Source organism: Caballeronia sp. LjRoot34, from assembly GCF_964253815.1.
In the GTDB taxonomy this organism is placed as follows: Bacteria; Pseudomonadota; Gammaproteobacteria; order Burkholderiales; family Burkholderiaceae; genus Caballeronia.
Window position 1 is genome coordinate 1 of record NZ_CAXUSB020000001.1, and the last position, 57,671, is coordinate 57,671.

Genomic DNA, 57,671 nt, shown 5'->3' on the forward strand with positions numbered 1-57,671 from the left:
ATGAACGATTTTTGGCAACACTGTTCCGCATTGCTGGAGCGCGAACTTACGCCACAGCAGTACGTCACATGGATCAAACCGCTGGCCCTCGTCGACTTCGATGCCGATGCGAGCACGCTGCGCATCGCCGCGCCCAATCGGTTCAAGCTCGACTGGGTGAAGAGCCAGTTTTCCGGCCGTATCGCCGATATGGCCCGGGATTTCTGGCACGCACCCGTAGATATCCAGTTTGTTCTGGACCCCAAAGCCACCGCGCGCAAGGCGATGGGCGGCGCGCCTGCGCCGTCCGCTGCATCCATGCCCGCTGGCGCGCCGGCTTCCCAGCCCATGCAGCGCCCGGCGCCGCAGCCCGCCGAAAGAAGCAACGGCGGACACGCGAACGCGAGCGCCCACATCAACGCGCTCGCGGCGGAAGCCGCGCAGCACGCGCAATCGCTGCAACATAACGACCAGGCCGACAACGGCGATCTCGACCTGCCGAGCCTCGACGCCAACGAAGCTGCCGCAGCGCGCCGGACCTGGCGGCCGGGCGGCACGGCGTCGTCGAATGGGGAAAACGATTCGGCTTACGAGCGTTCGAAGCTCAATCCCGTCCTCACCTTCGATAACTTCGTCACCGGTAAAGCGAATCAGCTCGCCCGTGCCGCCGCGATCCAGGTCGCCGATAACCCCGGCATTTCGTACAACCCGCTGTTCCTGTACGGCGGCGTGGGTCTGGGCAAGACCCACCTGATTCACGCAATCGGCAACCAGTTGCTGCAGGACAAGGCCGGCGCGCGCATTCGCTACATCCATGCAGAGCAATACGTGTCGGACGTGGTGAAGGCCTACCAGCGCAAGGCTTTCGATGACTTCAAGCGTTACTACCATTCGCTCGACCTGCTGCTGATCGACGATATCCAATTCTTCTCGGGCAAATCGCGGACGCAGGAAGAGTTTTTCTACGCGTTCGAGGCGCTGGTGGCGAACAAGGCGCAAGTGATCATCACGAGCGATACGTATCCGAAGGAGATTTCGGGTATCGATGACCGGCTGATTTCACGCTTCGACTCCGGCCTGACGGTCGCCATCGAACCGCCGGAGCTTGAAATGCGCGTGGCCATCCTGATGCGCAAGGCGCAATCGGAAGGCGTGAGTTTGTCGGAGGATGTGGCATTTTTCGTCGCCAAGCATTTGCGCTCGAACGTGCGTGAACTGGAAGGGGCGTTGCGCAAGATCCTGGCTTTTTCGCGGTTCCACGGCCGCGAGATCTCGATCGAGTTGACCAAGGAAGCGCTGAAAGACCTGCTGACGGTGCAGAACCGGCAGATATCGGTGGAAAACATCCAGAAGACAGCGGCGGACTTCTACAACATCAAAGTCGCCGACATGTATTCCAAGAAGCGGCCGGCGAACATCGCGCGGCCGCGTCAGATCGCCATGTATCTGGCGAAGGAACTCACGCAGAAGAGCCTGCCGGAAATCGGCGAACTGTTCGGCGGCCGTGACCACACCACGGTGCTGCACGCCGTGCGGAAAATCTCGGCGGAACGAGGCACGGACGCGCAGTTGAACCACGAACTGCACGTGCTCGAGCAAACGCTGAAAGGTTGAGCGTTCCGCGCGGCAGCGCGGCGCGCATCGCGCGATGCAAAAGACGCTGAAGGTGCGGGAAATTGCCGGCTGTACGTGGGCGCCGGCGATGAACAGCCAGAAACCAACGCCGAATCAAAGCACCACGGTGCGGCCGGCGAAAACGCCTGGAATGGCCGCTGATGATCGTGCACTCGTCCGTTTGTCGCCTGTGCCGAAAAGCGCCACAAAAAGCGTCAAACAATGGGCCTGTTTATTGACGAAATTGCCCCCATTTTCAGGGAGCGGTCAGGTTTTGAGGCACAATACGGGTTTGACCGTCCAGCGGCGCTGGGCGGCGTTTTGGCGCAAGCCTGGCACGTGCGAGCGGTAATCGCCGCAAGCGCGTGACACGAGACCGTCCGAAGGTCATCCATGCGGTGGCAAACGCTTCTCAAAAAGCGGAGGCAAAAGTGGTGACGAATGCGGTGACACTCGCGGCGGACGGCCGTCACATCAACGAAGGAACTCTATGCAACTGGTCAAGACCGAACGAGATAATCTCCTAAGGCCGCTGCAAACCGTGAGCGGAATCGTCGAACGCCGTCATACGTTGCCGATCCTCGCCAATTTGCTGATCACGAAGACTGGCGCCGACGTGTCGTTCCTCTCGACCGATCTCGAACTTCAGATCACCACGCGTGCCGACTTCGGCACGGGCAGCGATCAGGTCGCCACCACGGTCGCCGCGCGCAAGCTGCTTGACATCCTGCGCGCCATGCCGCCGGGTGAAGTGTCGCTCGATCTCACCGACAAGAAGCTGACGGTACGCTCCGGCAAAAGCCGCTTCGCGCTCCAGACGCTTGCTGCCGATGAGTTCCCGACCGTCAACCAGGCTACAGAGTTCGGCGCGAGCCTGTCGGTTCCGCAAAAGACCTTCCGGCAATTGCTCGGCATGGTCCACTTCGCCATGGCGCAGCAGGACATCCGCTATTACCTGAACGGCATGCTGCTGGTCGTCGACGGCGACCAGTTGATGGCAGTTGCAACGGACGGCCACCGGCTCGCGTTTTCATCGATGAAAATCGAGGGATCGTTCGCGCGCCAGGAAGTGATCATCCCGCGCAAGACCATCCTCGAATTGCAGCGCTTGCTGGAAGACATTGACGACGCGCTGGTAATCGACATTGCCGCGAGCCAGGTCAAGTTCACGTTCGGCCAGGTCGAACTCGTCTCGAAGCTGGTGGAAGGCAAGTTCCCGGACTTCCAGCGCGTGATCCCGAAGTCGCACAAGAACACGTTCCTGATCGGCCGTGAAGAATTGCAGCGTTCGCTGCAGCGTGCGGCCATTTTGACGTCGGACAAGTTCAAGGGCGTGCGTTGCCTGATCGAGCCGGGTCAGTTGAAGATCATGTCGACCAACGCCGACCAGGAAGAAGCGCAGGAAGAGCTGGAAATCGCGTATCAAGGCGACAGCGTGGACATCGGTTTCAACGTCACGTATCTGCTCGACGTGCTCGCGAACCTGAAGATCGACATGCTGCAAGTGAGTCTCGGCGACGCGAGTTCGAGCGCCCTGATCACGATTCCCGAGAACGACGAATTCAAATATGTGGTGATGCCAATGCGCATCTGACGCGGCCAAAACTAAAAACTTTCCAAGGGGCGCATTGCCCCTTTGGCATTTTTAAGGTGTTTCGAAAAGTCTCATGCAGCGACCGCGCAGCAACCCCGCAGTGACCCAGTAGCGACCCCGTAGTGACGCAGAACCGGAAAAAAACCCATGACTGAAAACCCAATTTCGCAACCCGACAATGCTTATGGCGCATCCTCCATTCAGATCCTCGAGGGTCTGGAGGCGGTCCGCAAGAGGCCGGGTATGTATATCGGCGATACGTCGGATGGCACGGGTCTGCACCACCTCGTTTTCGAAGTGCTGGACAACTCGATCGACGAAGCGCTCGCCGGCCATTGCAACGACATCCACGTCACCATTCACGCTGACAACTCCATCTCCGTGACCGACAACGGCCGTGGTGTGCCGACGGGCTTGAAGCTCGACGACAAGCACGACCCGAAGCGCAGCGCCGCCGAGATCGTGATGACCGAGTTGCACGCGGGCGGCAAGTTCGACCAGAACAGCTACAAGGTGTCGGGCGGCTTGCACGGCGTGGGTGTGTCGTGCGTGAACGGCTTGTCCGAATGGCTGCGCCTCACCGTGCGCCGCGACGGCAAGAAGCACTTCATGGAGTTTCATCGTGGCGTGGTGCAGAACCGTGAGCTCGTGACCGAAGACGGCATCACGTACTCGCCTATGCCCGTGGTTGGAGATACCGAAAACCGCGGCACCGAAGTCCATTTCATGCCCGACATCACCATTTTCGGCAACGTGGAATTCCACTACGACATCCTCGCCAAGCGTATGCGCGAACTGTCGTTCCTGAATAACGGCGTGCGGATTCGCCTGACCGATCAGCGTGACGGCAAGGAAGACGATTTCGCGTTTATCGGCGGCGTGAAAGGTTTTGTTGAATACATCAACAAAGCGAAGCAAGTCCTGCATCCGAACGTGTTTCACGCGATTGGCGAGAAGGACAACGTGACGGTCGAAGTGGCTATGCAGTGGAACGACAGCTACAACGAAAGCGTGCTGTGCTTCACGAACAACATTCCGCAGCGCGATGGCGGCACGCACCTGACCGGCCTGCGCGCGGCCATGACGCGGGTGCTGAACAAGTACATCACCGATCACGATATCGCGAAGAAAGCGAAGATCGAGACGAGCGGCGACGACATGCGCGAAGGTTTATCGTGCGTGTTGTCCGTGAAGGTGCCAGAGCCGAAATTCAGCTCGCAGACGAAGGACAAGCTGGTGTCGTCGGAAGTGCGCGCGCCGGTGGAAGACGTGGTCGCCAAGGCGCTCGAGGAGTTCCTGCAGGAAACGCCGAACGACGCGAAGATCATCACGAACAAGATTATCGATGCAGCGCGTGCGCGTGACGCCGCGCGTAAAGCGCGTGAAATGACGCGGCGTAAAGGCGTGCTCGACGGCGTTGGTTTGCCGGGCAAGCTGGCCGATTGCCAGGAGAAGGATCCGGCGAAGTCGGAGATTTATATCGTCGAGGGCGACTCGGCAGGCGGATCGGCGAAGCAAGGGCGTGACCGGAAGTTCCAGGCCATCCTGCCGTTGCGCGGCAAGGTGCTGAACGTGGAGCGCGCGCGTTTCGACAAGCTGATTTCATCGGAGCAGATCGTGACGCTGGTCACGGCGCTCGGGACCGGGTTGGGTAAGGACGATTACAACCTTGAGAAGCTGCGCTATCACCGCATCATCATCATGACCGACGCGGACGTGGACGGTGCGCACATTCGTACGCTGCTGTTGACGTTCTTTTATCGGCAGATGCCGGAGATTGTGGAGCGCGGGTTTATTTATATCGCGCAACCGCCGCTTTACAAGATCAAGGCGGGTAAGGACGAGCGGTATTTGAAAGACACGCACGAGCTGAATCAGCATATGTTGAAGCTCGCATTGCAGGGCTCGGAGTTGACTGCTGCTGAGGGCGCGACACCGATTACCGGCGATGCGCTCGGTGAATTGGCGCGTGCTTATCTGCTCGCGCAAGCGGTGGTGGATCGTCTCAGTCGGTTTTACGACGTCAATGCGCTTGGCGCGGTGATGGATGGCATCGAGCTGGACTTGTCGACGCAAGAATCCACCATGGCTTCGGCTGCCGCTTTGCAGGCGGCTTTGCGTGCCGATCCGTTGAAGCCGGAAGTGACGGTCGAGCCGGCTTACGACGCGGTGCGCGAGATCCGGTCGCTGCATATCAATCGCCGGCATCACGGGAACGTGAAGGTTTCGGTTATCGATGAAGACTTCCAGCTGACCGCGGATTACAAGCAACTGCAGACGACCGCGAATACGTTCAAGGGTTTGATCGGACCGGGAGCGATGATCAAGCGCGGCGAGCGGTCGATGGCGGTGACTGACTTCAAGAGCGCGATGAAGTGGTTGATCGCCGATGCGGAGCGTAATGTGACCAAGCAGCGGTATAAGGGCTTGGGCGAAATGAACCCGTCGCAGCTGTGGGAAACGACGATGGATCCGACCGTAAGGCGTTTGTTGCGCGTTCAGATCGAAGACGCGATTGCAGCCGATGGGATCTTTACGACGCTGATGGGCGATGACGTTGAACCGCGTCGCGCGTTTATTGAATCGAACGCGTTGCGGGCGGGGAATATTGACGTTTGAGATTGTGACTATCTTGAGATAGTCGGCAGGACGATCAACAACTCGCTTGAAAAAAGCCAGTCACATCTTTGGATGTGACTGGCTTTTGTTTGTGGGCGACGGCCTAGGCACGATCCGGTTGCTCAGCGACGATGTAACCCCTCTGTTCGTCGCTTTTGACCACGACATTCAAGAAGTATCAAGGTACAGAAACGTTGCCGATTTCTATGGATTCCGAACTTATTTCTTGCAAACGTTTATCTCGAAAACGAGAATGCCCCTTCATGGCGGTGCTTATCGCCGAATCATAAGGGGACAATAAGGTGGATTTCATCGACGAAGTTAGAGCGCTCGCATCTCGTGTCGGACTCGCCAAAGATTTGTTACAAACTGAAGAGGCCACTAAGAATGCGATGGTGATGCCGTTTATTCAGCTGTTGGGGTACAACGTATTTGATCCGCTGGAGGTGACGCCGGAGCTTATTGCGGACGTCGGAACCAAAAAGGGTGAAAAGGTCGACTATGCAATCTTGAAGGATGGCCGACCCATCATGCTGTTTGAATGTAAGAAAAGCGGTGCTGACTTACATATCAACCACGCTAGTCAACTCTTTCGCTACTTCCATTCCACGGAAGCGCGATTCGGCGTATTGACCAACGGTACCGTGTATAAGTTTTTCACTGATCTCGAAAAACCGAACATGATGGACGACAAGCCGTTTTTTGAGTTCAACATTCTGGATTTTCGTGACCAGGACGTCGATGAGCTAAAGAAATTTGCCAAGACCATCTTTGATCTTGAAATCATACTTACCACTGCAAATCACCTGAAATACACCCGCTCTATTCAGAACACGTTGAGCACCTGGATGTTCAACCCTCCCGAGGAGTTTGTTCGTCTCGCGTCGGCTGAGTTTTTGATTGGCAAGCACTTTAAAAATGCAGTCAAGGACCTGTTCACGGAAGTCACCAAGCAGGCATTTCAGCAACTCGTGAGTGACAAGATCAACGAGCGACTAAAAGGGGCCATGACTCCAGAGCTAAGTATCCCTTCAGCGGTACAGGTAAACATCACTGAGACTACCCCCGAGTCGGATCAGGTGTTCACTACCTCGGAGACAGAATTGGAAGCGTTCCAGATCATACGAGCCATCCTTCGCCCGGTCGTGAAGCCCGGCCGCATTTTCATACGCGTCTCGGCAAGCTATTGCGCAATCCTATTCGACGACAACAATCGCAAGCCGATCTGTCGACTAAGGTTCAACAACGAAAGCCGTCTAGTCGTGGGCTTTTTCAACGAAAGCAAAGAGGAAGAAAGAGTTCCTATTGTCAATCTTGACCAGCTTTTCGACTTTGGCGAACGTCTCCAGGCGTGCGTCGGGGCTTACTTGAAGTCAGCACCGATCAAAGAAAACGTTAGTGACGTAGCAGCTGTTTGAAAGAATGTTGTCTCATTCGAACGGCTTGACGAAGGGCAGACCTGCCAAGTCGTCAAGCCGGTTGAATGACATTGATGGGTTGTGTCCCATAGAGTTGTCTGCCCCCTGCCGGTACTCCGGACGCATGATGGGTAGAACGAGAGAGACGTTGATTTACCCGGCCAGTAAGCCCTTCAAGTGAGGAGAGGGCGCTTTCGCAATGACTCACAGGGAAGAGTTCCCCATCCGCGGGGCGTCTTCGGACTCGACCTCAAGCACCGCTTTCGTTGCCTTCTCGATAGCCTCGAACACAGCCTCCGGTACGATTCCGACGAACTGTTTACGGCGGTTTTTCGAGACCACGCCGCCGTTGTCCAGACACATCATCACGAGCGTCGAGAGCGTACTGCCGCGTACATCGAAGCGGTCATTCACGGCGCGCAACACCGTGTCGTAGTGACGAAGAAACTGCGTCTCGCGCCGCAACTCGACTTCAAGGGCTTCATCTGCCATTCGCAGGACGAATTCAACAGCCGACGTGGCGTCCCAGTACCGGTACATGGAAGGATCGCCAAGAAACTCGAACTCAAAGTTTGCGTCGTCGATCCAGAGGACTCGCCAATGCTCGCGCAGAGGCTTGGAAAAACCCTGGAGTGCTTCCAGGTACGCCAGTTCATGACGCTTCATCGCGATCGAAACGGGGAGCAACAGTCCGTGTTGAAGTTTCGCGGACGAGCACAACGCTTGATGAATGAGAAAGCGTGAAAGCCTGCCGTTGCCATCCATGAAGGGATGGAGGAACACGAAGCCGAATGAAGAAATACTTGCCGCAACGATTGGATCAATCTGAGTCGGAGCGGCATTCGCAAACGCCATCCATTCGTCCATCAGTTCAGGCAGCATCTCGGGAGGAGGAGGGACGTACGTCACCCCGGCCGCACCTCGCAAGCCGTTTTGCAGATGATTCTGCTGGCTCCGATATCCCGCGGCCTGGTCGAGCGGATTAGTGACGCAGATATTCTGCAACTCGACCAGATACTCCTCGTTCAACGGGTGGCGCTCATGAGCCTGCCGCAAAAGCGCCACGAAGCGGCGTGCCTTGTCTTCGGAGGGGGATTCTTTCTCAATGGCGAACGAATCCTGCGTTTCGTGAAGATAGGCCCAGTTGATAGCCCGATCCATCATCTCGGCCGGCAGTGACGCCATGAATTCTTGGGCGCGACCAAGAATGTCTGAATCCAGCAGACTAACGATCGCAGGTGTTTGTTCGACCGTTGCGCAATAGCGTAACGACCCGAGTCCGTTGAAATCGACGCGCCAACGTGCATTGCGGACCGAAGGGCCAGTTATGTAGCGCTCCGAGTCGAAGAGTCCGACGGCTGCGCCGCCAACCGCGGGGGCGTCGGGTAGCCGCTCGCCAGTGAACGCCTCCCAGAGAAAGCAGGCTTTTCGGATGAAAATGCCGTTTGGCGCACGCTTTAGTTCCGCGATCAGAATGTCTGCGCTAATCGTCGGCAATGCTTGCGCGAGAATACCTAAGTTGGTGCCCTCGTGTTTCAGCGCGAACAGGACATGCTCAAGGTAGGCGTCGTCAGGCGGCGCAATATGCCGCGGTACCGCCAGGCATCCGTTGATCTCCGTCAAACGGGTAACTGGCTTGATGAGCGCAGGCCGTCGCGGCGCTTGCGCGCCTGCGGCCAGCTTCTGGTGTAAGTATTGATAGCCAACGGCCGTCATCCTGGCTCCATAAAAAATTTGCAAACACAGGGGCGCGTGCAGATTTTCTTATCCGAACACAGATTTTCTTACGAATCGGCCCTCCGTGCCATTTTTTCTTACGAAGGCAGCTCAAAACCCGCAAAATCCAGTGGCGCCGCAGATTTTCTTATCCGCACACAGATTTTTTTACGATTCGCCATCCTTTCTCAGATTTTCTTATGACGGGCGAGGCTCGCTAGCCGGCCGCTTCAGTGCGCATAGGATTCGTGTGGATTAGCTAAAGCCAAGTCACGTGCGAGTCCCGCGGCTACCGGCACCCGTTGATTACACGCCGCGAAATTGTGAAAAACGATCTCAAGCGTCGGCAACGGGCATCGCTCCATATAAAGTCCACGGTTACCTCCGAGCAGTTCGGCGCTGCGGCACAAGCGCGCGTACGAACAATGCCCGTTCGCTAATAACCGATAAGACTTCATGGCCCGACCTAATTTTCAACAAACGAAACAATCCGTCGGCGCGCGCCAGAACAATGCGGCCGCCCAGGCGCGGCTTGTCAGCATCGCAGAGAAATTTCGCGCGGCTTATTCAATCGGCGATTTTCAAAGCGGCGCGAAATTCGCGGAAGAAGCGCTTCAGATCACGCCCGGCAACATGTCTATCCTGCCGGACTACGCCTTGTGCCTGATGCGTACCCAAGCTTTTGATCACGCGTACCGGGTCTATATGAGCATCCACAATGCACCGGCGAGCCAGCGCAAGCTGGCGTCGGCGACATGGCTCGATGGCTTGGTGGAAGTGTGCGGCTGGCTAGGCAAAACCGACGAAATGCGCGAGTACGGACTACGCTCGTTACGCGCTTCGGACGCTAAATGCGGCGCTAATCCGAGCGAGCCGATTCCCGATTCCCCACCGCCCGCGTTCAACCCCGCAAACCCCGCAGAAAACGTGATCGCCTACTCACTGTTCGGATCGAATCCGCGATACTGCGAGCCCGCTGTCATGAACGCCGAGATAACGCGCGACGTGTTCGAGGGCTGGACGTGTCGCGTTTATCTCGATGCAACGGTGCCCGAACACGTTCAACGCAGGCTGAAAGACGCCGGCGCCGAAGTCGTTTTCATGGAGCGCGACTCGGGCGTTCATCCGCTGATGTGGCGCTTTCTCGTGATCGATGATTCGAGCGTGAAACGCTTCCTTCTCCGCGATGCCGACGCGCTGCTGTCCGAGCGCGAATATGCAGCGGTACAGGAATGGGTGAATAGTCCGTATTACTTCCACATCATCCGCGATTACTTCACCCACACGGAATTGATTCTCGCGGGTTTGTGGGGCGGATGTGCAGGCATCCTGCATAACGCGGTCGGCTCGATGCAGCAATTCGTTGCGAAGAACACGGAGAGCGGGCGCTTCATCGACCAGCATTATCTGCGCGAGAACGTGTGGCCAACGTTACGTAAAAGCGTACTGTCTCACGACGACCTGTTCGGCTTCCACGATGCCAAACCGTTCCCACCGCACGCGCCAAACAGATGGAACACGGAAAAATTCCATGTCGGCAGCAATACGAGCTATCAGGCGATCGGCGGCAAAAGCATGCTGCTCGAAGGCACCGAGCAACGGCTGATTTTTAGTTCGGCAGATGGCAAGCCATTGTTCGATTACCACGCGACCGTTCGGAATGGCGAATGGCGTCTGGACATGCCGTTCTTCGTGGTCGAGAAGATTGCGTCGCAGGAAGTCGTGATCAGCCTCGACAAATAAGCCACTAATAAGCGCTTCTCATGCGCCCACCACTTCCACCGTCGAAAAGCCGATTCCCACGCTTTTCGTCACTCTGATCTGCAACGGAATGCGCTCTTTGAGCGCTTCCACGTGACTGATCACACCGATCATCTTGCCGCTTGCGTTCAACGAATCGAGTGCGTTGAGCGCAATCTCCAGCGTCTCGCCGTCGAGCGTGCCGAAACCTTCATCGAGGAACAGCGAATCGATGGAAGTCTTGAAACTCACCAGATCCGATAAAGCCAGCGCCAGCGCAAGACTCACCAGGAAGCTTTCACCGCCCGATAACGTGCGCGTGTCGCGCGCAATATCGCCTTGCCACATATCGAGCACTTCCATTTCCAGATCGCCCGCAAGTTTGCGGTTCAACTGGTAACGCCCATGCAGTTGCGTGAGTTGCCGATTCGCAAGGTAGATCAAGTGATCGAGCGTCAGGCCCTGCGCAAACTTTCGATACTTCGCGCCATCGGCGGAACCGATCAGACTGCTCAAGCGTTGCCACAAGTCGTAACGCGTGCGTTGAGCATCGATCTGTTCAAATAACGCCTGCTTTTCCACACGCAGCCGATCGTCGTTCTTGAGCGTCGCGCGAAGTTCGCCTTGTTTTTCGCTGAGTGTCTTCAACGTGGCAAGCAGTTCATCAACCGTGCGTTGCAATGCTTCTGCACCTTGTTCGGTCTTCGGCTCTTTCAACAATTCCGCACGATGATTTTCCGCGTTCGTGCGCAGCGTGCGCACCGTCATCAACAGATCATCGAGTTCGCGTTTCAGCGTTTGCAAGCGCTCGCGTTCTTCGTTCGGCAGCAGCGCTTCGGCGAACGCTTGTTCATCGGCGAATACGCTTTTGGCTAACGCACTCGTCCATGCCGCCGATGTTTTCTCCGCGCGTTCGATGTCTTCGCTCAGACGTATCGTTAGCGTTTGCAGCGTACCTTCGAGCGCGCTGGTTTTATCGCGTGCGATTTCGTAGCGCTGTATTGCCGATGAAAACGCTGCATCGGGATCGTTGGTCTCGGCAACAACCTCAGTCTCCAATTCGACAAAATCCGCTTCGCAAGCGGTCCATCGCGTGGACCATTTTTCCGCCTCGGACGACGCCGCTTTAAGCGCCTGCCGCGCGCGATCGGCTTGCTGTGTCAACACGCGATTTTTATCCGATGCCGTCTGCCACGCCTTCCATTCAGCGTCGCGATCCGTGAGCCATGTTTGCCATGAAGTCCATGAATCGGGACGCACGTAACCAACGGACGTGACCGATTCATCGAGCATTTGTTCTCGTTTAACCAGTGCGTTCTGCAGCGACGCCGAGTGATCCGCGGTTTCCTTAAGCGATTTTTCCGCAGAGCTTTGTTTCTCTTCAAGCAGCTTGAGATCGTGTTGATGCTGGAGCGACTTCCGCTCCGCCGCATTCGCGGCGTTCGCGTGCTGCTCGATCACTGTCTTCTGTCGATCCACCGCAGCAAGCGTTTCGTGCGCGTGCTTCAACTTGGTCGCGTGTTCGTGCGCATGGGTATCGAGCGCGTTTTGCTCAATCGCTTCCAGTTCAAGTTCGGCGCATAACTGCGTCCAACTTGCGGCGTGCAAACCGGCGTCGATGATCCATGTATCGATACGTTTTCCGAGTTGTTCAATCGCCACGCTCAATCCCGCGATTCCGACATCGATCGCCAAGGCTTCCTTGCGTTTGCTATCTAACGCGAGTTGTTTGTCTTTCAACGCTTGCTCGGTCACGGAGACATCGAGCGCTTCATACGCGCTGATCGACGGGTGTTCCATCGAACCGCACAAAGGACAGGCTTCTCCAGGCTGTAACGCCGCGCGATGACCGGCGAGATCAAGAATGCGCTGTTCCTGATGCAGTAATTTGCGTTTGTCCTCAATCTGCTCGACGAGCGTTTCAATCTCCTTGGCGAGACGATCGCGGTGTTCCGGCAGAGGCTTGAACGATGCGTTGTTCTGCGCAAGTTCTTCGCGATCCAGCGCGAGTTGCCTGGTCCCGCGAGCAATCGTTTCGCCGATATGCGCAAGCTTGCCGAACACTTGATGTTGATCCTGAAGCCGCTGACATCGCGTCTTCAAAGCAGTTTCATGCTCACCGTTCAACAGCGTCAAAAGCTTCGTGCGCTGCTCGGCTTCGCCTTTGCGCGCGGACTCGGCTGCGATCGTTGCGTCCCGTACGGCATTACGCTGAACATCGATCGCCTGGGCTTGCTTACCGATCGTGAGCATTAACTCGTCGCGCCTTTTGCCGGTCGCTTCAATGTCGGCCAACGTCTGCTGGCGCGCCGCGAATTGCTGCTGCCACAACACAATCTGCTCACCCAGTTTGCTTCGATGCGGATGTTCATCGAGTGCGGACTGAATGGCTTTTGCGTCGGCCAGAATCTCGCTTAGTGTGCGTTGTCGAAGCTCGACAATCCTTCCACTTATCACTGATGCCAGACGTAAACCACGCGCCGCATCGAGCGATGCAGCCTGCTTGTCCGTCTTGGCGCTCGCAAGCTGACCAGACGTTGCCACATGCCTGTCGCGTGCTGCGAGCATCGCCATATGATCGACGCGAAGCTTTTCGGCAGGCTCGCTTGCGGCGAGACGATCGAGCGAAGGCTTGGCATCGGCGATCTTCAATTCAGCTTGCCGTTGGTTCGTCAGCACTTGCTCAAGCTGCACCTCCGCTGCCGATAACGCCGCTCGCCAGGCCAACATCGCGCGCGTTGTATCGAGTTGCTTGCCGAGTGCCGTTTCTTGTTCGCCAACCGTGGTCTGTTCCTGCTGCAAGCCGATCCGCTGTTCTTGCGTCAGGAGCTGAACACCATCGGCGCGTGCGAGCAGCGTATCCAGCGCAAGCTTCTCATTGCGCGTCCGCTCGAACACATTCTGCGAGATCGTGCCGTAGATATCGGTACCGGTGAGCTCTTCGAGCAATTCCGCGCGCTCGTTCGCCTTCGCTTCGAGGAACGCGGCGAAGCCACCTTGCGCGAGCATCATGGACTTCGTGAAGCGGCCGAAATCGAGTCCCGTGATGCTCTCGACAAGCCGCAGTTTATCCACGATACGCTCGGTCATGATCGTGCCATCCAGACGCGCGAGTTCCACCTTGGGCGCCTGCAGATTCCCGTCGGTTTTATCGCGTGCGCGACGCTGGCTCCAGAACGCCCGATACCCTTCGCCCTTCACTTCGAACTCCACTTCCGCGAGGCATTCGAACGTGTGCCGCGTCATCAGCTCGTTCGTCCCTTGCGAGACGGTGTCCATGCGCGGCGTGCGGTGATAGAGCGCGAGGCAGATCGCATCGAGCAAGGTGGTCTTGCCCGCGCCGGTCGGGCCGGTGATCGCGAACAAGCCGTTATCGCGAAACGGCGGCTGGCTGAAGTCGATCTTCCACTCGCCCTTCAGCGAGTTCAGATTCCGCAAACGCAACGACAAGATCTTCATGCTGCATCCGCCTCGCCAATCTCAGCGACGACCTCGCGATACATCGATAAAAGCTGCAAGCGCGTTTCCTCGTCGATGGTTTCCGTTTGCAGGCGGCGCGCGAATACATCGTCGGGCGTGAGCTCGTTCAAGGTTTCCTTCGCTTGCGATTGCAATGCGGCGGAGACAGAAGAACGTTCGCGGCGAATGCGCAACACTTCAACCGGCAGGTCTTCGGTGATCTTCTGGATGCGCGACTGGAGATCGCTGAGGTAGTCATCGGCGGAGACTACGATTTCGAGCCACACGGTCTCGCCTTCAACAGCCTGAGACGCAGCCGCCGAGACCGCAGCCTCAAGCTCTTTCAACGACCCTTTCACCGACAACAACGGCTGAAAGCACGGCACGTCGAGCACGGTCACGCGTTCAAGGCCGTTCGTCGACACATCCACAAGCAGCATCTCTTTCTGCTGACGCGCTTCGTCGAAGCTCAGTGGGATCGGCGATCCGCTATAGCGAATGTGATCCAAACCGCCGACTTTCTGCGGCCGGTGAATATGCCCGAGCGCGATGTAATCGGCTGCCGGAAACGCGCTTGTCGGAAAGGCTTCCAGCGCGCCCACATAAATCTCCCGCACCGATTCACTCGCGCTCGCACCAACCGTCGTTAGGTGCCCGGTCGCGATAATCGGCAAATGCGCGCCAAGCGTCGCGCGCTTCTGCTCAGCGAGCGCGAACAGCGCTTGATAATGCGCATGAATCGCGTCTTGCAGCGACTCCTGTTTATCGCGTGCGCTCTGCCCCGCAATGCTCTGCAGCACGTCGCGCGGACGGATGAACGGGATGGCGCAGACGATCGCGCCGGGCTTGCCGTCGCGCGTGGTGAGCACACGAACCTGTTCGTTGGGATCGTCCTGCACGGAAGGAATGACGACGGTATTCAACGCCGTCAGCAAATTGCGCGACTCTTCGAGCACGGCGACGGAATCGTGATTTCCCGCCAGCAGCGTCAAGCCGACGCCCGCGTCGCGCAACGCGAGAATCAGCGTGTAGTAGAGCTCGCGGGCGTAGCTGGGCGGCGCGCCGGTATCGAAGATATCGCCGGCTATCAGCACCGAATCGACCGCGTGCAGCCGCGTCTGTTCGACCAGCCACGCAATCAGCTTTTGATGTTCGGCCTGGCGTGAATGCCCAAGAAAGTACTGGCCGAGGTGCCAGTCCGAGGTGTGCAGGATTCGCATCGGGGAGTAGGGTGGAAGGCGTTGCCGCGCATCGTTTTAGTGGCTGCCAGTTTAGCCGATCGACCCGCCCCAAGCCGCGAAACGGACCGGCGGAGCTCCGGAAAACGCCGTAAAACGAGGCAATCGCGCCGTGTACGCGTACACTTCGGCTTCTAATTGCGCGGAAACAGTACGCGCTGGCCTCGCCGGCGCCCTTTTCACGCCGCAACCCCATCAATTACGCTCAAATCAATCATGTTTATCTGCCGAAACCAGCCGTGCGGCGCCGAATGGCAACTCGCCGACGTGCTCATCAAGAACGAAGGTCAGGGCCTGATGTTCCGCTGCCCCATGTGCGGCGCGCGCAACAAGGTGCTGCGTCACGACGCGCCCGACGGCACGATCACCTACGAGCAGGACAATTCGGTCCCGCCGAAACCTGCCGCAAAATAAGTAAAACACCCTCATGACCACGCCTACTTCTTTCAGCGCCCTGCCGCTTTCGCCGGCCATGCTGGCGAACCTCGAACAACTTGGTTATCTCACGATGACCCCGATCCAGGCCGCCAGCCTGCCGATCGCGCTCGCAGGCCACGATCTTATCGCGCAGGCCAAGACGGGTAGCGGCAAGACGGCCGCGTTCGCGTTGCCGCTGCTCGCGAAGATCGATCCGCGGCTTTTCTCCGTGCAGGCGCTCGTGTTGTGCCCGACGCGCGAACTCGCCGATCAGGTGACGCAGGAGATTCGCCGAATCGCGCGCGCGGAGGACAACATCAAGATCCTGACGCTGTGCGGCGGCTCGCCCATGCGCCCGCAGATCGCGAGCCTTGAACATGGCTGCCATATTGCCGTGGGAACGCCCGGGCGGATCATGGATCATCTGGAGCGCGGCACGCTGCCGTTGACCGCGCTGAAAACGCTGGTCCTCGATGAAGCCGACCGTATGCTCGACATGGGTTTCTTTGACGACATCGTCGCGGTCGTCAAACAATGTCCGAAGGATCGCCAGACGCTGCTGTTTTCCGCGACGTATCCGGAAGGCATCGCGAAACTGAGCCAGCAATTCCTGCGCAAGCCGCAGGAAGTCAAACTCACCGAGCAGCACACGAATTCGAAGATCAAGCAGCGTTTCTACGAAGTCCACGACAACGAACGTCTCCATGCCGTGGGTCAGTTGCTCGATCACTATCAGCCGGTCAGTACGCTCGCGTTTTGCAACACAAAACAGCAATGCCGCGACTTGCTCGATGTTTTAGTCGCGCAAGGTTTTAACGCACTCGCGCTGCACGGCGAACTCGAACAACGCGAACGCGATCAGGTGCTCGTCCAGTTCGCCAATCGTAGTTGCTCGGTGCTGGTCGCGACCGACGTGGCCGCGCGTGGGCTCGATATCACGCAACTGGAAGCGGTGATCAACGTCGATGTCACGCAAGATCCCGAGATTCACGTTCACCGCATTGGCCGCACGGGCCGCGCGGACCAGGAAGGCTGGGCGCTGAGCCTCGCGAGCATGAATGAAATGGCGCGCGTGAGCTCAATCGAACAGGCGCAGAAAAAGGAAGTCGAATGGCACAAGCTGAGCGAACTGACGCCGGCGACGCCGGGTCATCTTCAGCCGCCCATGGCCACGTTGCAGATCCTCGGCGGCCGCAAGGAAAAGATTCGTCCCGGCGACGTACTGGGCGCGCTGACGGGTGACGCGGGTTTCGAAGGCTCGCAGATCGGCAAGATCAATGTGACGGACATGGTCACGTACGTGGCGGTCGCGCGGGATATTGCGGATCAGGCGGTGAAGAAGCTGTCGGCGGGGAAGGTGAAGGGCAAGAAGGTAAAGGTGCGACGCATTTAAGCGCATTGACATTGGCGCACCGGGCCTGCAATTTGCACTCGTGAATCAATGAAACCAGTCAGGGCGGATATGCGTATGCACGCATATCCGCCCGCCAATCCGCGAAACGCATAACTTCAAATGAAGAAACAAGGGATAGGAGCAATCTGATAGCTGGACGGGAAGGCAGCGCTTAGCATCGAGAGGTTATCCACTTTGATGAATACGCCCGCCATGAATCAACTCTCCGCACCGCTCGCCGTCGCTTTAGATCTCCATCAGGCAGGCCGTATGGCCGAAGCGGAAAGTGGTTATCGCGCGATTCTCAAGGAACATCCCGATCACGTCGAAGCATTGCATTACCTCGGTGTGTTGCTGCATCAACGCGGCGACAACGAAGACGCCGCGACGTTGCTGGATCGCGCGCTTGGCCTTGCCCCCGATGTGTCCGCGTGCTGGAGCAATCGCGGGCTGGTGGCGGTGGCGTTAGGCGATCTTCCCCATGCTGTGGAGTGTCACGAGCGCGCCCTCGCTATCGACCCGGCGTTCGTCAACGCGCGTAACAACCTTGGCACAGCGCTGCAAAAGCAAGGCCGCTTCGACGAATCCATCGAACAGTACGAGATGTTGCTCGCGCAAGATCCCGATTTAATCGACGCCCGTTTGAACCTCGGCTCGACGCTCGCTTCCGCGAAGCGCTACGACCAAGCGCTGGCGGTCTATCGCGAGACGCTTGCACGGAGCCCGGGCAACTTCTACGCGCATTTCGGCGAAGGCAACGCGCTGCGCGAACTGAAACAATTCGACGAAGCTGTCGCCAGTTTGCATCGAGCACTGGCGCTCAGGCCGGACCACTTCGAGGCGCACGTGAATCTCGGCACGACGCTCGGGCTTTCCGGGGAATTCGTGGAGGCGGAGGCGCAGTATCGCCGGGCGTTGACCTTGCGCGACGATCCGCAGATTCACGTCTGCGTCGGCGCGGCTATCGGCTCGCAAGGCCGTTTCGAGGAGGAGGAACCGCATTATCGGCACGCACTGACACTCGTCCCCGATCACGCCGACGCGCTGCACAATCTCGCGTTGCTGCAGTTAAGGCGCGGCAGGTTCAAGGAAGGCTGGGCGCTGCACGAAGTGCGCTGGCGCTCGAGCAAGTACAAGCCGATGAACGTTCCCGGGGTGCCGGAATGGCGCGGGGAATCGCTGCAAGGCAAGACGCTGCTGGTCGCCGGCGAGCAGGGGCACGGCGACATGATCCAGTTCGCGCGTTATTTGCCGGTGCTTGAAGGGATGGGTGCCACCGTCGATGTGTGGGTGCCGGCGAACATCGTGGAACTGGTCCAGAGCGTGCGCGGAGTGCGCCGGGCGCTGCCTATTTGTCCGACGAAGGAATACGACTATTGGACGCCATCGATGAGCGTGCCGCACCGCGTGGCCCATCTCGTTCCTGGCGTCCTCGCCGACACGCCCTATATGAGCGTAAGCGCCGAGCGGATCGGCTCGTGGCCGGCGCGTGTGAAAAAACTGGCGGGCGCGCGCAGGAAGATTGGCATCGTGTGGGCGGGCAGTCCGACGTTCGGCAACGATCAATTCCGCTCGATGCCGTTCGCCGCGTGGTCACCGTTCGCGGAGGTGGCGAACACCGAGTGGTTTTCGCTGCAGAAGGGCGCAGCGCGCGACCAGCTCGCGCAACCCGGTTGCGCGTTGAAACCCCACGATCTGACGGACGACATCCACGATTTCGCCGATACCGCCGCGCTGATCGAGCAACTCGATCTGGTGATGACGGTAGATACATCGGTTGCCCATCTGGCTGGTGCGCTCGGCAAGCCCGTCTGGGTGTTCCTGCCGGCGAATTACGATTGGCGCTGGATGCTCGATCGAGACGACAGCCCGTGGTATCCAGGCATGCGTTTGTTCAAGCAGACTACGCTGGGCGACTGGACTGAGCCGGTGGCGCGGGCTAAAGCGGCGCTGATGGCGGGGTGAATGTTTTTGCGCTCGCAAGATGCGGCGGACGGTCACCCGATCTGCAACTGCTTCTCGCGTGCGCCTACGACGTGTGATGCACAGTAGCGGCGCGTCGTCCGACTGGCTCGGCGATTCGCGCTAGTGCGTCTTGCGCTGCGCGACGCCGCCATAGCGTAATCGCGGTTTACTTCTCTGCTGTCTGCATCACTTCGCTGGGTTTATCGCGGGTAATCAGCCGCAAACCGCTTGCAATACTCGCCGCGCCTGCGAATCCCGCGCCAATTGCCAGCGCCAGTGTCGGCCCATGATGCCCGGCAATGCCAAAGCTCAGCGCGACCAGCGCCGCGCCGGTCGCCTGGCCGATCAGCCGGGCAGTTGCCACCACGCCGCTTGCGCCGCCGCTGCGCTCGCGCGGCGCGCTCGCCATGAGCGCCTTCAGATTGGGCGACTGGAAAAATCCAAAACCCGCGCCGCATATGCCCATGCGAATACAGATATCGAGTGCATGGGGATGAGCCGGCAGCAACGCCAGCGACGCCATGCCTGCGCACATGATTGCGAGGCCGACGCCGCCCAGCAGCCCCGGTTGGTATCGATCCGATAAGCGTCCGGCGACCGGCGCCAGCAAGGCCACCATTACCGACCACGGCGTCATCAGGAAGCCGGTCTCCACCTGGCTGCGCCCAAGCACGCTTTCGAAATAAAACGGCAGCGACACGAACGCCAGTCCTTGCGCGGCGAACGAGCACACGGCGGTTGCCGTCGATAACGCGAACATCGGCCGCTTGAAGAGATCGACGGGGAGCATCGGCGCCGGATGACCGCGTTCCCGACGCAGCATCAATCCGCCCGCCACGACCGTCACCGCGAGCGCGATCAGCACGATATGCGTGGGCGCCTGCTGAGCCGCTTCGCCAAGCGCGAAGACCAGCGCGGCAAACGTGACCACGTTCAGTCCGGCCGCCACGCGGTCGAAGCCGTGCGTGGCGCGCGGCGTTTGCGGCAACGCCGTCCAGCCGATGGCCAACGCCACCAGCCCAATCGGCAGGTTCACCGCGAACAGCCACGGCCAGGGCCCGAGCGAGAGCACGATCGACGCAACCGTCGGCCCGACCGCGAACGATATCCCCACCACCAGCGCGTTTAGCCCGAACCCGCGTCCGAGCCGGTGATGCGGATAGATTGCTCCGATCAGCGCCGTGTTCACGCTCATCACCGCGCTTCCGCCAATGCCCTGCAACAGCCGCGCCGCGGTGAGCGACGGCAGCGACCACGACAGCGCGCAGGTCAGCGACCCCACGAGAAACAGGATCAGGCCGCCCAGATAGATTTTCCTATGCCCGACGATACCGCCCAGCGCCGCGAACGGCAGCAGCGTGGCGACCATCGCGAGCTGATAGGCGTTGATGATCCAGACGGACGCGGCCGGCGTTGCGTGGAGATCGGCGGCGATGGCCGGAAGCGCGGTATTCGCGATGGCGGTATCGAGCGTGGCGAGCGAAACGGCGAGCAGCATGGCCGCCATGCCGCGACGCTGGAGCGCGGTCATGGGACCGTCGGTAGGAAGAGGGGTCTGGTCTGACACAGTTTTTTAGGATTGGACGTGATCGGCAATAGTCCGACACGATACGGGATCGTGACGAAGCTCGCCGAGCACCCCCGCAGGAGCTTTCAAACAGGTGTCAGTACCGCCTCGCCGGCGAAGTGCCGGGTGGCGTTATCGACGAACATCTGGACCGAGGCCGCTACTGCCTCCGGTGAGCGCCCGCCCACGTGCGGCGTCAGCACGACACGCTCGGAGCCTGTCAGCAACGCGGGCGGGGTGGGCTCGCCTTCGTAGACATCGAGTCCCGCGCCGGCTATCACGCCGCGTTCGAGCGCGTCCGCCAGGGCGGCGGTATCCACAACACTGCCGCGCGCTACGTTCACCACGTAGCCTTTTGAGCCGAGTGCGGCGAGCACACTGGCGTCGATCAGATGTTTCGTCGATGCGCCGCCCGGCGTGGCGACCACGAGGTAATCGGCCCATTCGGCCAGCGCGATCACTGAGTCGAAGTACGTATACGCCGAGTCCGGTTGCGGCCGGCGATTGTGATAACCGATCTCGATATCGAAGCCTTGCGCTCTTTTAGCCACCTTCCTGCCGATATTGCCCAAGCCGATCACGCCTAGTTTCTTGCCCGAGAAGTTCGGCTGGAACGGGAGGTCGTCGCGCCAGGCGCCCGCACGGCACGCGCGGTCGAGCACGGGGATTTGGCGAACCACCCCGAGAAGCAGCGCGAAGGCGTGATCGGCGACGCAATCATCGTTGGTCCCCGCGCCGTTCACCACGACGATGCCGCGCGCCTGCGCCGCATCGCGCGCGATGTTTTCGTAACCCGCGCCCAATGCGCCGATCAGCTCGAGGTTCGGCAGTTTCGCGATGGACGCTGCGTCGATGCCGATGGTGCCGTTTGTCAGGACAGCGCGGATTTCGTCGGCGTGGTCGGTGAGGGCTCGCTCGATCGCGGATTGATCGAGCGCTGTAATGACGTTGAAGGCGTTGGCGACGGTGATTTGGTTTTCGGGTCGAAGCGGAACCAGGACGAGGACGGTGAGGAGCATGGGCGCGAGGGGTTGAAGGAGCGAAGGGCCAAGTTTCGCATTTTTTTGAGATGGCGGTGGGGCGCCCTTCGCACGTTCAAAAACGTCGAGACACGTTAGAACTTCGGCCAATCCTCTGCCTCTATGGTGCTTTCGATGGCTGAAACTGCGATTCGGTCACGGCAACTTGATGACGGTTTTCGCATTCACCTGGTTCGTAGTTCTAACGTTTTATATGTCGTTTAAGAAGCTGCAAGCGGAGTATCGTATCCGGCTTGGGAATAGCGGCTTCATGACATCCGCGACGACAGCCCCTGTACGAACTTCTTACGTACCGCGACGCGCGTTGGCCATCCTCGCTGACAATGACCGGATCGCTCGCGGTAAGCCTACCTCCAAACCGATCACCTTCCCCGCCAACAGCAGCCTCCACCACCAAACCCGATCCCTACGCCAACTGTCGGCGCCGCGTAATACCCCGGTGCGTATGCGTATCCATATCCCGGCGCCGGGGCGTACCCATAAGGCGGCGCGACGATGCATCCTGAAAGGCCGATCGCGAGTCCTACGACAAGAAAGAGCCTGATCATGATTTTTCTCCCTATTGGACATTAGAGAGATCGAACCGGGCGATTGTTCGGATGGAATTGTGTCGTGCGTCGCGAGTTGGTTTCGGAAAATTACAGGCAGCGCCGAGTCGGGTATCCGCCCTCAAATGTTCATAGGGTTTACACCTAAAACAACAATAATGTCTTGCGCCCATCGCGCTTAATTTTCAGAAACGGCGTGCCTACACTGGAATCACAGAACGCGAACAGGGTTGTTCGCGACAAACAAAGATTCGGAGGTAAGTATTATGAAGTCGCTCATTCAAGCCGTTGTAGTTGCCGCAGTGCTCGCCGTCCCGGCCGTTTCGTTTGCTCAGTCGAATCAACAACCGTTGACGCGCGCCGAAGTGAAGGCGCAATTGGTCCAGATTGAGAAAGCCGGCTATAACCCGGCAACATCGAACGATTACGACTACCCAGCCAACATTCAAGCTGCCGAAGCACGCGTCGCGGCCCAAAATAGCGGTACCAGCAGCTATGGTGGCGTGGCTAATGGTTCGTCGGATTCCGGGGCCGCTGTGCAATCCTCATCCGGCGACAACGTGCGCTCGATATACATGGGCCATTAATCACATTAATCATCACGCGGTATGACAGGACGCCGGCGACTAGCGAACGTGAGTCGTCGGCAATGCGGTCCCTGGCGAGCAGGATGTTTGCGCCACAGACCTGTAAAAGGCTGAATCCGCACCTTCTTCAACGGGTTTAATCGCGGTGGAATAGCCCAGCTTCGCTGTCTGGGCTTTTTTTGCGTCTTTCGACGGTACATAAAAAGGCAGCTTCCGAACGCGCAACAAAGACAGCGCTTGCACGCGGCAAGATTCGCATTTCAAAATGTGTGACCTAAAATATAAGCAAGCTGTGACGCATCAAGGAGGCGGCCATGACTGAGTCGATGATCGGTTTTGTGGTGGGCCTTGCGGTCCTGATAGTTATTGCTGCCATATTGGGCCGCCGGTACCGACGCGAGCACCCGGAAGACGGCCGCGGACGGCTACGTATGCGCGAGTGGCTCGATACGCATCACATGAGCTGGATGCACCATAAGCATTAATGCGTCGCTAAAAAGCAAAAAGCCCACTCGCGACTTGCAGTGGGCAAAGAAGACGTGAGTGACGAAACTTCATGGCGCAGGGGTGGAGGCGCGCGGAGTAATTGTGTGGCTCGCTCCCAGTTCAGTTTCGACAGGTGACTTCACTGCTCGCGGATGCCTTCGTCCGTCAACCTCTGCTTTTCCATATTCGATAGCAAACCGGCAGGCGTCGGCCGCTTCGGGGAAGTGGCCGAGTACGCCCGATGCCCAACGCGCGCCGTTTGGTTTGGTGACAATGACCATCGACGCAAAACTGCCGCGCTCGCCGGCTGCAAGGGGCACCAAAACATGATCGTTATAGTTGAGTGGAATGGCGTGCATTCGGCCTCCTCGGTAAACGAGATTTTTGATTGGTGATTTTCCCGTGCCGAAGTAAATATGGTTGTTAGTAATTGAAAAAAACGGAAACAACGCGTGCAAAAAGGCCGGAATGCGCTGGGTAGGGCCTGTGAACCTCAAACTTTCGACTCGGACGGGTCTTTGCACGCCCCAAAATACAATGCATAGGGGGGAACAATTCCGCTTCAGTAATCCTCCATTAGCGACCATAAAGCTGGTAGGGCTTTCGGGAAGATTTTTACGGTGAAAAATAAGGATTTCGCCAACTTTGATAAATGCATTGTTATTGGCGGGGCGGTTTAGCGCCGCCGAATCTTCCGCTGTCGTTTCATAGATCATAGACAAGATGCGTATTGGCGCCATCGGACCATTCACGCCATTTACCGTCGCCGAGCAGAGCATGTAACGCCACGCTACCCGCATCCGGATCGCTTGATCCGCAGACGACTGCCATTCGCTCATATCTTCATGCTGCCCATGTTCCGCTCCCGGTTGACGTCTACCGATTCATATACAAAGTTTAACTTTGTAGTTTGACTTGGTATCTGCTAACGTACGGTCATGAACACGAACGAGAAAACACAACACACGGATCCGGAAGTCGCGCATGCGCACGCTGTCGCGGGGGAATTGCGCGTGGTGCTTGGCAAGCTGAAGCGGCGGTTGCGCGAAGAAGCCAATCTGGGGGAGTTCACTTTGTCCCAGATGTCAGCCCTTAGCCGTCTGGAGCGCGAGGGTCCCGCGACCGTAACCACGCTTGCGCGCGCCGAAGGTGTGCGCCCGCAATCCATGGGCGCCACCGTGTCTGCCCTCGAGGCGGCCGGGTTTGTGACCGGCACGCCGGATCCGGCCGATGGACGTCAGACCATTTTGTCCCTCACTGACGCATGCCGCGAGTGGATCAAGGCGAGCCGTGCGGCCCGCGAAGACTGGTTGTTCCGTGCGATCCGAACCAAGCTGACGTCTGCGGAACAAGACGAGCTCGCGACCACCGTGGCGCTGCTCAACCGGCTCGTCGATTCCTGATTGACCGTAGCTCGCGTGGCAGAAGTCGTGCCATCGGCTCTCACCTATCCCCTTTGCCGCGCCTCAATCCGGGCGCGTCGCAGTCCAACTCGCAGGAAGGAAACACCATGGCAATCACCACGCTCGACCCGAAGACGGCTCTTGTAGTCATCGATTTGCAGAAGGGCATTGTTACGCTTCCCACCGTGCATCCCGTCAGTGAAGTCGTCAAGCACGCAAGCGAGTTGCTTGACGCGTTCCGTAGCCACGGATTGCCCGTTGTGCTCGTCAATGTTGCCGGCGGCGCGCCGGGCCGGTCGGAGCAGGCTCGCAACCTTGCCGGACTGCCCGCCGATTGGGCCGATCTTGTCCCCGAGTTGAAGCAACAGCCGGAAGATCACATCGTCACGAAGCGGACGTGGGGTGCGTTCACGAATACCGGTCTCGATGAACATCTGAAGAAGCTGGGCGTCACGCAAGTCGTTATTGCCGGGGTGGCGACCAGCATTGGTGTCGAGTCGACCGCACGTTATGCGCACGAGCACGGGTTCAACGTGACGCTCGCCGTCGATGCCATGACCGACATGAATGCCGATGCCCACACCAACAGCATCACGCGGATCTTCCCAAGGCTGGGCGAGACCGGTACGAGCAAGGAGATCATCGAACTGCTCGGCAGCGGCCGCGCGTGAGCTCTTTCAGCGCGGAGATAGCCGCCTCGGGAGCGGTCCGGTGAAAGGCACCTTCCGCTCGCTGAACAGCTTCAACTACCGGGTCTGGGCCGGTGGCGCGATCGTCTCCAATATCGGAACGTGGATGCAGCGCACGGCCCAGGATTGGCTCGTGCTCACGCAGCTGACCCGCCACAATGGGACCGCGGTTGGCGTAGTCATGGCGCTCCAGTTTGGTCCGCATCTTCTCTTGCTACCTTTTACCGGTTTTGCGGCCGATCATCTCGATCGCCGCAAACTCCTGATCGGCACTCAGGCGGCTTTGGGAACCCTCGCGCTTGGGCTGGGTATTCTCACCGTCGCTGGATGGGTCCAGTTGTGGCACGTGTATGTGTTTGCGTTTTTGCTCGGCTGCGTCAGTGCGTTCGATGCCCCCGCGCGTCAGACCTTCGTCTCCGAGCTGGTCGGTGAAACCGATCTGTCGAACGCAGTCGCGTTGAATTCGACGTCGTTCAATGCCGCGCGGATGATCGGTCCCGCCATTGCCGGTGTGCTGATTGCATCGGTGGGTACCGGGTGGGTGTTCCTGATCAACGCGGCATCGTTTGTCGCGGTGCTCTGCTCGCTGGGGTTTCTTCGGGTTGGCGAATTTCACGTGAGCAAGCGGGCCGTCCGCGCGCGGGGGAGCCTGGCTGAAGGGTTTCGTTATGTCTGGAAGCGGCCGGATCTGAAAGCGGTGCTGCTCATGCTTTTCTTGATCGGCACGTTCGGGCTCAATTTCCCGATTTTCATCTCCACGATGTCCGTCACCGTCTTTCATGCCGGAGCGAGTCAATACGGGCTCTTGTCGTCGATCATGGCGATCGGGACGGTCGCGGGCGCGCTGCTCGCCGCGAGGCGGGCGAAGCCGCGTATTGGTGTGTTGTTCGCTAGTACCGCGGTCTTCGGGGCCGGCTGTGTGCTGGCGGCGATCGCGCCGAGCTATGGGTTCTTTGGTCTTGCGCTCGTGGTCATTGGCGTGTCCGCGCAAACCATCACCACGACGACAAACAGCACGATGCAGCTATCCACCGAGCCCGCCATGCGCGGACGTGTGATGGCGATCTTTTTGGCGATTGCGTTGGGCGGCACGCCTTTGGGTGCGCCGGTTGTAGGTTGGGTCGCCGATACGTTCGGCCCGCGTTGGGCACTTGGCGTTGCCGCGGCGGCGGGTTTTGCGGCGGCGATGGTCGGGGTACGGTATTTGGTGAAGTATCGGCAGTTGCGAGTGTTTATCGATGCAGGGAGGCTGCGGTTTAGTATCGATGATGGGGATGCGGTGGTTTGAGGGGGGCTTCGATGCGCGAGCGGTATACGGCAATGTCTAGCTCGTTTCATCACGCTCGAGGAGCGACGCCGGTGATTGACTCGGCGCCGTTGGTCATCGATAGCTGGACTCTCGCGAGTGCGCCGGTTAATTCCAGAGAGCGAGGTCACGCCATGATTCCGGAAACCCCATTGCGTCTAAAGTGGCAACCCCTTCGACCCTCGGGAATTCTTCGATGAGCGTTACAAAAGCTTGCTTCCACGTAGAGTCAAAACCCATCGCGATCAAAAGGAATTGAATAATCGCGAAGGCTCCGTACACGTGTTGGCGCAAGAACAAGTTGCGTTCTCCGGAGAGATGCTCGAGCAAAGGAACTTCATTTCTGGCTGGTGGTTTGGGGCTGTCAACCATGCTGCGGTTCCATAAGCGGCTGTGGTGTGCACAAATATTGCGCAAGTGACTAATCGTGCGAAGCCAGCTTGCCACCAGAACGTGGCGAGGTATCCCTAACTCCGAAGCAATTAACTGCTTATCTTTGTCTCTTAAGCCAGCAAAGTAGTGCGACAGCAAGCCGAAGTCCCAAACTTCAATCGACACCCACAGCGGGATGGGCGGGTCGTAAGTGGTTTTGAAATGCTGAATGAAATCTTCGCGGGAGCGAGCGACCAACTTGTCGTGTTGCTGTACCCACGTCGCGAAATTTGACGGTCTCCGCGCTTCGCCGACTTTTTCGGCAGGGGTAGCGCAAAACTTCTGATTGACCAAATCTGAGTTTAGATGCGCGCAAGGATCGAGGCCGCCCATGTGGTAAGCAACTTTCGCTCTCAGCGCGACCTCCAATTTCTCCACGGCGCCCATCGCAAGGAGTCGTAGCGCTTGGTCAAACTTGTACAGTTTCGAAATGTGCGAGAAAGAGGTGCCCTCGACAAAGTTAGATTCGCGCTTGGGTTGCGAGCCCATGTTCGGAGGCAGGACGCGGAACGGATAGAAGTAGCCGCTGAGGCGGTAGTAGCCGAGCTTTTCTATGTGCCACAAAGCACTATCTTCGTCGTCGACAATAAGGCCGCGTGCCTTGATCTGTTCTAGCTGCGCGCGATAGGTGAGGTGAGGCTTCGTGTACGGGGTGGTCATTTTTGTTGCCGTTTCGCCGCCCTTTTGTCGCCCCGTTAACGAGAAAACCCGGTCGTGCAAACTACGCAGAGGGCCGGGTCGTATTGCTTACAATTATTAAGTATCCTGATCGCTAAGTCAACAGGCGCAGACGTGTGGCCGAACATGTCGATGCTTTATGCAGCGCTCGGGCCAATGAATTTGCACCGACGTCGCTTTATCCCGAACGTTGCCGGACCGGTGCATTGATCCATGACAGTACGCAATTCACAAAGCAAAAAGCCCAGTCGCGATGACTGGGCTTTTTGCATGAATCTTTGGTGGGGCGTGACAGATTCGAACTGTCGACCTACGGATTAAGAGTCCGCTGCTCTACCAGCTGAGCTAACGCCCCGAAAAACTGAATCCGAATTATAGCGACGTTTTCGCCGATTGCGCAACTGTCTGCAACGCAAAACCCGAAAATACCGTCTCGCAGACGCCTGAAAGCCGCGCCATACATAGCGCGGACGCTTATCGGCCATCCCAAAAAAGCCTGGCTTCGGGCAATTGTCACGAGCCGTTATCATGACGGACGGATGAAACACGCACTCGTTGCGGCATCGGCAACCGCACGAAAGCAGCTACAAAAACAGCCGCGAGACCACCATCAATAAACCCAAATCCATGGACGAATCCGCCATCCGTGTTCTGCTCGACACCACCTTCGCGCCGTGGATCCGCGACCTGGGCCTGACGCCGGCAAGCTCCACCGATACCAGCGTCACCCTGCGTCTGCCCCACGCGGACAAACTTCGCCACATGGGCGGCGTGATTTGCGGCCAGGTGTTCATGGCCGCCGCCGACACCGCCATGATCGTCGCCATCGCCCACGCGCTAGGCAGTTTCCAGCCGATGACCACCGTCTCGCTCACAACAAGCTTCCTGCGCCCGGTCAAAACCGGCGACGTCCTCGTTATGGCCAAAATTCTGCGCCGCGGCCGCAACCTGATCTTCGGCGAAATCGAACTCCACGACGAAACCGGCGCTCTCGCCGCTCACGCGACCACCACGGTCATGCTTCTCACATAAAAAGAAAACCATGTTCGATCAAGTCGTATTCGCCGGCGGTGGCAACCGCTGCTGGTGGCAAGCCGGTTTCTGGGACGTTGTCCAGCCGGAACTCAAGCTGCGCCCGCGCGTGATTACGTGCATCTCGGCCGGCGCAGCCACGGCCTGCATGCTGTACATGAACCGCTCCGAGTGGGTGATGGACTACTACGCGCACGTGCTGCGCGACAACCCGAAAAACGCGTATTGGGGCAATTTGCTGCGTGGCGAATCGGTGTTTCCGCACTATCGGATCTACCGCCAGGCTTTACTCGATATCTACGGCGCCGAGTTTGCATCGCTGCAACACGCGCCGGAGATTCGTATCGGCGTATCGCATTTGCCGCGTTGGCTCGGCGCACGAAGCGCGGTGGCCGCAGGGCTGATCGCCTATAACATCGAAAAGTACGTGCGCAAGAAGTTGCATCCCACGCTCGGTCAGTCCCTGGGTTTCCATCCGGAATTCGTGAAGGCGCAAGAATGCGCGACCGTCGATGACCTCGCGGACCTGATCCTGCAATCGTCGTGTACGCCGCCGTTCACGCCGGTCATGCATCGAAACGGGCGGCCCGTGCTCGACGGCGGCATGGTCGACAATGTGCCGGTCGGCGCGCTGGATGCATCGCCGGGATTGGTTCTCGTGATGGTGACGCGCGTGTATCCGCGACCGCAGATGTTCGTCGTGGAGCACGGCGCGAACCGCGACCAGCGTCGCGTTTATGTGCAGCCTTCACGGAAGGTGCCGATTTCGGCATGGGATTACACGAGTCCGTCGCTGATGCGGCCCGCGTACGACCTGGGCCGTGCCGACGGTGAGCAATTCCTGACGCGCTTGCCCGATCTGCTCGGCGCAGCGGCACATCTCTAAAAAGGAGTGTTGAACCGATGACCAAACACCACAAATACACGCTGCAAGTCGTCTGGACGGGCGATCAGGGCTCGGGCACCTCGCGCTACGACGCGTACTCCCGTGATCACCTCGTGCGTGCGGCGAACAAGCCGGCCATCGAAGCATCGAGCGATCCGGCGTTTCGCGGCAACGCCACGCGCCACAACCCGGAAGAGCTGTTCGTCGCGTCGCTTTCGTCGTGCCACATGCTCTGGTACCTGCACCTTTGCGCGGTGAATGGCATCGTGGTGACGGGTTACGTGGATGACCCCGTGGGCACAATGGAGGAATCGACGCAAGGAAGCGGCCACTTCACCGACGTCCTCCTGCGCCCGCAAGTGACTATTGGCGCGGGCGGTGACGTGAAGCTGGCCGGCCGTTTGCACGAGGAAGCGCACAAGTTCTGCTTTATCGCGAACTCGGTCAACTTCTCCGTCCGATGCGAGCCGTCCACGGACGTTTCGACCATCTGACTATCGCCGGCGTCCACCGACCAGCGCTTCCGGATTGGCGACGCTCGATGTGTCGCCGGCATCGAAGGCGAGAATGTTCTTGAACGCCGCCGTGAAATAGAGCTCATAGCTCTCCCTCTCCACATACCCGATGTGCGGCGTGCAAATGACGTTTTCCATGCGCAGCAGGCTATAACCCTGCAGGATCGGCTCGCTTTCGAATACGTCGATAGCAACCATCCCCGGCCGGTTGTGATGCAGCGCGTTGAGCAGCGCGTTTTCTTCGAGCAATTCGGCGCGGCTGGTATTCACAAACAGCGCGGTGGGCTTCATGCGCATCAGATCGGCGGTGGTGACAATGCCGCGCGTTTCGTCGTTCAGCCGCAGATGTAGCGACAGCACATCGCTCTGTTCGAACAGCGCTTCCCGGCTCTCGGCGACATTCACGCCGTCCGCACGCGCGGCCGCCTGCGAGTGCTCCCGGCCCCAGACCACCACTTTCATGCCAAACGCCTTGCCGTAACCGGCGAGCAACTGGCCTATTTTCCCGTATCCCCAGATCCCGAGCGTCTGGCCGCGAAGCACTTGGCCCAGGCCGAAATTCGGCGGCAAAGCGGAGGTCTTCAGGCCGGACTGCTGCCACGCACCCTGCTTCAGGTTCGCGACGTACTGCGGAATCCGGCGTTGCGCGGCCATGATCAGCGCCCAGGTCAGTTCTGCTGGCGCGATCGGCGAACCGGTGCCTTCCAGCACGGCGATTCCGCGCTCGGTACAGGCGTCGAGTTCTATATGGCCGCCCGCCTTGCCGGTCTGGCTGATCATGCGTAACCGCGGCAGTTTGTCGAGCAGTTGCGAGCTGATCCGGGTGCGTTCGCGGATCAAAACGAGCGCTTCTACTTCCGAGAGTCTGCTAGCCAACTGTCCGAGTCCGCGCACCGTGTTATTGAAGACTTTCACCTCGTGATCGGCGAGCAGACTGAAGCAATCGAGCTTGCGAACGGCGTCTTGGTAGTCGTCCAGGATGGCAATTTTGATTGGCATGGATTGGCTTTTGATAGGCATCAAACGTGCTGCAGAAATTCGAGGATGGACAGGAATCAACGTGCTAAGTTCGGGTAATTACGGATAAATCGGGTAGTCACGTATAAATTCGCCGAAATACGGGCATCGCGTCGCGTTAAGCTGCTGGTGTAACCCGACGAATTTACGGGTCGCCGGATGGGTGTTTAAAGAATTCGAATGTGGAATACGGCAGTTTAGCCATTCACGCGTCGCTAGCGCCGGAAAACCGGCAACGATGGAGACAACCCCTATCCCTTTTTAACAGTTTGTTCCGTGCCGACGCAAGCCGCGATTCAGACGGCAGTCGCCACCAGACTAGAACAACTCCCCGACGCATGCCTTGTTTTTGTGTCGCCGTCTGCCACGTGAGTGCCTCCGTGCAAGCAAACCGGTGACTCAAAATGCGCCTCTCGCGAGCAGCGCCGGCGGGTTGCAAACCGTTTTCTCATCTAAGAACGGAGTGTGCTCGATGAACCAGCCCGCAGTGGTAGATCAAAACGTGGTCGCCGACGGCGACGTACCGGCGTACGTGAAGAACCGGAAACTCATCGACTGGGTGCAGCAGGTCGCGGCTCTGACGAAACCGGAGCGGATCGAATGGTGTGACGGGTCGGCGGAGGAATACGACCGCCTGTCGCAACAAATGGTCGATGCCGGCACGCTCAAACGCCTCAATCCCGCCAAACGGCCTAATTCCTACCTTGCATGCTCGGACCCATCCGACGTCGCGCGGGTGGAAGACCGGACGTTCATCTGCTCGGCGCGCCCGGAACAGGCCGGTCCGACGAACAACTGGATCGATCCCGCGGAAATGCGCCTCACGCTGGACGGTCTCTTCGACGGCTGCATGAACGGCCGTACGATGTTCGTCGTCCCATTTTCGATGGGCCCGCTCGGCTCGCCGATCGCCCATATCGGCGTGGAACTGACGGACAGTCCGTACGTGGTGACGAATATGCGCATCATGACGCGCATGGGCCGCGCGGTGTACGACGTGCTGGGCGCCAGCGGTGAGTTCGTGCCCTGCGTGCATTCGGTTGGTGCGCCGTTGCAGCAGGGACAGAAGGACGTTCCCTGGCCGTGCAACGACACGAAATACATCGTGCATTTTCCGGAGAGCCGCGAGATCTGGAGTTTCGGTTCGGGTTATGGCGGCAACGCGCTGCTCGGCAAGAAATGTTTCGCGCTGCGGATTGCATCGACGATGGGACGCGACGAAGGCTGGCTCGCCGAACACATGCTCATTCTCGGCGTGACGTCGCCGGAAGGGCGCAAGTATCACGTCGCGGCGGCGTTTCCGTCGGCATGCGGCAAAACCAACTTCGCCATGTTGATTCCGCCGCAGGACATGGCGGGCTGGAAGGTTTCCACCATCGGCGATGACATCGCCTGGATCAAGCCGGGCCGCGACGGCCGGCTGTACGCGATCAACCCCGAAGCGGGCTATTTTGGCGTGGCGCCGGGCACGAGCGAAAAGACCAACTTCAACGCCATGGCGACGCTCAAGGAGAACGTGATCTTCACGAACGTAGCGCTTACCGACGACGGCGATGTCTGGTGGGAAGGCATGACAGACATGCCGCCGGCGCATTTGATCGATTGGCAGGGCAATGACTGGACGCCCGAGTCGGGCAAGAAGGCCGCGCATCCGAACGCCCGCTTCACAGCGCCGGCTGCGCAATGTCCGTCTATCGATGCCGATTGGGAGAATCCCGCCGGCGTGGCAATCGATGCGTTTATCTTCGGCGGCCGCCGTTCAGATACCGTGCCGCTCGTCACTGAAGCGCGCAGCTGGAACGAAGGTGTCTACATGGCCGCGACGATGGGCTCTGAAACCACCGCCGCCGCAGCCGGCCAGCAGGGCGTGGTCAGGCGCGACCCGTTCGCCATGCTGCCGTTCTGCGGTTACAACATGAGCGACTATTTCGGCCACTGGCTGAAAGTGGGCGAACGACTGGAGCAACTCGACGCCAAACTGCCGAAGTTCTTCTGTGTGAACTGGTTCCGCAAGGACGCGGACGGCAAGTTCGTCTGGCCGGGTTTCGGCGACAACATGCGCGTGCTGAGCTGGATGATCGGCCGTATTGAAGGCACCGCTCACGGCGATGAACACGCGTTCGGCCTCTCGCCGCGCTTTGAGGACATTGGCTGGGGCGCGCTCGATTTCACCCGCGAGCAGTTCGAACGCGTTATTTCCGTGCAAGACTCGGCATGGCGGGCTGAGCTCGAACTACACGATGAGTTGTTCGCGAAACTCGCCCAGGGACTGCCTGCCGAGCTTGCGGAGACGAAAGCCGCATTCGGAAAGAGGGTTTCGGCCTGACTTTCTGTTAGAACCCGATTAATGCGATTGGTGACGGAAATCGATATAATCGGTTAAATAAGGGCCGCATTAGCGGCCCTTTCTTATTTCTCGCTATACCGCGTCAAAATTGCATCCGCGAGCTTTTCAGAATGATGTCGGCTCTCGCTGGATAGCTGCATCGTTCCGAATTCAGCAACAATACGCTGCCTTTCACCTTACTGAACGGTAAAGCCGAAATCTTTTGTCAGAAAAAGTCACATTTAAGGCAACTTCTGCACGAAAACGAGAGTCCTAGGATAATTCCGAATTGCTTCTCTGGAATTTAAAAGAGGCCGTCTAGCAGCAGGAGTTGTCTCATGGATCATTTGCAGTCGATGAAAGTATTCGTCCGAGTGGCGGATCTCGGCAGTTTTGCACGCGCGGCCGGCGCAATGGATATCTCGAATGCCGTGGCGACCCGTCATATTGCTGACCTCGAAGGGCGTCTGGGCACCCGCCTGCTCAACCGCACCACGCGCAGCCTGTCGCTGACCGAGTCCGGCCAGGTGTACCTGGAACGCGCCCGCCAGATCCTCGACGAACTCGAGGACGTCGAACAAATGGTCGTTGCGCGTAACCACGAGCCGGTTGGATCGCTACGAATTGTCGCACCCGTGGTGTTTGGCCTCCACAACCTCGCTCCCGTGCTGCAGACCTACACAGAACGTTATCCGAAAGTCGTGCCGGACGTCACGCTGGTCGACCGGCAAGTCGATCTGGTGGAAGAGGGCTTCGACGTGGGCATTGTGATCGCGCGCCAGATGCGCAGCGCGAGCATTGTCACGCGACGCCTCACGACCGGCTGCCTGACCGTGTGCGCGACGCCCGGGTATCTCGAAAAGCATGGCGTGCCGACGCGGCCGGAAGACCTGTCCGAACATCCGTCGCTGAGTTTGCCGTCGGAATATTTCGGCGATGAGCGTGTGTTCACTGGCCCGGAAGGCGAAGTGCGCGTGCGGCCGACGAACGTGATCGTCGCGAACAATACCGAGATGCTGCGTCAGTTCGCGTTGCTCGGCATGGGCATCGCGATCCTGCCGAGTTACCTGATCGGCAACGACACCACGCGCGGCAAGCTGGTGCGCCTGCTGAGCGACTACCAGCTTCCGCAGGTCGAGATCAACGTGGCGTATCCGAGCCGGCGCCATTTGCCCGCGAAGGTGCGCACGTTCATCGATCACTTGGTCGAGCATTTCAGCCAGATGCCGAATCATCAGCTTGGCGAGCAGTGGGTGAAGGACGGGATCGTCAAGCCGGGGGCGCCCGCAATCGATGAGCGCGATTCCGAGCCGCTGGTCGCGCACGCGGCTTATGCGGAAGCGGAAGGCGGTGCACGATTTGAAGCCGAAACGCCTCCCGCCGATGACAACAGACTCAGTGGCAAGCCTGCGAAATCGCGCTCGCGTGCGACGCCGGCCATGCCCTCGCCGTTCTGACGGAGGCCGCCGTGCTGGGATTTGTTGAGTGGTTAAGCGTTGTCCAGCGCGATGAACAAAAAAAGCCCGCGAATCATTCGCGGGCTTTTTTTATGCCGCCGGGCCTAACCCACCGGCCCTGAAAACTAACTCGCTTTGCGAGCCGGCGTCTTCTTGGCCGCGACCTTCTTTGCCGGCGCTTTCTTTGCAGCAGGCTTCACGGCCGACTTCACGGTCGTTTTCTTGGCTACCACGGCGACGTCGCCGTCACCTTCGTCTTCCGCTTCGGTCGCTGCCACCGCGCCGCGCTTGACGGCCGTTTTCGCACCCGGTTTCGGCTCTTTCTTCTCGAATTCGAAGCCGATCTTGCCGTCCGGCTGCTTCACGAGGAATGCCTTGAAGTTGCGTCCCGTGCGCGACGACTTGAAGCCCGTCAGCAAGTCCGTCCGTCCTTCCTCAAGCAGCTTCGACATCTGCTCGCGCGACATTTCCTGTTGCAGGATCACCTTGCCCGAACGGAAATCGCATGTCTTCGGATTCGCCACCGAGTTTTCGCAGACGTAACTCATGCCGTGCTCGTAGACCCGCGACTGGCATTTCGGGCACGCGCCAACCGGCGTTTGCTCCGAAAAATCCACCGGCTCACCGTCTTCGCCGCCTGAATCCTGACCGAAGTCGAACTCGAGCTTCCAGTTCTTGATTTCGTCGTCGAAGGACAGCTTCAGGATTGCGGAGAACGGCCGGCCCATCTTGCTGCGGAAACCCGACAGCGGCCCGATGGTCTTGTCCTTGATCAACTGCTCGACTTCCGGAATTTCAAACTGACGTCCGCCAGGAATCTTCGAGATCGAGAACTCGCATTTCGTACAAGCGAACCGCCGATAATTCTCCTTCACCTGGCTACCGCAATTCGGACACGGTGTTTCGAGCGTCGAATAATCGCCGGGGATGGTGTCGGAGTCGTATTCCTTCGCGCGCTTCACGATGGTCTGTGTCATGCGCGCGATTTCCTGCATGAACTCATCGCGCGGGAGCTTGCCGCGTTCCATCTGCGACAGCTTGTGCTCCCACTCGCCGGTCAGTTCCGGCGCCGTCAATTCCTCGACGCCGAGGCCACGCAGCAAGGTCATCAACTGGAACGCCTTCGCCGTGGGGATCAGCTCACGGCCTTCGCGCACCATGTACTTCTCACCCAGCAGCCCTTCGATAACTGCCGCACGCGTAGCCGGCGTGCCCAGACCCTTCGCGGCCATTGCCTCGCGCAATTCCTCGTCTTCAATGAGCTTGCCCGCGCCTTCCATGGCCGAGAGCAACGACGCTTCGTTGTAACGCGCAGGCGGCTTCGTGACGAGACCGACTGCCGCGACCTTCTCGACATCGACCTTCTCGTCCTTCTGAACCTGCACGAGATTGGCTTCTTCGCCGCCCACTTCCTTGCCGTAGACCTGCAGCCAACCCGGCTCGACAAGCACCTTGCCTTCGGTCTTGAAATGATGACCGGAGACTTCGGTGATCCGCGTGGTCACCAGATATTCGGCCGCCGGGAAAAACACCGCAAGGAAGCGCTTCACGACCAGGTCGTACAGCTTCTGCTCCGGCTCGGACAACGCCTTGGGCGCTTGCAAGGTCGGGATGATGGCGAAGTGATCGCTGATCTTCGAGTTGTCGAAGATGCGCTTGTTCGGCTTCACCCAGCCCTTGTCCAACACCTGCTTCGCATGCGGCAAGTAGTTGTTGCTCTCCTTGAGCATCGCGAGCGTGTCTTTCACCGTCGGGATGTAATCCTCGGGCAATGCGCGGGCGTCGGTACGCGGGTACGTGAGCACCTTGTGCTTTTCATACAACGCTTGAGCCAAGCCCAGCGTGTTCTTGGCCGAAAAGCCGAAGCGGCCGTTGGCTTCGCGCTGCAAGCTGGTCAGGTCGAACAGCAACGGCGACATCTGCGTGGTCGGCTTCGCTTCTTCCGTTACCGTGCCAGTCTTGCCGCGACAAGCCGCCACAATGGTTTCAGCAGCCGGCAAGCTCCAGAGCCGCGAGTCGCGCTGCTCCGGGTCGCCCTCGACGCGCTTGAATTTCGGGTCGAACCAGCGGCCTTCGTACATGCCCTTCGCCGCGATGAATTCCGCACGCACTTCCCAATAATCGCGCGACACGAACCGGCGAATCTTTTCCTCGCGTTCCACGACGATAGACAACGTTGGCGTCTGAACACGGCCAACGGTCGTCAGGAAGAAACCACCGCCCTTGCTGTTGAACGCGGTCATGGCGCGCGTGCCGTTGATGCCGACGAGCCAGTCGGCTTCAGAGCGGCAACGGGCGGCATCGGCGAGCGGCTGCATGTCGGCGTCGCTGCGCAGGTTCGCGAAACCATCACGGATGGAACCGGCGGTCATCGACTGGAGCCAGAGGCGTTGGACTGGCTGCTTGGCCTTTGCGTGCTGTGCGATCAGGCGAAAAATCAGCTCGCCTTCGCGCCCCGCGTCACAGGCGTTGATCAGGCGGTCGACGTCCTTGCGCTTGAGCAGTTTCGTCAGCACTTTGAGCCGTGATTCGGTTTTCGCGATCGGATTCAAGTCGAAATGCGGCGGAATAACGGGCAAATTGGCGAAACTCCACTTGCCGCGCTTGACCTCGAATTCCTCGGGAGCGGCAATTTCGAGCAAGTGGCCGACAGCCGACGACAGCACGTAGTCTTCGCTTTCGTAATATTCGTCATGCTTGGTGAAGCCGCCCAAAGCGCGCGCGATGTCGTTCGCGACAGAAGGCTTTTCAGCGATGATCAGGGCTTTGGACATGACTCGATTCTAGTTAGGGACTGGCATGAGGCCGGGTTTCGGGGGCTTGCGCCGCCGCGGTTCGGACCCGTTAACGTCCGCTTTATAGCATATGGCGTGCGGCGCGCGGTCTGGCATTTGGTGAAACGCGGGATGCCGAACGGTGAATGTGGGTGCTTTGTGATGCAAGCGCGAAAGCCGTTTCAGCTTACGAGTGCGCTTGGTTGCGCATAGTGGTCTTGCCGGTTGATTTGATTCACGCGTCGATTCACCGCCGATTCACCGGCCAATTCACGCAGCGACCAGCGCGGGCCGGATCTTCGGTGCGCCCACCACACCCGGCAATGCGCTCAAGTCCGTCAACATGCGCGCGACAATGGACGTTTGCGGCAACACCGTTCCGAAAAAACGGGTTGTCACGGCGTCCTCGATCAAGATGGTCGGAAAATTTTCCACATCGAGGTCATCGAAGCGATCTGCCTGGTTTTCGATGTCGATCCACGCAAAGCAGACGTCTGGATGGGCATCGGCGAGCAGGTTGAAACTCTCGCGATAATCGCGGCACGTCCCGCACCATTCGGCGCACAGGCAGGCGACGAGCAGCGTGCCGGCGCTAGCCATGCGCTGGGCAATCTGATCGGCGTCGGTGTCGAGATTCAACGCGGGCATGGTTCCTTGCAGTCCTTTTCGTAAGTAATTTGTCTGGCGGTGCAGGCAGCGGATTTTGTCGCGAATGTAGCATGGCGTCGAAAAATCAGCGTTCAAGCCGGGTAAAGCGTCCGCCGGGCAACGCGCCAATCCGCCCCGACAGTTCGAGCTGCAGCAGCAGGCTTTGCAACGCCGCGCCATCCATTTCGGTCCGTTCAGCAAGAATTTCAAGCGTCGCAGGCGAATGTCCGAGTGCATCGAGCAGGCGTTCGGCTTCGGGGTTGACAGGTTTGAGAGATGCCGACGCCCAGGACGCGCTCGCCGGTTTGCCTCGTGCGGGAGAGCCTGAGCCCGACGCGTCCTGGAGCGCCAGCGCGAATTCGCCGGTAGCCGCTTCGGTGCTGGCGTCCTCCGCTGGACGCATTTTCCCGCGCCTTTGCGGCTTCGAAACGGGAGCCGCAGCCGCTTCGCTCTGAACTGTAAAACCAAACTCTTCGAGAATGTCTTCCGGCGTTTCCGCGAGTTTCGCTCCCTGCTTGATCATCCGATGACACCCGCGCGACAGCGGCGCGTGGATCGAGCCGGGAATAGCAAAAACGTCGCGGCCCATTTCGTTGGCGAGCCGGGCAGTAATCAGCGACCCCGAGCGCATGGCCGCTTCGACAATCAGCACGCCGCTCGCCAGCCCCGCGATCAACCGGTTGCGCTGCGGAAAATTTGCCGGCCGGGCCGGCGTGCCGAGCGGCCATTCCGACACGATCGTGCCGTTCGACGCAATCTCGTGCGCCAGCGTGTGGTGCAGCGGCGGATAGACGAGATCCGCACCCGTTCCGATGACCGCAATCGTGCCGCCGGGACCGCTGAGTCCTCCGCGATGCGCCGCGCCATCTATACCCAGCGCGAGCCCCGACACGATCGCGAGTCCTGCTTCTGAAAGGGCTTGCGCGAAGCGGCGGGCGTCGTCGATGCCTTGCGGCGTTGCGCTCCGGCTGCCGACAATCGCAACGGCCCGGGCCTGGAGCAGGTCCAGCCGTCCTTTTATATATAGCAGCGGTGGCGGATCGGGCATGGTCAGGAGCGCCGGCGGGTAAGCGGAATCCGCAAGCGTGACAATTCTGTTGCCCGGAACCGACGCCCACTCAAGCGTGCGCGCCAGGCATTCGTCGAATGAGCCGAGTTCCGAGCGCGGTGCAGAGCCAAGCACGGCACCCGCGGCTTTCTCCCCGGCGATTGCCGCAAGCGCGTGGAACGGCTGGTTCAACACCGCTTGCGGCCCGCCGAATTCGGCAAGCAACGCACGTAGCGCGATAGGCGGCAAACCACTCGCATTCGCCAGCCGCAGCCAGGCTGAAACGTCCTGCAAATCGGTTTCTCCCAGACAGGGCTTGGCTTCGGTTGGCGGCAACAGGAAAGGCGTCATGTTAAAATTTTCATATTCCGAAATACGAAAGGATTGTCGAACGGCCTTGTTCCTGGCCGTTCGGACAACGCGTCGCCGCCCCACGAGCGGCACTGAAACGACGTTGAAGCGCTGCGTTTCGGCCCAATCATCTTCTCGATACCGGCACTCTTTTACAACCTGGCCGAATGGCCGACTATCGCGCGCTGCGGCGTGCGTCGATAATCTGAATCATGGCTCTGCTCAACATACTCAAGTACCCGGACAAGCGGCTGCACAAGGTCGCCAAGCCCGTAGAGGTCGTCAATGACCGGATTCGCAGGCTCGTTGCCGACATGGCTGAAACCATGTATGCGGCGCCCGGCGTCGGCCTTGCCGCGACCCAGGTGGACGCGCATGAACGCGTGATCGTGATCGACACGTCGGACACGCACGATCAGCTTCAGGTTTTCATCAATCCGGAGATCATCTGGTCGAGCGACGAGAAGAAGGATCACGAGGAAGGCTGCTTGTCGGTGCCGGGCATTTATGACTTCGTCGAGCGGCCGGAAAAGGTGCGCGTGCGGGCGCTGAACGAAAAGGGCGAGACGTTCGAAATCGACTGCGACGAGTTGCTTGCCGTGTGCATCCAGCATGAGATGGATCATTTGATGGGGCGCGTGTTCGTCGAATACCTGTCGTCGCTGAAACAGACCCGAATTCGCGGCAAGATGAGAAAGCTCGAAAAGGCGCTGTGACGCGTCGATTCACTAAGACGGATGCTGGAATTTGCAGGTTGCTGAATCGATGACCCAATCGCTGCGTGTCGTATTTGCTGGAACACCTGAATTTGCCGCTGTCGCGCTGGCCGCCATTCATGCGGCCGGTTTTCATGTGCCGCTCGTGTTGACGCAGCCGGACAGACCCGCCGGGCGCGGGTTGAAACTGGCCGCGGGGCCGGTGAAGCGGTTCGCGGTCGAGCACGGCTTGCCGGTGGCGCAGCCAACCTCATTGCGGCGTAATGGCAAGTATCCCGAGGAAGCCGCCGCTGCTATCGAACGGTTGTTGGCTACGCCGCACGACGTCATGGTGGTCGCGGCGTACGGGCTGATCCTGCCGCAGGAAGTGCTCGACATCCCGCCGCTGGGTGCAATCAATATCCACGGCTCGCTGTTGCCCCGCTGGCGCGGTGCAGCCCCGATTCATCGTGCAATTGAAGCCGGTGACGACGAGACGGGCATCACATTGATGCAGATGGATGCAGGGCTCGACACCGGCGCGATGATCGTCAAAGGCCACATCTCGATCACGTCCACCGACACCACCGCCACGCTGCACGACCGGATGGCGCAACTCGGCGCTGACCTGATCGTCGAAGCATTGCGGGATCTCGAGCGCGACGGCGCCTTGCCCGCTACGCCGCAGCCGCAGGACGGCGCGACGTATGCGGAGAAGATCGCCAAGCACGAAGCGGCGCTCGACTGGCGTCGTCCGGCGAGCGTACTTGCGCGTCAGGTTCGCGCCTTCGATCCGTTCCCCGGTGCGTTCGGATCGCTTGATGGCGTGGTCGTGAAGATATGGGCCGCCGAGCCGGTGGAACTGACGGGTGGTGCCGAGGCCGGCGTGATTGTGGAAAGCAGCGCCGAGGGTGTCGTGGTTGCGTGCGGTCAGGGCGGCTTGCGTGTTACGCAGTTGCAAAAGCCCGGTGGCAAACGCCTCCCCGTGCGCGAATTTCTCGCTGGATCGCCTATTGTTGAAGGGCAACGATTCGAACTTCGGGAAGTCGCGCCGGGCGCCTGAAACGGTGTCCGTGTATTTCCCGCAGCGTCGCTGCGGCGGCTAGAGTCAGCCAAAAAAACAAAGGTCCCGCAATGCTTGGAATTACCGGTTTCACGCTATTTATCGTCGCCGTCATGCTGCTTAGCGTTACGCCGGGGCCGGATACGGCGTACATCGTCGGCCGCAGCATTGTGCAAGGACGCGGCGCGGGCGTAGTGTCGGCGCTGGGCATCGCGCTCGGCTGCATCGTGCATACGCTGGCCTGCGCGTTTGGGCTGACGGCGTTGCTGGCTGCATCGGTGACGGCATTCACTATCGTCAAATTCGCGGGCGCGATTTATCTGATCTATCTTGGTGTGCGGCTGATTTTCGCGAAACCGGCAGCCGCGAAAATTGGCAGCGAGCCGAGCGAAATCGAAGAAACCCGCGTTCGCGCCGCGCCGAAATCGCTGCGGCAACTCTTCACGCAAGGCTTCGTCACCAATGTGCTGAATCCGAAAGTGGTGTTGTTTTTCGTCTCGTTCATCCCGCAATTCGTTGCTGTCGACAGCGCGCACAAGACCCTTGCCTTCCTCGCGCTCGGTTTGGTGTTCGTGCTGGTCAGCACTTTCTGGAATACGTTCGTGGCATGGATCGCGGGTAGCGTGACGCAACGCTTTTCCGGCAAGCCGAACGTCAAGCTATGGCTGGACCGCGTGGTGGGCAGCGCATTCGTCGGATTGGGCATCAAGCTGGCGAGTTCGCACAGGTAATTGAATTTTTCCGGGATGTCCTTATCTAACATTTTGCTTACAATCGGGGGCCGAGCAATTATTGACAGATTCTTCGGCAAGCAAAAAGGCCGCTTCGGCCGCTCGCGCTTAACGCGCATTGATATTGGGTGAGGAGTTCAAGACATGTTCAACTGGGTCAAAACGGCGATGCTCATGGCAGCGATCACGGCCCTTTTTGTCGTGATCGGAGGAATGATCGGCGGCAGCAAGGGGATGATGCTTGCGCTGATCGTCGCCCTCGCCATGAATTTCTTCTCGTACTGGTTCTCCGACAAACTCGTGCTGAAGATGTACAACGCACAGGAAGTGGACGAAGCCAGCGCGCCGCAGTTTTATCGGATGGTTCGCGAGCTCGCCACGCGGGCGCAACTGCCCATGCCGAAGGTGTATCTCATCGACGAAAACGCGCCCAACGCGTTCGCGACCGGGCGTAATCCGGAGCACGCGGCTGTTGCGGCGACTACCGGCATCTTGCGGGTGTTGTCCGAGCGCGAGTTGCGTGGCGTGATGGCGCATGAGTTGGCGCACGTGAAGCACCGCGACATCTTGATTTCGACGGTATCGGCGACCATGGCGGGTGCGATCTCGGCGCTGGCCAACTTCGCCATGTTCTTTGGCGGCCGGGATTCCGAAGGCCGGCGCAGCAATCCGATCGCCAGTATTGCGGTCGCCATGCTGGCGCCGCTGGCCGGTGCGCTGATCCAGATGGCGATCTCGCGGGCGCGGGAATTCGAAGCCGATCGCGGCGGCGCGCAGATTTCCGGCGATCCGCAAGCGCTCGCCAGCGCGCTCGAGAAAATCCATGCGTATGCCGCGGGCGTGCCGTTCCCGACCGCCGAACAGCATCCCGCCACGGCGCAAATGATGATCATGAATCCGCTGGCGGGCGGTGGAATCTCCAAGCTGTTTTCCACACACCCGGCGACCGAGGAGCGCGTCGCGCGCCTGATGGAGATGGCGCGAACCGGGCGGATGGAGTGAGGGCGCCTGTCTAAGGCGCAGCCAGGGACCCGTCGTCGCGCAAGCGTCGATGGGTCTTGTCAAAACCAATAAAACAGCGGGCTGCCTCCAATCCCGTCCGTTCGGCCAGCATCCGGGCTGCAATCTCAGCCCAAACCCCTCGCAAGTTACAATGCTTCGTTTGTGCGGACCGGCATCGGCCGGCTCGAACGCCTTCGCCCCGACATGACCGAAAAGCCTTCCCGACGCCGCGCCGTTTCATCGGCGGACAGCAGCCGAGCGTCGTCCGACGCCCGTCTAGACACGCCTCACCTCGCCCCCGATTCACTCGCGTTCGCGCTCGATGCCGCCGCGCAAGCGGTCGGCGCGGTGCGTGCCGGTTCCTCGCTGCCCGCCGCCTTGCAGACGGTCATCGCGGCGACGCACGTGGCGGTATCGCGCGGGGCGACACAGGACATTGCGTACCGCACGCTGAGGCGTCTCGCCGTGGCCGACGCGCTGCTCGCGAAGCTCGTGCGCAAGGCGCCGCCGCCGCATGTATCGAATGTGATGGCCTGCGCGTTCGCGCTGCTGGTCGACGACGAAGCCCACGCCGCGTACACGCCTTTCACCGTTGTCGATCAGGCCGTCAACGCGATCGCCGCGAGGCGCGAATTTGCGTTTGCGAAGGGTCTGGTCAATGCCGTGCTGCGCTCATTCCTGCGTGAACGTGAAGCGTTACTGGCCGAGGTTCAAAGCGATCCGGTCGCGCGTTTCAACTATCCCGCATGGTGGATCGACGCGGTCAAGCGCGGCCAGCCCGACGAATGGGAAAACATCCTGGACGCCGGTAACCGGCAAGGCCCGCTCACGTTGCGCGTGAACGCACGGCGCATGAGCGTCGCGCAATATCTCGACGTCCTCAAGGCCGAGCAGATAGAAGCCGAAGCCGCAGGTATTCACGCCGTGCGCCTCAAGACGCCGATGGCGGTCGACAAGATCCCCGGTTTCGCCGATGGCGTTGTCTCGGTTCAGGACGCCGGCGCGCAACTCGCCGCTCAGTTGCTGAACGCGCGCGACGGCATGCGCGTGCTCGACGCATGCGCCGCGCCCGGTGGCAAGACGGGCCACGTGCTGGAACTGGCGAACGTCGAGTTGGTCGCGGTGGAAAGCGATCCGGGGCGGGCGCGGCGTATCGGCGAGAACCTGCAACGCCTGAACGTGCAGGCGGAAATTCGCGTAGGCGATGCCGGGGAACCGTCGGGCTGGTCGGACGGGGACCCGTTCGATCGCATTCTTGCCGACGTGCCGTGTTCGGCATCGGGGATCGTGCGGCGTCATCCTGACATTCGCTGGTTGCGCCGTCCTACTGACATTGCCGCCCTGGTCGAGGAGCAGCGCCGCATTCTTTCCGCGCTCTGGCCGCTGGTCGCGACCGGCGGCGAGTTGCTTTACGTTACGTGCTCGATCTTCCCCGAAGAGGGCGAGTTGCAGGCGCAGTGGTTTGGAGAGGTGCACGAAGATGCGGTACGATTGGACGCGCCCGGGCAATTACTGCCGACAGCCAGCCGCACCGGCGCGGCTGGTTCGCAAGTATCACCGGACCCGGTCACGAACTCGCTGACGGACAATTCAGGCGAGGCGCAACGTACCCGCTTGACATCGACGCGGGACGCGGAAGCCTTTGCGGACCATGACGGATTCTTCTACGCGCGCTTTCAGAAACGGTGACGATCAAACGCTTTTTCCCGCTGCGGCTCGCGCCTGCCGGTCAGGCCGTGCTGGCCATGTTGTTGAGCTTTGCGCTGTCGTTCATGCCTGTTTCGGCCGCGCAGGCCGATCCCATTGCCGTGCAGCGCGCGTCGTTGCAGGCGGACGGATCGGGCTGGAGTCTCGACGCCCGCTTCGACTTCGATCTCAACAGCAGCCTTGAAGACGCCGTGAACAAGGGCGTGCCTTTGTATTTCACAACCGATTTCGATTTGTCGTGGCCGCGCTGGTATTGGTTCGATGAAGAACCGGTGAGCGTGTCGCAAAGCATCCGGCTTTCGTTTCAGCCCCTGACACGCGAATACCGCGTCTCCACGGGAGGCTTGCAGCTCGGCTTCCCCACCCTTCAGGAAGCGCTTGCGGTCATCAAGCATGTGACCTCATGGCACGTGATCGATCGTAATCAGGTCACGCCTGGCGAGACGTACAACGCGTCGGTGCGCATGCAGCTCGATATCGCGTTAATGCCCAAGCCGTTCCAGATCGACGCGGTCAACAACCGCGACTGGAATCTCTCTTCCGAGTGGAAGCGTTTTACTTTTACGGCGGCGACCAGTGCTAAATAAACTACGCCGCCGGCCGCTGCGCCGCACGAACATGACAGGCATCGTCGTTCGCGTGCTCGTGACAACGGTTGCGCTCACGGCCATTCTGCTGCTGGTCATGTTGGCGCTTGCCAGCGCGAACACCGAGTTCTTCGACCGCTATTATCAGTGGCTCTACGCCGCGAATCTTGCGGTGGCGGTTGTGCTCATCCTGATTGTCATCGGGCTGGTGGCAATCATCATCACGCGAGTGCGGCAGGGCAAGTTCGGCACGCGGCTGCTCGCGAAACTCGCGTTTATCTTTGCGCTCGTCGGTGTGGTTCCGGGCGGCATTATCTACGTGGTGTCGTATCAGTTCGTGTCGCGCAGTATCGAATCATGGTTCGACGTGAACGTGGAAACCGCGCTCACGTCCGGGCTGAATCTCGGGCGCGGAATGCTCGATGCATCGCTGTCCGATCTGCAGAACAAGGGCCGCCTGATGGGCGATCAGCTCGCCAGCGCCGATCCAACCAGCCTCACGCTCACGCTGTTGCGCCTGCGCGATCAGTTCAACGTGCAGGATGCGACTATCGTCGAGCCGGCGAGAAGCGGCTCCGGTACCGGTACCGCGCCCGATGTGCGCGTGGTGGCGCAGGCATCGAGTAATTTTGCGGCGCTCGTGCCCGACGACCTGCCCACTCCGCTGCAACTGAATCAGGCACGCAGCAGGCCGTATGGGGCTATTGAAGGCGAGGTGGATGGCGATTCAAGTCTGACCGGGCCAAAGGGCGCGTTGAGACTGCGGGTCATTGTGAAGATCCCCGACAGTTCGACCACTGAACTGCAACCGGCCGAGCGTTTCCTGCAGATCGAACAGCCGGTCAGTACCGGACTCGCCCGCAATGCCGACGCCGTGCAGCGCGCGTATCGCGAGTATCAGGAAAAAGCGCTCGGGCGGACCGGCTTGCGCAAGATGTATATCGGCACGCTGACGCTGGCGTTGTTCCTCGCGACCTTCATTGCAATGATGCTCGCGCTCGCGCTTGGCAATCAGCTCGCGCGGCCGTTGTTCCTGCTCGCGCAAGGGACGAAAGAAGTCGCCGAGGGCGATTACACGCCCAAGCGCGAAGTGAAGTCGCGTGACGAACTCGGCTTCCTCACGCAGTCGTTCAACGCAATGACGCGGCAATTGTCCGAGGCGCGTGCGGCGGTTGAGAACAACCGGATCGCACTTGAACATTCAAAGGCGTACCTCGAAAGCATTCTCGCGAACCTGACCGCTGGCGTGTTCGTGTTCGATCGGCAGTTCCGCCTGACCACGGCGAATCGCGGCGCCGAGCGGATCTTCCGGCAGCCGTTCAATGCGTCGCTGAATCTGCCGCTTGAGCAGATCGGTGTACTGGCCGAATTCGGCGCGATGGTGCGCAAGGCATTTGCGGATCGCGACGCAGCGGCCAGCGGCAGCGGCCGGCCTATTGGTGACCGTGGGCATTGGCAGCAGCAACTCGCTGTTCCGGTGCCCGGCGAGACTGATCCGTTGACCTTGCTGGTTCGCGGTACGCAGTTGTTGACCCTGACCGAAAGCGATACCGACGACGCCGAGACCACGGGCTATGTAGTCGTATTCGACGACATCTCGGACGTCATCTCGGCGCAGCGTTCGGTCGCATGGGGCGAAGTGGCGCGGCGGCTGGCGCATGAGATCAAGAATCCGCTCACGCCGATCCAGCTGTCGGCTGAACGGTTGCAGATGAAGCTCACCGACAAGCTTGCTCCCGCCGACGCCGAAGTGCTCAAGCGCGGCGCGACTACCATCGTGAACCAGGTTCAGGCGATGAAGCAGATGGTCGACGACTTCCGCGAATACGCGCGTACGCCGCCGGCCGTCCTGGGCAACCTGCAGCTCAACGATCTTGTGACCGAAGTGCTGACGTTGTATGGCATTGAAGAGGGCAAGAGTCACATCACCGTGGAGCTGACAAAATTGCCCGTGATTCGCGGCGATGCCACGCAGCTTCGGCAGGTGATTCACAATCTTTTGCAGAATGCGCAGGATGCGGTGGCCGATGTGGCCGAACCACGCGTGCTGCTTGAAACGAAGACAGTAGAATATGGCGACCCCGATGCCTCCGGACATGCGCGCGTAGCGGTGCGGTTGACGGTATCGGATAACGGTTCTGGTTTTCCCGCGCGAATTCTCTCGCGCGCATTCGAGCCTTACGTGACAACGAAGGCCAAGGGCACGGGTCTGGGTCTTGCAACGGTAAAGAAGATCGTCGACGAGCATGGCGCGCGCATCGACATCCGCAATCGTTCGAAGACTCCTGACGTGATCGAAGGCGCGCAGATCTCGATTCTGTTCCTGCAACTCGCGGACGATTCCGCCGAACCGGGCGCGACACCGCCCTCGGCGGCGGCGAGCCACGGAACGACAAAAGCATTAGTGCAGACAAGGGCAGCGTAAATGGCAACCATCCTGGTGGTAGACGACGAAATGGGTATCCGGGAATTGCTCTCGGAGATCCTGAGCGACGAAGGTCACGTGGTGGAGACGGCGGAGAATGCGCAGCATGCGCGGGAGTATCGGTTGCGGCAGGCGCCGGATCTCGTGCTGCTCGACATCTGGATGCCCGATACCGACGGCGTGACGCTGCTGAAAGAGTGGGCGGCGCAGGGCAAGCTCACCATGCCGGTGATCATGATGTCGGGCCACGCGACTATCGATACGGCGGTTGAGGCCACGAAGATTGGTGCGCTCAACTTCCTCGAGAAGCCGATCGCCTTGCAAAAATTGCTCAAGGCGGTCGAGCAGGGACTTGCGCGTGGCACGGCTGCCGCGCCGATCACGAATGCGGCCATACGGCCGGCCTTGCCGTCGAGCGGTTCGACGGTGCCGGCCTCGGCTGCGTTGCCGGTCGCTTCGTCGTTGAATCTCACGAGCGGCGATGCAGGCGCGCTGGGTGCAGCGGCAGGTCCGGCTGGCGCGACGGCGTCCATCTCCTTCGATATCCCGTTACGTGATGCACGCGATGCCTTCGAGCGCGCGTACTTCGAGTATCACCTGGCGCGTGAGAACGGCAGCATGACGCGGGTGGCGGAGAAGACTGGACTGGAGCGCACGCACTTGTATCGCAAGCTCAAGCAGCTCGGTGTGGATCTGGGCAAGAACAAGAGCGAGGCATGACTGGCGGGGCGAGGAGGGGTTAGACAAGGATCGTTTCAGTAAAAAGGTGCCAAAAAGCACTTGAGCGACATAATCCCCTTTGATATACTTTCGTTCTTCGTGGCCCGGTAGCTCAGTTGGTAGAGCAGCGGATTGAAAATCCGCGTGTCGATGGTTCGATTCCGTCCCAGGCCACCACAGTTGCAAAAAAATGCCCGGAAACCGCAAGGTTTCCGGGCATTTTTCATTGGTTTTTGTGCGCCCTTGGGTCGGGTTGCTGGCTGCAATCAGACGGCTAATCTTGAGCGCACCACGACCTGTCCCCGTTCATCTCTCCGCCTGGTCAAGCCCCGACCGAGAGCGAACGCCCGCCTTCATGATAAAATCCTTGGTTCTTCAAAGACTTGGCTAAGATAGGAGCAGGATAAAACCGCGCGCAGCGGCCGCTTCTGAACATTAGCCAAATCGCGCACCCCATCCTCTCCATCGGAGTTTCACGGTGACTCGGACAGACGCTAAAGACAGCGCACTGGTGCTGTTTTCCGGTGGCCAGGATTCGGCCACATGCCTTGCCTGGGCGCTCGATCGTTTTACAACCGTCGAGACGCTCGGCTTCGACTATGGCCAGCGCCATCGTGTGGAACTCGAATGCCGGGAAGGCTTCCGGGCATCGGTGAAACAGCAGTTTCCGCAGTGGGCCGAACGGCTCGGCGAAGACCACATGATCGACCTGTCCGTGCTCGGCGCAATCAGCGACACCGCCATGACGCGCGAGATCGAAATTGAAGCCAGCGCGAGCGGCTTGCCGAACACCTTCGTGCCCGGCCGCAATCTCATGTTCATGACGATCGCCGCCGCCATCGCGTACAGGCGCGGTCTGAAGGTGCTCGTCGGCGGCATGTGCGAGACGGATTTCTCGGGCTACCCCGATTGCCGCGACGACACCATGAAGGCGCTGCAAGTTGCCCTCAATCTCGGCATGGACAGCCGCTTCCTGCTCGAGACGCCGCTGATGTGGCTCGATAAAGCCGACACCTGGCGCTTAGCCGAACAGCTAGGCGGCGAAGCGCTGGTGGAACTGGTGCGCGTCGAGACGCACACGTGTTATGTCGGCGAGCGCTCCGAGCTGCATGAATGGGGTTTTGGTTGCGGCCAATGCCCGGCGTGCAAGCTGCGCAAGCGTGGCTACGAAGCCTACAAGTCGGGTGAGCAAGTCACCACCGAACCGGTCTGATCATGACGTACGCAGTAAAGGAAATTTTCTACACGTTGCAGGGCGAGGGCGCAAACGCCGGCCGTCCGGCCGTGTTCTGCCGCTTCGCCGGGTGCAATCTCTGGTCGGGTCGCGAGGAAGATCGCGCGGACGCCGTCTGCCAGTTTTGCGACACGGATTTCGTCGGCACGGATGGCGAGAACGGCGGCAAATACAAAACGCCTGCGGACCTTGTCGCCATGATCGCGTCGCAATGGCCGGAAGGCGAAGCGCACAAGTTCGTGGTCTGCACAGGTGGTGAGCCCATGCTGCAGATCGACCAACCTTTCGTCGATGCCCTGCATGCAGCCGGCTTCGAAATGGCGATCGAAACGAACGGATCGCTGCCGGTGCTGGACAGCATCGACTGGATTTGCGTGAGCCCGAAAGCCGGTGCGCCGCTGGTCGTGACGAAGGGCAACGAGTTGAAGGTCGTGGTGCCGCAAGACAATCAGCCGCTGGCCGATTACGCGAAACTCGACTTCGAGTATTTCCTCGTGCAACCCATGGACGGCCCGTCGCGCGATATCAATACGAAGCTCGCTATCGACTGGTGCAAGCGGCATCCGCAATGGCGCCTGTCCATGCAGACGCACAAGTACCTGAACATCCCCTAACGCGAATCAAGCCCCTAGCTGAGCAGACGTGCAGACGATCACCCGAAAACTCGAATTCGATGCGGGCCACCGCATCCCCGATCACCGCAGCCAGTGCCGTAACCTGCACGGTCATCGGTATGTGCTGGAAATCACGCTGCAAGGCGAAATCGTCGAAACGGAAGGCGCGCCGGATCGCGGCATGGTGATGGACTTCGCCGACGTCAAGGCGCTGGCCATGGAACATCTGGTCAACAAGTGGGACCACGCGTTTATCGTCTATGCACGCGACGAAGTCGTGCGCAGCTTTCTTGAGACAATGGCCGATCACAAGACCGTTGTGCTCGACCGCATTCCTACCGTGGAAAATCTCGCCGCCGAGGCGTTCCGGATTCTCTCCGGCGTCTACAACGACCACTACGGCGTCGATCTGAAGTTGAAGCGCGTACGTCTGTATGAAACACCGAATTGCTGGGCGGACGTCGAAGGCGTCTGACGCTTCACAGGTCTTCAAAGCCGGCTCCTGCCAGCGCTCTTTTGTCACGGTATGATCTTTGGACAAGCCGCACGTTTTGTTGCGGCGCATTCCAGCGACATAGCCCAACGGAGCGAGACATGCCTGCCAGCCATCCCGCCGCGTGTGATCTAACCGGAACCACGCGATGAGCACCTACACCAATCTCCTCAAACAGCGTTTCACCGAGTCCGGCACCTTGTTCGGCCTTTGGCTATCGCTAGGCAGCGCGGACGTGGCCGAAGCCGTGGCGCATGCAGGCTTCGACTGGCTTTGTATCGACATGGAGCATTCGCCGAACGACAGCCAGGACGTCATCGCGCAACTTCGTGCGATTGCCGCCGCGCACTTGCCGACCGAACCGATTGTCCGCGTGCCGGCGCATGAAGGCTGGCTGGTCAAGCGCGTGCTTGACGCGGGCGCGCGCACCCTGATGTTCCCGAACGTCGAAACGGCGGAAGAGGCGGCACATGTCGTGCGTCTCACGCAGTATCCGAACGCCGATGCCCGCGATGGGCTGCGCGGTGCCGCAGGTGCCGTGCGCGCAGCGGCATACGGCATCCGGCGTGATTACGTCAGTTCGGCGAACGCGCAGATATCGACGATCGTGCAGATCGAATCCGAGCAGGCGCTCGCGAATGTGGACGCGATTGCGGCTACGCCGGGCGTCGATTGCTTGTTCATTGGGCCCGCTGATCTGGCCGCGAGTCTCGGTCATCTCGGCGATACCAAACATCCCGACGTCCAGGCGGCAATCACGAAAGTTATCGATACCGCGAACCAAGCGGGCATCGCGAGCGGCATTTTCGCGCTCGATGTCGCGAGTGCGCGTTCATATGCAGAAGCGGGTGTGAAGGTCATCGCGTTATCGGCTGATGTCGGCTGGCTGTTAAAGGCGACGCGACAGGCGTTGCAGGAGGCAAGGGCATGAAACCCGGAATATTGGGCGCGGTATCCGTAGCGTTGGTGATGGCGTGCAGCGCGGTAAGTGCGCAGACCGTCAAGGGCAGTGATATGGCGACGCAAAACGCCGTCGCCGATTACAACGCGGGCAATTTTGGCGCCGCGCGCTCGGAGTTTCTGCATGCGGCGCAAAAGGGCAGCCGTCTCGCCGAATTCAATTACGCGATGATGCTGGTGAACGGCGAAGGCGGCCCGGCAGAAGTGGACGAGGGCAAGAAGTGGTTGCGCAAAGCCGCCGACGCCAACATGACGCAAGCGCAATACGTGTACGGCAAGATGTTCGATGACGGCGAGTTTGTCGGGCGTGATCCGGCCGAGGCGCATCGCTGGTTCTTGCGAGCGGCGAACCAGGGCCATGTCCTGGCGGAGCTCGCGCTGGCGAACCAGTTCCTCGATGGCCGCGGCACGCCGCGCGACAACGCGCAAGCGTTCGTCTGGTACAAGAAGGCGGCCGAAGGCGGGGACATGACGGCCCAATACGTGGCCGGATCGTTTTACGAGCGCGGCGGCGATGGCGTGAAGAAGAACATCAACGTGGCACGCGCGTATTATGCGGCGGCGGCGGCGCAGGGTGATCCTGCGGCGAAGCTGAAGTTCCAGCAACTCAGCGCGGAACTCGCGCACGAACAGCCGCAATAAAACAAAAAGCCCACGATGAAACCATCATCGTGGGCTTTGTTTCAGCAACGGGTTACGTCGAAAACGCTAGCCTTTCATCAGCCGCTTTTGTCGTGACACGCTCATGATGAGCCCGACCGCAACCCCGAGCGTTGTCAGCGCGGTTCCACCGTAACTCATGAACGGCAACGGCACGCCGACCACCGGCAAGATCCCGCTCACCATCCCGATATTCACGAACGCGTAAGTAAAGAATGCCATGGTCAGCGATCCGGCCAGCAGGCGTCCGAACAGCGTCGCCCCGTTCGCCGCGATAAACAGCCCTCGCGCAATCAACGCCATGTAAAGGAATAGCAGCACAAGCCCGCCCGCGAGCCCGAACTCCTCCGAAAACACCGCGAAAATGAAGTCGGTATGTTTTTCAGGGATGAACTCCAGATGCGACTGCGTACCCTTTAGCCAGCCTTTTCCGAAGGTCCCGCCCGAGCCGATCGCAATGACGGCCTGAATCGTGTGAAAGCCTTTACCGAGCGGATCAGAGGTCGGATCGAGCAGCGTACAGATCCGATGCTTCTGGTAATCGTGCATCAGCGGCCAGTTCACGTCCGGCTGGCAAATGCGCTCCTGGAATACGCCGATACTCGCGACCACCAGCACGGCCGCCACGAGCACCGGCACGATCAGCTTGAAACTCAAGCCCGCGAAATAGATCACGAAGAGGCCCGCCGCGAACACCAGCACGGCGGTGCCCAGATCCGGCTGCTTGGCGATGATCGCGACCGGCAGGATCAGGATCACGAAGCCGACGATGTAATCCCACCATCGGATACCGCCCTCACGCCGCTGGAAATACCATGCGAGCATGAGCGGCATCGCGATCTTCATGATCTCCGAGGGCTGGATTACCACGCCCACGTTCAGCCAACGTTTCGCGCCTTTGCGCGTCAGCCCGAACGTGGCGACCGCGATCAGCAGCGCCATGCCGATGGTGTACATCGGCACGGCGAAACGCATCAACGTGGGCGGCGGCACGTTGGCGAGAATCCACATCAGCCCGAACGTCAGCATGATGTTGCGCAACTGATCTTCCACGCGGCCAGGGACGTCGAGACTCGCGCTGTACAGCGTCACGATGCCCACGCACAGCAGCAGGAACACAATCAGCGCGAGCGGTTTATCGAAGCCCGCGAACATGCGCTTCGTGCGTTCGAGCCAGACGCGCTTATCGAATTGCAGCGCTTGCATGGCGATTCTCCTTTACTCGTCGATGCCGCCAGACGGAGTCAACGTCTGGATGGCGCTTTTGCCGGTGTTGCGGGGGATCGCGGCAGTGGGCGCGGGTTCTTTCGGTGGTGACGGCGGCGTTGGTGCGGCGGGCGCCTTGCGGACCTCGGCCATACGGGTGGTCTCCTTCGCGTTGACCACACCCGGTGCTTTCGATTCCGTTGCCGGGCGCGCTGTTTCCCGCGCTTCCGTGGCGATAGGCGCGACCGGCACGCGCGGCGCTTCCAGCGCGCGCAGCATGCTCGGCGCAGCAGGAACGGCCGACGCCGCCGATGCAGCCGGCGCGCTCGACGCCGCTCCGGCTCCGCTGCTTGCCGGCGCAGACGCAGCCGAATCAGAAGCCGCAGCCCCGGCGGCACTCGCAGCCACTGAACCGGACGCAGCCAATGGCTTGAACGCCGGCGACGCACCCGTCACCGAAGCGGGCAGCGCAGCGTCCACCGGGCTTTGCGCACCCCCGATCACCGGCGCGCCTGCATCTTCCGTCGCCGATGCCGCCGCCGCTACAGCCGCCGCTTCCGCACCCGGTTTCAACCGGTCGACGAGATAATAATCGAGCACTTTCCGCGCGATCGGACCCGCCGATTCCGCGCCCCAGCCGCCGTTTTCCACGATCAGCGCAACCGCGATAGTCGGATGGTCAGCCGGTGCGAACGCGATAAACAACGCGTGATCGCGCAACCGTTCCGCTATCGCGCTGTGTGAATAATTCGCGCCTTGCAGCGAGTAGACCTGCGCCGTCCCGGTTTTACCCGCGGCCTGATAAGGTGCGCCGCGGAAGATCTTGGAACCCGTACCGGTGGTCACCACGCCTTCCATTGCCCGCTTGATAAAGTCGATGTCCGCCTGCTTGACCGCAATCCTGTCGCTCGGATCACGCACGGTGACGCGTACCGCCTTGCTGATCGGATTCTCGACTTCCTTGACCAAGTGCGGCTTCATGACCACGCCGTCGTTCGCGAGCGTCGCCGTGGCGTGCGCGAGTTGCAGGATCGTGAACGAGTTATAACCCTGCCCGATACCCAGGCTGATCGTCTCGCCTTCATACCAGCGCTGTTGTTCCGGTTTCCGGTACGCCTTCTTTTTCCACTCGGTGGATGGAAGAATGCCGCGCGCTTCGCCGTTGATGTCGATACCCGTGATCTGCCCGAATCCCCACGGCTTCATGAAGCCGGCCATGGCATTCACGCCGAGATCGTGCGCCAGCATGTAGAAATAGGTGTCGTTGGAAACCACGATCGCGCGGTTCATGTCGACCCAGCCCTGGCCTGCGCGCACGTCATTGCGGAAGGTGTGACCGCCGAACGTGTACGAACCCGGGTCCTGGAATCCCCAACTGGTCGTGCGTTTATGCAACGTCAGCGCGGCAAGCGCCATGAACGGCTTGTAGGTGGAACCGGGCGGATAGGTGCCGTGCAGCGGACGGTTCAGCAGCGGGTGATCGGGGGAATTGTTGAGCGAATCCCAAGTCTGCTGGTCGATGCCATCGACGAACGAATTCGGGTCGAAACTGGGAGCCGAGACGAACGCGAGCACATCGCCCGTCGCTGGTTCGATAGCGACCAGCGCGCCGCGCTTGCCCGCGAACGCCTGCTCGGCGACCTGCTGCAAGCCGATATCCAGCGACAACACCAGGTTGTTCCCCGGCGTGGCCTGCGTGCGCGACAGCGTGCGCACCGGGCGCCCGCCCGCCGTGACTTCCACTTCCTCGAAGCCGGTCAGGCCATGCAATTCGGTTTCGTAGCTCTGTTCCACACCAATCTTGCCGATGTAGTCCGTGCCCTTGTAGTTATTCGCGTCCAGACGGGGATCGTAGTGATCGGTGTCGGCGTCGTTCTGGTCGCTCGCTTCGTCGATACGTTCCTGATCGCGCTGCGAAATCCGCCCGATATAACCAATCACGTGCGCTGCGGTGGGTCCAAGCGGATATTGCCGGAACAGCCGCGCGCGCACTTCCACACCCGGAAAGCGGAACTTCTGGGCGGTGAAACGGGCGACTTCTTCGTCGGTCAAGCGGGTGCGGATTGGCAGGCTCTCGAAATTCTTCGAGTCCTCCAGCAGCTTCTTAAAACGCCGCCGATCGCGCTGATCGACGGGAATCACCGTCCCGATACGGTCGATTTCATCGTCGAGCGTGGTGTTGATCTTCGACGGCGTGATTTCCAGCGTGTAAGCCGAATAATTCTTCGCCAGCACCACGCCGTTGCGGTCGGTGATGATGCCGCGGTTCGGCACGATAGGGGCAACCGAGATGCGGTTTTCATCGGCCTGCAGCGAGTATTTGCTGAAATGCCAGACCTGCAGATACAGGAAGCGAACGCCGATCAGCCCGAAACAGACGAACACGAACAGGCCGGCGGCAGCCACACGCAGGCGAAACTTCGATAACTGTTGTTCGGCGTTCTGAAATTCGGTCATGCAATGTTCGCGGGAACCGCGTGTATGGCGTGCGTGGCGTGTGTCGCGTTTACGGCGTGCAGCGGTTGCAGCAGGCGCTTTGTTCGCTCATGAGTCACCTCAGATTGGCCGCGTGTCGTCGGGATCAGTGGCGCGGCGCTGCGGAATCAGCAGCAGGAAACTTGCGACCGGCCACAAAATAGCCTCCACGAACCCGTCGATCAGATAACCCCAGCCGGGAAACGCCGCGCCCGTCAGCAGGCGGATCACGAACGGCACGATTTGCGCGCCGATCAGCAAAGGCGCGACCACGAACGTTTGCACGGGCAGCGACATCCACAATACGCGCCTGTGAATGGTGATGGCGCCATACGACAACAACGTATACGCAAGCGCGTGCTCACCGAGCAGACTGGCATTGTGAACGTCCATGAGCATGCCGAGCATGAACGCGATACCCATGCCCACGCGACGCGGCTGGTGAACATTCCAGAACAGCAGCACGACCGCGACGAAATCCGGGACGCCGAAAATCCGGCCCCACGGCATCAGGTTCAGCAGGAACGCCGCGGCCAGACTAAACGTGATGAAGTACGGATTGACCGGCTGCAGGATGTATTGCGGACGGTTCATGGTGCGGCTCCGGGCGCGGGCTTGCGGGCAGGTTCTGCTTTCCTCGCGTGCTCGGATTTTTCGGCTTTCTTCGTGGCTGCGGGCTCGGTTTTCTTCACTGCCGCCGCCGGTTCAGCGTTTTTCGCGGCAGGCGTACTGGCCGCCGCCGCAGGGGCGGCAGCGCTGGCGCTTTTCGCCGGCGCTGCCTTGCCCTTCTTACCCTTGTTGTCCTTCGCTTCCTTGGCCGCGGCCGCTGCTTCGACTTCTTCAGGATTCGGCGGTTGGTTGATCTCGTAATGCAGCACGAGCAACTGGCGCGCACCGCGTACCGGCGCGATCGGCAGACAGACTACGCGGGCGAACGCGGTATCCGCTTGTTTATCGACGCGAACGACTTTCGCCACCGGCAATCCCGGCGGATAAATGCCATCCAGACCGCTGGTCACGAGTTCGTCGCCCGTTTGCACGTCGGCGCTGATGGGGACGAAACGCAAATCGAGCGTGTCGCCCTTCGGCGTGCCGTAGATCACGCTGCGCAATCCGGTCCGTACGATCTGCACGGGCACCGCCTGGTCTTTGTCGGA

At 59.9% G+C, this 57,671-nt stretch carries 47 protein-coding genes and 2 tRNA genes (1 of these 49 running past the window's edge); 32 read left to right on the top strand and 17 right to left on the bottom strand.

What is annotated here, in order from left to right:
* The 4 genes from dnaA to ACSQ36_RS00020 form a co-directional block, all read left to right on the top strand.
* Nucleotides 1-1,593: chromosomal replication initiator protein DnaA (gene dnaA / locus ACSQ36_RS00005; protein WP_213765074.1), on the top strand; the 1,593-nt coding region annotated here is incomplete at its 5' end.
* Between the two features lie 490 nt (nt 1,594-2,083).
* Nucleotides 2,084-3,187, top strand: coding sequence for a DNA polymerase III subunit beta (dnaN, locus tag ACSQ36_RS00010; RefSeq protein WP_158935897.1), 1,104 nt, complete (start codon nt 2,084-2,086; stop codon nt 3,185-3,187).
* 147 nt (nt 3,188-3,334) lie between these two features.
* Entirely contained in the window at nt 3,335-5,806 is a 2,472-nt protein-coding gene (gene gyrB, locus ACSQ36_RS00015; RefSeq protein ID WP_436180497.1) for a DNA topoisomerase (ATP-hydrolyzing) subunit B, read from the top strand.
* Between the two features lie 302 nt (nt 5,807-6,108).
* Nucleotides 6,109-7,224 (top strand): type I restriction endonuclease, encoded by a 1,116-nt coding sequence (locus tag ACSQ36_RS00020; RefSeq protein ID WP_436180498.1) that lies wholly within the window; start codon nt 6,109-6,111, stop codon nt 7,222-7,224.
* Between the two features lie 204 nt (nt 7,225-7,428).
* Here ACSQ36_RS00020 and ACSQ36_RS00025 read toward each other — a convergent pair whose 3' ends face one another.
* On the bottom strand, nt 7,429-8,940 hold the full coding sequence (locus ACSQ36_RS00025) for a Fic family protein (RefSeq protein ID WP_436180499.1): 1,512 nt from the start codon (nt 8,938-8,940) through the stop codon (nt 7,429-7,431).
* A 456-nt stretch (nt 8,941-9,396) separates the two neighbouring features.
* Between ACSQ36_RS00025 and ACSQ36_RS00030 the strand changes: the two genes are divergently transcribed.
* Nucleotides 9,397-10,683 carry a tetratricopeptide repeat protein gene (locus tag ACSQ36_RS00030; RefSeq protein ID WP_436180500.1) on the top strand — a complete coding sequence of 429 codons (1,287 nt, stop codon included), beginning with the start codon at nt 9,397-9,399 and terminating at the stop codon, nt 10,681-10,683.
* Nucleotides 10,684-10,701: 18 nt separating this feature from the next.
* Here the strand turns inward: ACSQ36_RS00030 and ACSQ36_RS00035 are convergent, their stop codons facing one another.
* Both ACSQ36_RS00035 and sbcD read right to left on the bottom strand, forming a co-directional pair.
* Nucleotides 10,702-14,139, bottom strand: coding sequence for an AAA family ATPase (locus ACSQ36_RS00035; protein ID WP_436180501.1), 3,438 nt, complete (start codon nt 14,137-14,139; stop codon nt 10,702-10,704).
* Nucleotides 14,136-15,359, bottom strand: a complete 1,224-nt coding sequence (gene sbcD, locus ACSQ36_RS00040) for an exonuclease subunit SbcD (protein ID WP_436180502.1) — start codon at nt 15,357-15,359, stop codon at nt 14,136-14,138. The genes ACSQ36_RS00035 and sbcD overlap by 4 nt, the downstream gene beginning before the upstream one ends.
* A 234-nt stretch (nt 15,360-15,593) precedes the next feature.
* Between sbcD and ACSQ36_RS00045 the strand changes: the two genes are divergently transcribed.
* From ACSQ36_RS00045 to ACSQ36_RS00055, 3 genes are all read left to right on the top strand, one after another.
* Nucleotides 15,594-15,791, top strand: coding sequence for a hypothetical protein (locus ACSQ36_RS00045; RefSeq protein ID WP_047895277.1), 198 nt, complete (start codon nt 15,594-15,596; stop codon nt 15,789-15,791).
* Nucleotides 15,792-15,804: 13 nt separating this feature from the next.
* The gene (dbpA, locus tag ACSQ36_RS00050) at nt 15,805-17,187 is read left to right on the top strand and encodes an ATP-dependent RNA helicase DbpA (RefSeq protein ID WP_031361009.1); all 1,383 of its coding nucleotides are present in this window, start codon (nt 15,805-15,807) and stop codon (nt 17,185-17,187) included.
* A 213-nt stretch (nt 17,188-17,400) separates the two neighbouring features.
* The gene (locus tag ACSQ36_RS00055; protein ID WP_436180503.1) at nt 17,401-19,152 is read left to right on the top strand and encodes a tetratricopeptide repeat protein; all 1,752 of its coding nucleotides are present in this window, start codon (nt 17,401-17,403) and stop codon (nt 19,150-19,152) included.
* Between the two features lie 166 nt (nt 19,153-19,318).
* Here ACSQ36_RS00055 and ACSQ36_RS00060 read toward each other — a convergent pair whose 3' ends face one another.
* The 3 genes from ACSQ36_RS00060 to ACSQ36_RS00070 form a co-directional block, all read right to left on the bottom strand.
* Nucleotides 19,319-20,683 carry an MFS transporter gene (locus ACSQ36_RS00060; RefSeq protein WP_436180504.1) on the bottom strand — a complete coding sequence of 455 codons (1,365 nt, stop codon included), beginning with the start codon at nt 20,681-20,683 and terminating at the stop codon, nt 19,319-19,321.
* Nucleotides 20,684-20,805: 122 nt separating this feature from the next.
* The gene (locus tag ACSQ36_RS00065) at nt 20,806-21,738 is read right to left on the bottom strand and encodes a 2-hydroxyacid dehydrogenase (protein WP_436180505.1); all 933 of its coding nucleotides are present in this window, start codon (nt 21,736-21,738) and stop codon (nt 20,806-20,808) included.
* Nucleotides 21,739-22,121: 383 nt separating this feature from the next.
* Entirely contained in the window at nt 22,122-22,307 is a 186-nt protein-coding gene (locus ACSQ36_RS00070; protein WP_255631420.1) for a hypothetical protein, read from the bottom strand.
* A gap of 266 nt (nt 22,308-22,573) precedes the next feature.
* Here ACSQ36_RS00070 and ACSQ36_RS00075 point away from each other — a divergent pair, with 266 nt between their 5' ends.
* Together ACSQ36_RS00075 and ACSQ36_RS00080 are read left to right on the top strand one after the other, a co-directional pair.
* Nucleotides 22,574-22,894, top strand: a complete 321-nt coding sequence (locus ACSQ36_RS00075) for a DUF4148 domain-containing protein (protein WP_213765091.1) — start codon at nt 22,574-22,576, stop codon at nt 22,892-22,894.
* A 314-nt stretch (nt 22,895-23,208) separates the two neighbouring features.
* Nucleotides 23,209-23,379, top strand: coding sequence for a hypothetical protein (locus ACSQ36_RS00080; protein WP_436180506.1), 171 nt, complete (start codon nt 23,209-23,211; stop codon nt 23,377-23,379).
* A gap of 69 nt (nt 23,380-23,448) precedes the next feature.
* Here ACSQ36_RS00080 and ACSQ36_RS00085 read toward each other — a convergent pair whose 3' ends face one another.
* Entirely contained in the window at nt 23,449-24,219 is a 771-nt protein-coding gene (locus ACSQ36_RS00085) for a hypothetical protein (RefSeq protein WP_436180507.1), read from the bottom strand.
* 99 nt (nt 24,220-24,318) lie between these two features.
* On the opposite strand from ACSQ36_RS00085, the gene ACSQ36_RS00090 reads away from it, so the two are divergent.
* From ACSQ36_RS00090 to ACSQ36_RS00100, 3 genes are all read left to right on the top strand, one after another.
* Entirely contained in the window at nt 24,319-24,783 is a 465-nt protein-coding gene (locus tag ACSQ36_RS00090) for a MarR family winged helix-turn-helix transcriptional regulator (RefSeq protein WP_436180508.1), read from the top strand.
* A gap of 107 nt (nt 24,784-24,890) precedes the next feature.
* On the top strand, nt 24,891-25,454 hold the full coding sequence (locus ACSQ36_RS00095) for an isochorismatase family protein (protein WP_436180509.1): 564 nt from the start codon (nt 24,891-24,893) through the stop codon (nt 25,452-25,454).
* Nucleotides 25,455-25,494: 40 nt separating this feature from the next.
* Nucleotides 25,495-26,760, top strand: coding sequence for an MFS transporter (locus ACSQ36_RS00100; RefSeq protein ID WP_213765096.1), 1,266 nt, complete (start codon nt 25,495-25,497; stop codon nt 26,758-26,760).
* A gap of 126 nt (nt 26,761-26,886) precedes the next feature.
* Here ACSQ36_RS00100 and ACSQ36_RS00105 read toward each other — a convergent pair whose 3' ends face one another.
* Nucleotides 26,887-27,870, bottom strand: a complete 984-nt coding sequence (locus ACSQ36_RS00105) for an Abi family protein (protein WP_436180510.1) — start codon at nt 27,868-27,870, stop codon at nt 26,887-26,889.
* 297 nt (nt 27,871-28,167) lie between these two features.
* Nucleotides 28,168-28,243 (bottom strand) — tRNA-Lys (locus ACSQ36_RS00110).
* 272 nt (nt 28,244-28,515) lie between these two features.
* On the opposite strand from ACSQ36_RS00110, the gene ACSQ36_RS00115 reads away from it, so the two are divergent.
* Genes ACSQ36_RS00115 through ACSQ36_RS00125 form a run of 3 tightly spaced genes read left to right on the top strand, consistent with a single transcriptional unit; the run spans nt 28,516 to nt 30,300 of the window.
* Nucleotides 28,516-28,920 (top strand): PaaI family thioesterase, encoded by a 405-nt coding sequence (locus ACSQ36_RS00115; RefSeq protein ID WP_436183052.1) that lies wholly within the window; start codon nt 28,516-28,518, stop codon nt 28,918-28,920.
* A gap of 10 nt (nt 28,921-28,930) precedes the next feature.
* The gene (locus ACSQ36_RS00120; protein ID WP_436180511.1) at nt 28,931-29,806 is read left to right on the top strand and encodes a patatin-like phospholipase family protein; all 876 of its coding nucleotides are present in this window, start codon (nt 28,931-28,933) and stop codon (nt 29,804-29,806) included.
* Between the two features lie 17 nt (nt 29,807-29,823).
* Nucleotides 29,824-30,300, top strand: coding sequence for an OsmC family protein (locus tag ACSQ36_RS00125; protein WP_436180512.1), 477 nt, complete (start codon nt 29,824-29,826; stop codon nt 30,298-30,300).
* Here the strand turns inward: ACSQ36_RS00125 and ACSQ36_RS00130 are convergent, their stop codons facing one another.
* Nucleotides 30,301-31,314: a D-2-hydroxyacid dehydrogenase family protein gene (locus ACSQ36_RS00130; protein WP_213765140.1), complete on the bottom strand. Its 1,014-nt coding sequence runs from the start codon at nt 31,312-31,314 to the stop codon at nt 30,301-30,303.
* Between the two features lie 496 nt (nt 31,315-31,810).
* Between ACSQ36_RS00130 and ACSQ36_RS00135 the strand changes: the two genes are divergently transcribed.
* Both ACSQ36_RS00135 and ACSQ36_RS00140 read left to right on the top strand, forming a co-directional pair.
* The gene (locus ACSQ36_RS00135; protein ID WP_436180513.1) at nt 31,811-33,664 is read left to right on the top strand and encodes a phosphoenolpyruvate carboxykinase (GTP); all 1,854 of its coding nucleotides are present in this window, start codon (nt 31,811-31,813) and stop codon (nt 33,662-33,664) included.
* Between the two features lie 338 nt (nt 33,665-34,002).
* Nucleotides 34,003-35,121: a LysR family transcriptional regulator gene (locus tag ACSQ36_RS00140; RefSeq protein ID WP_213765101.1), complete on the top strand. Its 1,119-nt coding sequence runs from the start codon at nt 34,003-34,005 to the stop codon at nt 35,119-35,121.
* Nucleotides 35,122-35,246: 125 nt separating this feature from the next.
* On the opposite strand, the gene ACSQ36_RS00145 is transcribed toward ACSQ36_RS00140, so the two are convergent.
* The 3 genes from ACSQ36_RS00145 to dprA all read right to left on the bottom strand — a co-directional run bounded on the left by ACSQ36_RS00145 (nt 35,247) and on the right by dprA (nt 39,942).
* Entirely contained in the window at nt 35,247-37,895 is a 2,649-nt protein-coding gene (locus ACSQ36_RS00145; RefSeq protein ID WP_436180514.1) for a DNA topoisomerase III, read from the bottom strand.
* 270 nt (nt 37,896-38,165) lie between these two features.
* Nucleotides 38,166-38,543, bottom strand: a complete 378-nt coding sequence (locus ACSQ36_RS00150) for a thioredoxin family protein (RefSeq protein WP_436180515.1) — start codon at nt 38,541-38,543, stop codon at nt 38,166-38,168.
* An 85-nt stretch (nt 38,544-38,628) separates the two neighbouring features.
* Nucleotides 38,629-39,942, bottom strand: a complete 1,314-nt coding sequence (gene dprA / locus ACSQ36_RS00155; protein WP_436180516.1) for a DNA-processing protein DprA — start codon at nt 39,940-39,942, stop codon at nt 38,629-38,631.
* A 212-nt stretch (nt 39,943-40,154) separates the two neighbouring features.
* On the opposite strand from dprA, the gene def reads away from it, so the two are divergent.
* The 14 genes from def to ACSQ36_RS00225 all read left to right on the top strand — a co-directional run bounded on the left by def (nt 40,155) and on the right by ACSQ36_RS00225 (nt 52,815).
* A complete protein-coding gene (def, locus tag ACSQ36_RS00160) occupies nt 40,155-40,658 on the top strand; it encodes a peptide deformylase (protein WP_213765105.1) in 504 nt (167 codons plus the stop codon).
* 49 nt (nt 40,659-40,707) lie between these two features.
* A complete protein-coding gene (gene fmt, locus ACSQ36_RS00165) occupies nt 40,708-41,700 on the top strand; it encodes a methionyl-tRNA formyltransferase (protein WP_436180517.1) in 993 nt (330 codons plus the stop codon).
* A gap of 71 nt (nt 41,701-41,771) precedes the next feature.
* Nucleotides 41,772-42,431, top strand: coding sequence for a LysE family translocator (locus ACSQ36_RS00170; RefSeq protein WP_436180518.1), 660 nt, complete (start codon nt 41,772-41,774; stop codon nt 42,429-42,431).
* 144 nt (nt 42,432-42,575) lie between these two features.
* Nucleotides 42,576-43,433: a zinc metalloprotease HtpX gene (htpX, locus tag ACSQ36_RS00175; RefSeq protein WP_213765108.1), complete on the top strand. Its 858-nt coding sequence runs from the start codon at nt 42,576-42,578 to the stop codon at nt 43,431-43,433.
* Between the two features lie 204 nt (nt 43,434-43,637).
* A complete protein-coding gene (gene rsmB / locus ACSQ36_RS00180; RefSeq protein ID WP_436180519.1) occupies nt 43,638-45,122 on the top strand; it encodes a 16S rRNA (cytosine(967)-C(5))-methyltransferase RsmB in 1,485 nt (494 codons plus the stop codon).
* Nucleotides 45,119-45,727, top strand: a complete 609-nt coding sequence (locus tag ACSQ36_RS00185; RefSeq protein ID WP_436180520.1) for a DUF4390 domain-containing protein — start codon at nt 45,119-45,121, stop codon at nt 45,725-45,727. Before rsmB ends, ACSQ36_RS00185 begins: the two co-directional genes overlap by 4 nt.
* Nucleotides 45,728-45,758: 31 nt before the next feature.
* Nucleotides 45,759-48,152 (top strand): sensor histidine kinase, encoded by a 2,394-nt coding sequence (locus ACSQ36_RS00190; RefSeq protein WP_218627303.1) that lies wholly within the window; start codon nt 45,759-45,761, stop codon nt 48,150-48,152.
* The gene (esaR, locus tag ACSQ36_RS00195) at nt 48,153-48,872 is read left to right on the top strand and encodes a response regulator (RefSeq protein WP_213765112.1); all 720 of its coding nucleotides are present in this window, start codon (nt 48,153-48,155) and stop codon (nt 48,870-48,872) included.
* Nucleotides 48,873-48,973: 101 nt separating this feature from the next.
* Nucleotides 48,974-49,049: transfer RNA gene (locus ACSQ36_RS00200), tRNA-Phe, on the top strand.
* Between the two features lie 301 nt (nt 49,050-49,350).
* The gene (gene queC, locus ACSQ36_RS00205; RefSeq protein WP_213765113.1) at nt 49,351-50,085 is read left to right on the top strand and encodes a 7-cyano-7-deazaguanine synthase QueC; all 735 of its coding nucleotides are present in this window, start codon (nt 49,351-49,353) and stop codon (nt 50,083-50,085) included.
* Nucleotides 50,086-50,087: 2 nt separating this feature from the next.
* Nucleotides 50,088-50,720 (top strand): 7-carboxy-7-deazaguanine synthase, encoded by a 633-nt coding sequence (gene queE / locus ACSQ36_RS00210; RefSeq protein WP_436180521.1) that lies wholly within the window; start codon nt 50,088-50,090, stop codon nt 50,718-50,720.
* A 28-nt stretch (nt 50,721-50,748) separates the two neighbouring features.
* Nucleotides 50,749-51,195 (top strand): 6-carboxytetrahydropterin synthase QueD, encoded by a 447-nt coding sequence (queD, locus tag ACSQ36_RS00215; protein ID WP_436180522.1) that lies wholly within the window; start codon nt 50,749-50,751, stop codon nt 51,193-51,195.
* Nucleotides 51,196-51,361: 166 nt separating this feature from the next.
* Nucleotides 51,362-52,144: an HpcH/HpaI aldolase family protein gene (locus ACSQ36_RS00220; protein ID WP_436180523.1), complete on the top strand. Its 783-nt coding sequence runs from the start codon at nt 51,362-51,364 to the stop codon at nt 52,142-52,144.
* Nucleotides 52,141-52,815: a tetratricopeptide repeat protein gene (locus tag ACSQ36_RS00225; protein WP_436180524.1), complete on the top strand. Its 675-nt coding sequence runs from the start codon at nt 52,141-52,143 to the stop codon at nt 52,813-52,815. The genes ACSQ36_RS00220 and ACSQ36_RS00225 overlap by 4 nt, the downstream gene beginning before the upstream one ends.
* A gap of 66 nt (nt 52,816-52,881) precedes the next feature.
* Here ACSQ36_RS00225 and rodA read toward each other — a convergent pair whose 3' ends face one another.
* The 4 genes from rodA to mreC form a co-directional block, all read right to left on the bottom strand.
* Nucleotides 52,882-54,030: a rod shape-determining protein RodA gene (gene rodA, locus ACSQ36_RS00230; protein ID WP_213765141.1), complete on the bottom strand. Its 1,149-nt coding sequence runs from the start codon at nt 54,028-54,030 to the stop codon at nt 52,882-52,884.
* Nucleotides 54,031-54,051: 21 nt separating this feature from the next.
* The gene (gene mrdA, locus ACSQ36_RS00235) at nt 54,052-56,496 is read right to left on the bottom strand and encodes a penicillin-binding protein 2 (protein ID WP_436180525.1); all 2,445 of its coding nucleotides are present in this window, start codon (nt 56,494-56,496) and stop codon (nt 54,052-54,054) included.
* A gap of 99 nt (nt 56,497-56,595) precedes the next feature.
* Nucleotides 56,596-57,108 carry a rod shape-determining protein MreD gene (mreD, locus tag ACSQ36_RS00240; protein WP_213765119.1) on the bottom strand — a complete coding sequence of 171 codons (513 nt, stop codon included), beginning with the start codon at nt 57,106-57,108 and terminating at the stop codon, nt 56,596-56,598.
* On the bottom strand, nt 57,105-57,671 hold the 3' portion of the coding sequence (mreC, locus tag ACSQ36_RS00245) for a rod shape-determining protein MreC (protein ID WP_436180526.1). It continues 534 nt past the right edge of the window; 567 of the gene's 1,101 nt are visible here — the last part of the coding sequence; its start codon lies off the right edge, out of view; the stop codon is at nt 57,105-57,107. The genes mreD and mreC overlap by 4 nt, the downstream gene beginning before the upstream one ends.

Excerpts from the sequence above, each read along its gene's own strand:
- dnaN (WP_158935897.1), top strand. The coding sequence starts at position 2,084 with ATGCAACTGGTCAAGACCGAACGAGATAATCTCCTAAGGCCGCTGCAA.
- gyrB (WP_436180497.1), top strand. The coding sequence starts at position 3,335 with ATGACTGAAAACCCAATTTCGCAACCCGACAATGCTTATGGCGCATCC.
- ACSQ36_RS00025 (WP_436180499.1), bottom strand. The coding sequence starts at position 8,940 with ATGACGGCCGTTGGCTATCAATACTTACACCAGAAGCTGGCCGCAGGC.
- ACSQ36_RS00030 (WP_436180500.1), top strand. The coding sequence starts at position 9,397 with ATGGCCCGACCTAATTTTCAACAAACGAAACAATCCGTCGGCGCGCGC.
- ACSQ36_RS00035 (WP_436180501.1), bottom strand. The coding sequence starts at position 14,139 with ATGAAGATCTTGTCGTTGCGTTTGCGGAATCTGAACTCGCTGAAGGGC.
- sbcD (WP_436180502.1), bottom strand. The coding sequence starts at position 15,359 with ATGCGAATCCTGCACACCTCGGACTGGCACCTCGGCCAGTACTTTCTT.
- ACSQ36_RS00045 (WP_047895277.1), top strand. The coding sequence starts at position 15,594 with ATGTTTATCTGCCGAAACCAGCCGTGCGGCGCCGAATGGCAACTCGCC.
- dbpA (WP_031361009.1), top strand. The coding sequence starts at position 15,805 with ATGACCACGCCTACTTCTTTCAGCGCCCTGCCGCTTTCGCCGGCCATG.
- ACSQ36_RS00055 (WP_436180503.1), top strand. The coding sequence starts at position 17,401 with ATGAATCAACTCTCCGCACCGCTCGCCGTCGCTTTAGATCTCCATCAG.
- ACSQ36_RS00060 (WP_436180504.1), bottom strand. The coding sequence starts at position 20,683 with ATGACCGCGCTCCAGCGTCGCGGCATGGCGGCCATGCTGCTCGCCGTT.
- ACSQ36_RS00065 (WP_436180505.1), bottom strand. The coding sequence starts at position 21,738 with ATGCTCCTCACCGTCCTCGTCCTGGTTCCGCTTCGACCCGAAAACCAA.
- ACSQ36_RS00070 (WP_255631420.1), bottom strand. The coding sequence starts at position 22,307 with ATGATCAGGCTCTTTCTTGTCGTAGGACTCGCGATCGGCCTTTCAGGA.
- ACSQ36_RS00075 (WP_213765091.1), top strand. The coding sequence starts at position 22,574 with ATGAAGTCGCTCATTCAAGCCGTTGTAGTTGCCGCAGTGCTCGCCGTC.
- ACSQ36_RS00080 (WP_436180506.1), top strand. The coding sequence starts at position 23,209 with ATGACTGAGTCGATGATCGGTTTTGTGGTGGGCCTTGCGGTCCTGATA.
- ACSQ36_RS00085 (WP_436180507.1), bottom strand. The coding sequence starts at position 24,219 with ATGAGCGAATGGCAGTCGTCTGCGGATCAAGCGATCCGGATGCGGGTA.
- ACSQ36_RS00090 (WP_436180508.1), top strand. The coding sequence starts at position 24,319 with ATGAACACGAACGAGAAAACACAACACACGGATCCGGAAGTCGCGCAT.
- ACSQ36_RS00095 (WP_436180509.1), top strand. The coding sequence starts at position 24,891 with ATGGCAATCACCACGCTCGACCCGAAGACGGCTCTTGTAGTCATCGAT.
- ACSQ36_RS00105 (WP_436180510.1), bottom strand. The coding sequence starts at position 27,870 with ATGACCACCCCGTACACGAAGCCTCACCTCACCTATCGCGCGCAGCTA.
- ACSQ36_RS00115 (WP_436183052.1), top strand. The coding sequence starts at position 28,516 with ATGGACGAATCCGCCATCCGTGTTCTGCTCGACACCACCTTCGCGCCG.
- ACSQ36_RS00120 (WP_436180511.1), top strand. The coding sequence starts at position 28,931 with ATGTTCGATCAAGTCGTATTCGCCGGCGGTGGCAACCGCTGCTGGTGG.
- ACSQ36_RS00125 (WP_436180512.1), top strand. The coding sequence starts at position 29,824 with ATGACCAAACACCACAAATACACGCTGCAAGTCGTCTGGACGGGCGAT.
- ACSQ36_RS00135 (WP_436180513.1), top strand. The coding sequence starts at position 31,811 with ATGAACCAGCCCGCAGTGGTAGATCAAAACGTGGTCGCCGACGGCGAC.
- ACSQ36_RS00140 (WP_213765101.1), top strand. The coding sequence starts at position 34,003 with ATGGATCATTTGCAGTCGATGAAAGTATTCGTCCGAGTGGCGGATCTC.
- ACSQ36_RS00145 (WP_436180514.1), bottom strand. The coding sequence starts at position 37,895 with ATGTCCAAAGCCCTGATCATCGCTGAAAAGCCTTCTGTCGCGAACGAC.
- ACSQ36_RS00150 (WP_436180515.1), bottom strand. The coding sequence starts at position 38,543 with ATGCCCGCGTTGAATCTCGACACCGACGCCGATCAGATTGCCCAGCGC.
- dprA (WP_436180516.1), bottom strand. The coding sequence starts at position 39,942 with ATGACGCCTTTCCTGTTGCCGCCAACCGAAGCCAAGCCCTGTCTGGGA.
- def (WP_213765105.1), top strand. The coding sequence starts at position 40,155 with ATGGCTCTGCTCAACATACTCAAGTACCCGGACAAGCGGCTGCACAAG.
- fmt (WP_436180517.1), top strand. The coding sequence starts at position 40,708 with ATGACCCAATCGCTGCGTGTCGTATTTGCTGGAACACCTGAATTTGCC.
- ACSQ36_RS00170 (WP_436180518.1), top strand. The coding sequence starts at position 41,772 with ATGCTTGGAATTACCGGTTTCACGCTATTTATCGTCGCCGTCATGCTG.
- htpX (WP_213765108.1), top strand. The coding sequence starts at position 42,576 with ATGTTCAACTGGGTCAAAACGGCGATGCTCATGGCAGCGATCACGGCC.
- rsmB (WP_436180519.1), top strand. The coding sequence starts at position 43,638 with ATGACCGAAAAGCCTTCCCGACGCCGCGCCGTTTCATCGGCGGACAGC.
- ACSQ36_RS00190 (WP_218627303.1), top strand. The coding sequence starts at position 45,759 with ATGACAGGCATCGTCGTTCGCGTGCTCGTGACAACGGTTGCGCTCACG.
- esaR (WP_213765112.1), top strand. The coding sequence starts at position 48,153 with ATGGCAACCATCCTGGTGGTAGACGACGAAATGGGTATCCGGGAATTG.
- queE (WP_436180521.1), top strand. The coding sequence starts at position 50,088 with ATGACGTACGCAGTAAAGGAAATTTTCTACACGTTGCAGGGCGAGGGC.
- ACSQ36_RS00220 (WP_436180523.1), top strand. The coding sequence starts at position 51,362 with ATGAGCACCTACACCAATCTCCTCAAACAGCGTTTCACCGAGTCCGGC.
- ACSQ36_RS00225 (WP_436180524.1), top strand. The coding sequence starts at position 52,141 with ATGAAACCCGGAATATTGGGCGCGGTATCCGTAGCGTTGGTGATGGCG.
- mrdA (WP_436180525.1), bottom strand. The coding sequence starts at position 56,496 with ATGACCGAATTTCAGAACGCCGAACAACAGTTATCGAAGTTTCGCCTG.
- mreD (WP_213765119.1), bottom strand. The coding sequence starts at position 57,108 with ATGAACCGTCCGCAATACATCCTGCAGCCGGTCAATCCGTACTTCATC.